Raw genomic sequence first — 57,671 nt, 5'->3', positions numbered from 1 at the left:
TTGGCCATTTCGGTTTTCTTGTTTTTGCACTCTATCTGTTAGTGCTTTTTCCTTTGACCTTTCTTGTCCCATCAAGAAGTCTGTTTCGTTTTTTAGCGGTCTGCTTTTCAACTCTCGGTCTCACTGTTTTACTGATAGATACTCAAGCCTATCAAATCATCAACCTACACCTTAATCCTGTCGTGTGGGAGCTTCTTTTTAACGATGAGACGAGCAGCGTGAGCGCTGATCTACAACATCTGTTTGTTGTCCTACCGCTGATTTTTCTGCTTGAACTCGGATTATCAGAATGGGTATGGCGCAAACAGCGCAAGCTATCCCATAAGCGTATTGGTCGCCCTATTGCAGCCGTATTTTTTATCAGCTTCATCACCAGTCATCTCATTTACGTTTGGTCGGATGCCTATCTCTACTCATCGGTAACCAATCAGCGGGCAAACTTCCCTCTGTCCTATCCAATGACAGCGAAATCCTTTATGGAAAAGCACGGTTTATTTGATAGAGAGGAGTACACCAAGCGTCTTGCCGAACAAAATAGCGGGACTGATGGCCTCATCTACCCTCTTGAGCCACTAGAGTTTAATCGACGTACCAATAACCTAAACGTCTTGGTGGTGAGCATTAATAATTTGCGCGCCGATGCACTAACACCCGAACTAATGCCAAACGCATATCAGTTTGCTAACGAGAACCTCAACTTCACGAACCATTACAGTTCAAGCAACGATATGTTTGGCCTGTTTGGTCTGTTTTATGGTTTACCGAGCACTTATGCGAGTAGCGTTCGGATTCAAGGTAATCCGCCTGCATTTATTGATGTCATGAAAAAGAATGGCTATCAGTTTGGATTATTCAGTGGCAGCAACTTCTCTGATCCGCTTTATCATGAAACATTATTCCGATCTTTAGATCTTGCTGACATTACTTTCGTCAAAGCCAACAGTGCTGATGATCAGGCGGTAAATGCGTGGTCTGAGTGGCTCGTCACAACACAGGGGAAACCGTGGTTTAGCTATTTAGAACTCACAACCGTTGAAGAGTTTTCAGCGCTAAAATCTAATACGACCAAATCATCGACAACCGATCGTTTACGTGATGCTTATAACCTTTCTGCGACCCAAGCTGACAACGTAATCAAAAACTTACTTGACCAATTAGAATCCATGGCACTGCTAGACAACACTGTGGTTGTCATCACCTCAAATCATGGGACTGAGTTTAACGAGACTAAAACGAATACTTGGGGAGCAAACAGCAACTATAGTCGCTATCAGTTACAAGTTCCCATGATTATTCATTGGCCAGGTAAAGTAGCTGGCACTTATGCTCATCGCTCTAGCCATCTCGACTTCTCTGTGACTCTAATGCAAGATTTGCTAGGGGTTTCATCAAATCCAATTGACTACAGCAGCGGCAAAAACCTGTTTAACGAAAGTAAACGGAAATGGATTTTAGCCGGAGATTCACGTGAGTTAGCCTTAATTACAGATTCGCAAACCACCGTGATCGATAAATTAGGTAACTTTAAAGTTTATGATGAGAATTACCAACGTCTTAAAGAGGTTACTCCAACATTACCCGTGTTAATGCAAGGTTTGACCGAATTGCAGCGTTTTTACGCAAAAGACAATTAAATTCATTATTTTAAGGCACCCCAGGGTTGACGCCATAGATAAAAGTTATTAGATTACGCGCATCGGACTGTAGCGCAGCTTGGTAGCGCACCGTCATGGGGTGTCGGGGGTCGGAGGTTCAAATCCTCTCAGTCCGACCATACACCTAAAGGGGAGTTTCTGAGAAACTCCCCTTTTCCGTTTTTGAAATCTGTAAAAATAGCGCTTAGCAATAAAAACAACGACCAAGTGTACATAATTAAATCAAACAGTGTTTTAGGGGCTTTACAAGCAAGCGTTAGGTAGATATTATGCGCGCACAAACGGAGAGATGGCTGAGTGGTTGAAAGCACCGGTCTTGAAAACCGGCGATGGTTAATAGCTATCCTAGGGTTCAAATCCCTATCTCTCCGCCACATTAGAAAAGCCGCTGATTATTTAGCGGCTTTTTGCTTTTACGTATCTCCACAATTTCACTTCAATATCCTGCGCTTAACGCCGCTTTCAGTAACTCAAGATGCAATGGCACGAGTGCCGCATGGTCTTTGCGATACCCACCACCTATGACACAAGCGATTGGGATGCTCTCCTGCTTTGCCAAACCCAACATAAAACGATCGCGTTGCGCGATAGCTGCCTGTGAAATGGATAAATAGCCTAGCTCATCATCGTTATGAATATCCACACCGGCGTCATAGAGGATCAGATCAGGTCGATGGAGATTGACCGCCATTTCCACCACCTGGATGAAGGTGGATAAAAACTCTTCATCGCCCGTCTGGTTAGCAAATCCGACATCCATACTAGAAGCAGGCTTACGCGCCGGGAAATTCTTATCACAGTGAAAAGAGACCGTAATGATATCGTTACGTTCCGCACACAAGGTTGCCGTTCCATCGCCATGATGCACATCACTATCAATGATCAGCACTTTATCAACACTAGACAAAGAGAGTGCGAAGTGCGCTGCTATTACCAAATCATTAAACAAACAGAAACCGCTACCAAAATCCACATGAGCATGGTGATAACCACCACTGAGGTGGATTGCGATGCCTGACAGCAAAGCTCGCTCGACCGTTAAGCTGGTTCCTCCCACAGAAAGCAACGTACGCTCAATCAGTTTTTCACTCCAAGGAAAACCAATTCGGCGCATCTTGGCGGCTGGTAATGTTCCATCTAGCAATGCCCGCACATAGTCCGAATCATGCACTGACCTCACCAAAGAGAGCGCGGCCATTTGTGGAGCAATAAAGTTAAATGCGGTTCGCCACTCTTCACTTTGCTCTTGCTGGCGCACAATCTCTTCATACAGTAAGCGGTACTTGTTGATGGGATATCGATGACCGACTGGTAAATCAAGTTGCGAATAAATGGGATGATAAATCAGCGGGATCATGCGGCACTCAACTCTGGTTCATTTAGGCTTTATACGTTTTAGCTTTATTGTTTGGAGCACGACGTGTGCGCTTAAAGGCCGTTTTCTTCACCGCGGGTAAGGATTGCAATGAAGTCGGCACTGGGGCAATTTTGACTTGCGCGATGAGCTGCTCTAAACGTATCTGTAAAGTTTGCATAAATGGCTGATAAGCTTGGCCTTTTTCAGCAATCGCTTGTAGTTGATGTTCCCAATGTGCTGTCATATCTGGATAAGTCGCTTCAGCCGGAAGGGCGTGAATTAAGCCTCGTCCCGCTGGAGTGCTTTTAATCAGCTTATTATCGCGCAGCAAAAGTCCGCGTTTAAACAGGGTATCAAGGATCCCCGCTCGGGTTGCTTCTGTACCCAAACCATCCGTATCACGCAGAATTTTCTTCAGCTCTTTATCGGCCACAAAGCGGGCTATTCCTGTCATCGCCTGTAAAAGAGTGGCTTCAGTAAAATGGCGAGGAGGTTCGGTTTGTCTTTGCTTGATCTCCCCTTCTCGGCACTGAAATACAGTGCCAACAGGTAGAGGAGGGACTTTATCCATGCCCTCTTCTTGCTCATCTTGATGACCTGTCAGCGCTTTCCACCCAGCACTAAGCAATTGACGACCTTTCGCAATAAAAACGCCGCCAGCGATATTGAAGACCAATTTAGCCTCTGCATACACTGCCGCAGGATAGTACTGAATTAAGTATTGGCGAGCAATGAGTTGGTACACCTTCATCTCATAGCCAGACAACACATTCACGCTAGCCTTTTTGGGCGTGGGGATAATGGCGTGGTGAGCATCCACTTTACTGTCGTTCCAGGCTTTAGAACGCAGTGACAAATCGGCATTATTAACGGCAGTGACCATTTCTTGTGCGTTGTTGGCAATCGCTGCCACAACATCAGCAGCCTGAGCTAAATGCTCTTTCGGGAGATATCGGCAATCTGAACGCGGATAGGTGATCAGTTTGTGCTTCTCATACAGCGACTGGCAGAGATCCAACACTTGCTGCGCACTAAAGTTATAACGCTTAGCAGCATCGATTTGCAGCGCAGACAGCGAATAAGGCAAAGGTGCTGCTTGCTTGGTTTGAGCTTGCTCTGATTCAGTCACAGTCGCGGGCTGATTAGCAATGCGGCTAGCAACATTTTCCACTAGTTTTCGGTTAGTCACCCGCCCGTCTTCATCTTGCCAAGGTAAACAGGCCTCGCTCGGTTTCCAACGGGCACGTATGTCGAATTGATCGGCTCCATTTTGGTATGGAATTAGAGCATCAAGAGTAAAATAATCATGTGGGACAAAATTCACGATCTCTTCATCTCGTCGCACCACTAAGCCAAGCACAGGTGTTTGCACTCGCCCCACAGAGAGCACGCCTTGATAACCGGCTTTTTTCCCGAGCAAAGTGTAAGCGCGCGACATATTCATGCCGTACAGCCAATCGGCACGTGAACGTGCCAACGCAGAGACTGAGAGTGGAATAAATTCACGGTTACTGCGCAAACCTTGCAAGGCGCGTTTTACCGCAGAAAGGTTCAAATCACTGATCAGCAGCCGCTGCACCACTTCCTTTTTATGATTCGGGACTTTGCAATAATCCAGCACTTCATCCACCAACAGCTGCCCTTCACGATCGGGATCTCCAGCATGGATAATTTGATTGGCGTCTTTAAGCAGCTTACGTACAACGGTTAACTGTTGAGAGGAGGATTTTCTCGGGCGCAATTGCCACTGCTGCGGAATAATCGGCAGATCCGCCATATTCCATTTTTTGTAGCGCTCGTCATAAGCATCTGGCTCAACTTGCTCAAGAAGATGCCCAATACACCAAGTCACAACATCGCCATTAGCACACCGAATACAACCTTGCTCTTTCTTATGGGGTTTTGGCAAGGCATCGGCAATTGCGCGAGCAAGGCTTGGTTTTTCAGCAATAATGAGTCGGCTCATAGCATACATTGGCGGATAAAATTAAGGCCACAATACTCAATGTGGCCTTATAAAATCAAGGAAAACTGTAGTTTTATACAGTGTTATTCTTCACTCGCGGTACGAGATGCCGCTTCTTTAACCAGTGTTTGCAGTTCACCTTTCTGGAACATCTCTAGCATGATGTCGCAACCACCAATTAACTCACCTTCAATCCACAGTTGTGGGAAAGTTGGCCACTGAGCATAAACCGGTAGTTCTGCACGGATGTCTGGGTTTTGTAGAATGTCTACATAAGCAAACTTCTCACCACACGCCATCAGAGCTTGTGCAGCTTGCGAAGAAAAACCACAGCTTGGCAGTTTTGGTGAGCCTTTCATATAAAGCAGAATCGGGTTTTCGGCGATTTGCTGTTTGATTTTGTCAATAGTTTCCATCGCTTCCTCATTAATGGATGTCATCAAATATGGGCACATTCTAAAGCAATAACTGAGAATAAAAAGCATATTCTCTATGTGGATAAAGAGTAGACTTATCTTGTTTGTCTAGTTAGCGCTTTCGTGAACACTCTAGACGGATCTTTTTCTGTCTTCGGGGTTTTAATAAAGTAAAAAGTTGCTAAAATACTTATCAAGTCAGTCGTAACGACGAAGAAAACAATACACTGGAAGCAATGACATAAAGAGAACCCTCTCTTTACACTCAACGGAGAATCGAGCAATGGCATTTGAACTACCCGCTCTTCCTTACGCGAAAGACGCGCTGGAACCACACATCTCAGCAGAAACTCTGGATTTCCACCACGGTAAACACCACAACACATACGTGGTAAAACTGAATGGTCTGATCCCAGGCACTGAGTTTGAAAACAAATCACTAGAAGAGATCATCAAGACCTCAACTGGCGGTGTTTTCAACAACGCAGCGCAAATCTGGAACCACACGTTCTACTGGCACTGCCTGTCACCAAACGGTGGCGGTGAGCCGACGGGTGCGGTTGCTGAAGCAATCAATGCAGCATTCGGTTCTTTCGCTGACTTCAAAGCTAAATTCACAGATTCTGCAATCAACAACTTCGGTTCATCTTGGACTTGGTTGGTGAAAAAAGCGGACGGTTCTCTTGCCATCACGAACACTTCAAATGCAGCAACTCCGCTGACAGAAGCAGGCGTGATACCACTGCTGACCGTTGACCTGTGGGAACACGCATACTACATTGACTACCGTAATGTGCGTCCAGACTACATGAATGGTTTCTGGGCACTGGTTAACTGGGACTTTGTTGCTCAGAACCTAGCTAAATAAGCTCCCATTGCTTATTTAATCGTCATAAGCCTGCAATTTTGCAGGCTTTTTTCATTTCATCTCCTCAAGTTTTCTGCCCTGAAGCCGTTAAATGAATATCAAGGGGAGAGAGTCATGCAAGTCCACACGTTAGACAAAGCGGGAATCATTAGCGAGCTGCATTTTGGCCAAGGTATAAGCCAAGCGGTTACGCAAGGACGTCGTGCTGACTTTGCCCTGTTATTGGCACTTTTTTCTAACGATGTGCGCGACAACACTCCTATAGACAAAATCCATGAATCGCCTACGACTGAACAAGTTCTGCGCCAGCGTTTTGAACTTGCAGAGCCTCAACCACTGGAAAATGATGAAAGCTCATATCAGATTTCAGCCAAACAGGCAGCGCTGTTTCATGAAGGTGGCATGGCAAGTGCCAAACTCAGCCATTACCTGACTCCAGAAGCTCTGACTTATCGTCCACAAGATACTCAAGGCTTCCCTGAAGAAGTCTATCTAAATCTTTCAGGTCATGAGCGGCGTCATTTAGCAGAAAAAACACCGACAGCTCTATTGGCCAAAGATTTTTACCACCGCCTTGCGACCGCTTATCGTCAAGATCAATTCCGTCTGTCCGTTTGATCATTCGACCGGCCTAATACATAGGCCATACTGCAAACAAAATTCCGATCTAATAATTTTTGTGAATGGATGCAAACTATTGGCTTTCTGTTTGCCAAATCCAAAGTTATTTGAACTTATTCACACTGTATACACATCTAATCAACCATGCTGTCCAAACCCCCTGCGTAACCTGACGGTTAAAAGTGCAGCTAAGAACAAGATGAGGTAGCACTCATGGATATAAAAAGTGCAGTAATATTAATAACTTCGGCAAGCTCAGCTCTCGGAAGTACACTCGCCACTCACTTTGTCAAACTTGGAGCCAAAGTGATCCTTTGTGATCGTGACCAGCAAGGACTAGTGGACACATATTGGCGCTGTCATGCCATCTCAAATCAAGTCGCGTATTTTCATCTCAATGATTTTTCGCCCGACAGCATTGAACACCTTCTGGATATGGTTGAACAAAAATTTCAGCGAGCGCCCGATGTGTTGATTAACAACTTACCTTCCGCCCCCTTACCGTCACTGGTTGACGAAAAACCCAGTGAACAATTTATTCAGCAATTAGGCGCAATTGCCTCTTCGTTGTTTAATTTCAGTCACGCTTGCTCGGTCAGAATGCGTCAACGCCAGACTAAAGGAGTGATCGTCAATGTGGTGTGCTATAACGCACCACAAGATAGATCAGGCATAGAAAGTGCGAACTCCATGGTCTCAGGATTTACTCAAAGTTGGGCCAAAGAGCTAACCCCGTTTAACATTCGGGTCGGAGGCGTGGTACCTCAAGTCGAGAGTGCAAATGATGAGGCAGTGCACTGGTCTGAAATCCGTGAAGAACTGATTCGCAACACTGAATATATCGTGGCTAATGAATACTTTAGTGGCAGGGTAATGTCGGCTTAGCCTCCGCTAAGCCGCGGTGTCTCATAATCCTTCGTTTAGATATTCATCAAGATAGTTTTCTTCTTCGGCATTGTAATCATCCACTCGAATTTCCGCTTCGAAATTTCTTCGTTGGATGAATGCATCACGAGTCAAGCTATACGGATCTGGAGAGTTGTGCAGTAAAGCTTCTTGCGAAACTAGGGCAGCGCGTGTTTCCATGCCTTCTAGAGCCCATTTGCCTAATCCAGCCCAAATATTGAGATAAGCGAGAGGGAAATACATACCGTCGACCACATCCGCCACTTGGCGCACGGTATAAGGCCCGTATCCTGGAATCATTAGGTAAGGTCCATTACCTACACCATAGTGTCCGACTGCATCACTAAACTCTTTTTCATCGTACTTTTTAATGCCAGCTTCAGAAGCAATATCGATTAAGCCAAGTAAACCAAAGCTGGTGTTAATCCAAAAACGGTTGAAATGGACTACGGCCTTCGAACCATTACCCATCAATAAGTTATTCACCATACTGGCTGGTTCATCTAAGTTAGAAAGAAAGTTCGCTACCCCACTGCGCACAGGTTTAGGTACATAACCGACATAAAACAAGGAGACAGGACGAACCACGTAAGGATCTAAGTAGTCGTAGTTAATCGTCCACATTTGTCGGTTAAAACTTTCAAGCGGATCATTAACCTGAGAGTGAGAGGATGCGTCATCGGGGGTGCTACTGCATCCGAGCAAAAACGCGGTGAATAAAACAATCCAAGATAAGCGACCAACCATACGTTATTCCATGTGCAAAGGCCGATTTACATCGGCCTTATATTTTCTTCCCACTCAAAGTCGTACCAGCCACGACTTTGGACTATTTGGGCATCGTTTATTATTTTTCTGCTTGTGATTTTATTCGTACTGCTTATCAAGTACAACGGCAACGGCATCACCCGCTTTCATTATTTGGCTTTCACCATGCCAATCACCGGTTTTTGTCGCCACATTACCGTCTGTATCAATACGTGCTCGCACAATAAAAGACTCAAGACTAGAGAGTTTTGCCCCTTGCATCATGCTGTTACTGTCATCCAATACCACAGTTCTTGGGAATTCACCAAGTGGGTAACGTGCGGCTGCCGTAGGCATAGGAGAACCAGGCGCATGAACCGACACAATTAATACTGCATTAGGATCGACGTTCACCTGATCACCGAGACTGATTGTTACCTTAACCGACTTTCCATCACTTGTGGCGCTGGTCTGTGAGCCCATTTTTTGTCGCGCACTTTCAATACTGCGACTAAGCATCTCATAGCGAGCATCCTGAGGGCCGATCGCTTGTTGCATCAAGCTCCAATATTTAATGGCGGCAGAAAAATCGCCACTCTCAAATGCATCAAATGCCAGTAAAGAGTAAACACGCAGATCGGCATAACCACGCTGGGCCAATTTCAACAGAATTGATTTAGCGTCTTGTTGGTCAATCGGATCGTTGGACAGCATTAATGCTTGAGCGTAGCCAAATTTCACATCAGGATCTTCACTATCTAATGCGTAGGCTTTTTTCATCGCTCCAATGGCGGTTTCAAGGTCACGGTTGGCTAAACCAATTCGCCCTAACAACAACCACCCTGTCACATCATCAGCTTGATAATGTAATCGTGTACGTAGAGCAAGCGTCAAGTCATTCATCTCTTCATCGCTAAGCTCTACTTGAGGTGCCATCAGTTTTTTCGACAGTTCAGGGAGTTGTGCCGTCACTTCTTGCCACGCTTGCACATGTTGATAACTACCGAACTTAGCGTATAAACCATAGCTCAAAGCGACCACCAGTAACACAGATGGAACCACGATCTTCCACAATGAAACGTTATTCTCTTGCTCATGCTTTTGCTGAATTGGGATGTCGTCTAACAGAGTTTGCTTGAGATCGGCGATCAAATCTTGTTGATCAACCACGATCCCCTCTTCTGCTTCCACTTCCAACTCTTTCAGGCGATCTTTATAAAAGGCTTTATTCAATTCATCACGTAGTGCTTGATCGTTATTTGCACGTTTTTTAACGAAAGGAATAATGATGAATGCTACCGCAATCAATGCTAACAACAAGGTTGAGATCCAAAACATCCCCATAATTACTTCTCTCCCTCTTGCTCTTCTTTCAATAACACCGCTAGACGTGCTTCTTGTTCGTCATTCCACTGTATTGAATGAGTGGCGTTGCGCGATTTACGTCGACTGCGTAGCACAATTATCGTAAAACCAATCACGAGCACCGAAATAGGACCAAACCAAAGAATCGCAGTACCTAGTGTAAATGGTGGATTATAGGTTACAAAATTACCGTAGCGAGCGATCATGTAATCGACGATTTCCGACTTGGACTTTCCTTCTTTCGTCATCTCATACACTTTTTGACGCAAATCTTGCGCTAATTCTGCATTTGAATCCGCGATTGTATTGTTTTGACATTTCGGGCAGCGCAAGGTCGCGCCTAATTCCTGAAACTGCTGTTCTTGCTCCAATGTTTCAAAATCATACACTTCAATCGTAGCGAATGCCGAAAGTGATACCATCATGGCAGCGAACACTGCAAACCACCACTTTTTCATTGTTTCGCCTCCGCTTGCAGCTGCGCATAGAGTGGCGCAAGTGTTTCTTGCCAGTTGCGCGAATTCACATCCCCCACATGGCGATAACGGATCACGCCATTCGCATCAATTAAGAATGTCTCTGGAGCGCCATATACTCCCAAATCCAGCCCCAACATACCGTTTCCATCGAATAGGCTGATTAGGTACGGGTTACCGAGCTCATTGAGCCACTGGGTTGCTTTATCGCGTTGATCTTTGTAATTCAGACCAATAATTTTCACACCTTGCCCAGCCAGTTTGTTCAGGTACTGGTGTTCGGCGTAACAGGTTGGACACCAAGTCGCCCAAACGTTGAGCAATAAAGGTTCACCTTTGAAAATGGACTGATCGTATAACTTACCCGGTTCCGCCAAATCTTCTAAACGAAACTCAGGTACCGACTTGCCGACCAATACAGATTCGAGCTTGGTTGGATCATCTCCCGATGAGTTTCTTACCAACTGAGTAGCAAACACGCCTGCCAATAGCAAAAACGCAACCAGTGGGATAAATAAAATCTTCTTATTCACTTAAGCCTCCTGATGTGCATTTTTTCTGAAGCGGTAACGCTTGTCACTGATCGCTAATACGCCACCCAATGCCATTAACAAACCACCAGCCCAAATCCAACGCACATAAGGTTTGTAATAAATGCGAACTGCCCACGAACGGTTATCTTCCAAACGTTCTCCCATCGCAATATACAAATCACGCGTAATGCCACGATCAATCGCGGCTTCAGTCATCATCGATTTGGCTGTGCGGTAGAAACGTTTTTCTGCATGCAACGTATTGACATATTGACCTTGGCTGGTGATTTCAAAATCAGCAATGTATCCATCGTAGTTCGGGCCATCTTTGTCGCGCACATTTTGGAAGTAGAAGTTGTACTCATTCAGCTGGAAATTATCACCAGGAGCAAGGCGTACATCGCGCTCAATACTGTAATTCTGCACCATCGCAATACCGATAATACTCACCGCTAAGCCTAAGTGACCAAGCATCATCGCCCAATGGCTGCGTGGTAGCTTTTTCACACCCACCATAAACGGATGACGATGAGTCGCACGCGTATGCAGCTCATAACCATGCAGTAGCACAATCCACCATGCCATTACCCAACCGAGATAGGCCATCGGGCTGAAAGTAGGGGCATTGAGCCACATCATTAGCGCGGCAAGCACCAATGAAGCCACTGCGGTAGCTAACATAGGTTTAAATAAGGTTGAAATTTGGTCACGCTTCCAACGAATTAATGGACCAATGCCCAACAAAAACGCGAATGGAATCATTAGCCATGCGAAGAGCATGTTAAAGAACGGCGCACCAATAGAGACAGAACCAAGACCGATCTGTTTATGCACCAAAGGTAACAAAGTACCAATCAGCACTACCGCTAGCGCGGTCATCAGCAATACGTTATTAGCCAGTAAGCTATTTTCACGTGAGACCAATTCAAAGTTACCACGCACTCGTACCGAGGCACCTTTGATTGCAAACAGCAGCAATGAACCACCGATCACCGCGATCAAGAAACCGAGAATGAACATGCCGCGGGCAGGATCAGATGCGAATGCATGCACGGAAACCAGAATACCTGAGCGCACTAAGAATGTGCCTAGCAAACTCAGAGAAAAAGCTGAAATGGCCAGCAGAACCGTCCATGCCTTAAAAGTGCCACGCTTTTCCGTAACCGCTAATGAGTGCATTAAAGCCGTGCCAGCGAGCCAAGGCATGAATGAGGCGTTTTCTACTGGGTCCCAGAACCACCAGCCACCCCAACCAAGCTCGTAGTATGCCCACCAAGAACCTAAAACGATCCCCATAGTGAGAAACAGCCAAGCACCAATCGTCCAAGGACGTGACCAACGAGCCCATGCCGTATCCAATCGACCAGTCATCAAAGAAGCAATCGCGAACGAGAAAGCCACTGAGAAGCCTACATACCCCATGTACAACATCGGTGGGTGGATAATTAAACCGGGGTCTTGTAAGAGTGGGTTTAAATCACGCCCATCGATTGGGAAGTAAGGCAGAGTACGCAAAAATGGGTTAGAGGTAACGATAATGAACAGTAGAAAACCGACGCTGATCATGCCCATCACCGCTAATACTCTAGCCACAGACTCTTGCGGCATTCCACGGCTAAACGTGGCGACAGCGACAGTCCAAGCAGACTGAATCAATACCCAAAGTAATAACGAACCTTCGTGAGCTCCCCAAACCGCCGTCAACCGATAGTACCAAGGCAGCTCACTGTTTGAGTTACTTGCCACATACTGCACGGTAAAATCGTTGCTATAAAATGCCCACAATAAAATCACAAAAGAGGTCAACAGCATCAAGAACATGCCCCATGACAAGGGGCGAGCGGTATTCATTAATAGCGTGTTGTTGCGTGATGCGCCAAGCAGAGGGAGTGCACTCAATAAAATCGCCAAACCTAACGAAACAATCAGTGCAAAATGGCCAATTTCAGCAATCATTGTGCACTTCCTTGTTGTTCTTCGGTGTACTGGAGTGGTGCATGTGTTTTTTGCATAGCTTCAGCAATTTCTGGTGGCATGTAGTTCTCATCATGTTTTGCCAATACTTCAAATGCTTCGATATTCGTTGCATCAACGAGAACACCTTGAGCGACAATACCCTGACCTTCTCGGAATAGATCCGGCAAAATACCGTCATAGGTGATCGTGACGCTAGGGCCTACATCATGTAAATCAAAACTGACTTTCAGAGAATTAGGATCACGCTTTACAGAACCGACGACCACCATTCCACCAATGCGAAGACGTTGCCCCACTTCAGGTTTATTTCCTTCTTTTCCATACACCAACTCACTTGGGGTATAAAACAAATCCATATTTTGATTTAAGGCGTAGATGATCAGTCCAACCGTGGCACTCAGTCCAAGTAAGATCGCTAAAACAACACCGAGCCGCTTTTTACGTCTTGGGTTCATAGTGTGTTCTCCATATGTTTTGCGGCATCAATCCGAGCCTGACGCTCCAATTTATTGCGCACTTGATTGAGTAACGTGTTTTTACGTCGAACGCTGACGATCCACAACACCGCCATCGACAGATAAGTTAAGCCAAAGGCTCCCCAGACATAGCTGGCATAACCACCCATTGCTAGAAAATCACTAAAGGATTCAAAATGCATCACTGCTTTCCTCGCAAAGATTGGTTTGCTAATTCGCAGACCCAAGGACGATGACTTTCTCGACTTAGAATCTCATTACGCAGACGGATCATAGTCAGTGCTGCAAAAAAGAATGCAAAACCGAAAATACATGCCAAAAGCGGCCATAGCATTTCAGGCGCAATCGATGGTTTCGCAAATTTTGTGATAGTGGCACCTTGGTGCAAAGTGTTCCACCACTCAACCGAGAAGTGGATGATAGGTAGATTAATCACGCCGACAATCGCTAGAATACCCGCAGCTTTCGCAGCCGTTTTTTGATCATCAAAGGCATGATAAAGCGCAATCACACCTAAATAGAGAAACAGGAGTACAAGCTCAGAAGTTAGGCGTGCATCCCATACCCACCAAGCCCCCCACATTGGCTTGCCCCAAATCGCACCAGTGATCAGCGCAATAAACGTGTACACGGCACCAATGGGAGCCATCGCTAAAGCTGCCATATCTGAAATACGGATCTGCCAAACAATGCCAATAAATGCAGCGATAGCCATCGACATGTAAATACCCATTGACCATATCGCCGCAGGGACATGGATATAGATAATTCGAAAACTATCGCCTTGCTGGTAATCTGCCGGTGCATAAGCTAATCCAAGCACCGTCCCTACCACGAGAAACAGGAATCCTAAGCTGGCAAACCAAGGCAACAACTTACCGCACAATTGGTAAGCTGCATCGGGTTTGGCATAGGGGTGAAGCCATTTCCACATGTTGATCTCACTTTGCTTTCAATTTATTGAGTTTTAACTAACTTATTATAATTTATCTAACGCAGCATTTTCGTGCTTGATCGAAGACAATCAATGAACACTTACTCGTAACGCCGCACTGATCGCGAAAGGGGTTAACGTCATCGACCCCATTAGCATCGCCGCTAAAATAGCCAGTTGTCCGTTATACGGCATACCAAGTGCCGCTGCATCAATTGCCGAGGTAGCAAATATCAAAACTGGGATAAACAGCGGTAAAACCAATAAACTCAGTAACACCCCACCTTTTTGTAACCCCACGGTCAATGCAACGCCGATTGCGCCAATAAAACTTAAGGTTGGCGTTCCCAGTAAAAGTGTCAACACAACCGCTAGCCAGGTTGAACTATCAAACGAGAGTAAAACCGCCAGCAGCGGACTGATTAAAATCAGCGGTAACCCCGTCAGAATCCAATGGGCAGTGACTTTTGCCAATACAACAACCGATAAAGGCAGCGGAGTAAGCATTGCCTGTTCAAGCGCCCCATCTTGGAAATCATCCCGAAATAAACGCTCTAAGGAAAGCAACGCCGCTAACAAAGCCGCTACCCAAACAATACCCGGAGCAATTCGCGCTAATAAGGCGGGTTCAGGTCCCACACTCAAAGGGAACAGGGTAATAACAATAATAAAGAACCACAAAGGGTTGAATACATCGGCTTGGCGACGAAAAGCAATTAAGAGTTCTCGGCGGATAAACTGAGTAAAAGCAGTAATCATGAAATGTCACCACCGAGTCGAATCTTGCGGAGTTTAGGATTGTCAGCAAACATATCTTGATGCGTAGTCAAAATCACAATCCCCCTTGTTCTGCATGGTTTAAAAACAGTGCTTCAAGAACTTTCACGCCTTGCTTATCAATAGCGGTTAGAGGTTCGTCTAAAATCCATAGTTTCTTTTGGCTCAGCCATAATCTTGCCAACGCTACCCTACGCTGCTGCCCTGCGGAAAGTTGCCCAACAGGCACATCCTCCCTCCCAGCTAATCCCACTTTCGCCAGTGCTTGGAAAATGTCCGCTTCACTCACCGCTTGTTGATGCACAGCTTGATAAAACCGTAAATTTTCAGCGGCCGTCAGTTCGCGCTTAATCCCTGTCTGGTGGCCTAAAAACAGTAAATCTTGGTGATAGTTTTCACGATCACTTTGAATTTTATTGCTATCCCAGAGGATTTCACCTGAGTCACTCTCACCAAGGCCAGCAATGATACGTAGTAAGGTGGTTTTACCCGTTCCATTACGACCTTCAATCTGGACTAATTCGCCGGTATGGATTTCGAATGAGAGGGATTCAAATAAAATCCGCTCATCACGAATGGCGGTGAGATTTTTGACTTCTAACATGCTGATCTACTGAGAACGTTGGGAGGGCTATATTACCACAGCAACGAGGAGACTAAAGCCGCTAACTCTATTACGAATCACGAAACTAAGTAAGAAACTATTAAAAATTCACCCATTTCGTTCGCAACTACCTCTTTATAGTTACAACAATAATCCAATCTGCACACCCGCGTTAAACCATATCAATGCCAGCACACGATCAATGAGGGAGAAATCAGCACAACTTAAATAAGCAAAGATTTGCATCATTATGAATGGGGGCACTATCGCGAATAACTTAACCATCAATCAAACAATCACAACGACTCAAACAAAGATTTATAGATGATAATAAAAAAGGAAGCCTGAGCTTCCTTTAAAATAATAAGTGATGTTAGATCAGGACTTTACCTTACCAGTTTTCCCATCTGGATGACTGGCGAGAGGAGGAATCGCTTCTTTGCCGGCTAGCTTATTTTGCAAAGACATCATCAACTCAGCTTCAGCTTTCGGCAGCTCACATTCTTGGATAAGTTCATTGAGATCAGCCCCGAGTTGGACCATTTTACTGGCGCGGGTATACAGACGCGCATCGGCATCCGTATTTTCTAACTCAAGTACGCGTTCGTTCAAATGGCGGATAACATCTTGTTGCTCACTGACTTTCTGCCCGAGCCCCACCATAACTGAACGTACTTCCAACAGTTGTTTGTTTGATTTTTGTAGCTCACGGTCGAGATTACGTACTTGTTGGCGTAAGGTTTCACTTTGGCGTAGTTGACCACGCTTAAGACGCCACAGCGCCAATACTATGCACAAAACAACAAAAACCAACCCTCCTGCCATTACAGGAGGGGTTAACCAAGTCAAATCAACCATTACAGATGAGCCATATCGTCCCATTCTTCATCGGTTAGGAACTTGTTCAAATCAACCAGAATCAACAATTTACCATCGCGATTGCTCACCCCTTGGATAAACTTCGAGCTTTCATCCGTACCCACACTTGGTGTTGAGTCGATTTCTGACGAACGCAAGTAAACAACTTCCGCAACGCTATCTACCAGAATACCGATCACTTGTCGCTCTGACTCGATCACAATGATGCGGGTATTATCCGTGATTTCACCTTGCATTAGCCCAAAACGTGAACGAGTGTCGATAACCGTCACCACGTTGCCACGCAGGTTAATAATACCCAACACATAATCAGGCGCTCCAGGAACTGGAGCAATTTCGGTATAACGCAGTACTTCACGTACCTGCATTACGTTAATGCCGTACGTTTCTTCTTCCAATTGGAACGTCACCCATTGAAGTACTTCATCGTTCGACTTTTCTTTTCTGACTTTCACTTCATTCGCCTGAGACATAACTTTCCCTCTCTGAGTCGTTTCCGACACCCAATGTTTTAATTTTCCAGTGCTTTTACATCAAGCCCTGCATTAAGCATAGCTATCAATGCTTGAACATGGATCAAAGCGCACATTTTTTCTTTCACCATGCCAGCGAGCCAAGGACGTTTACCGACCTGTTCACGCCACCGCACTTTATCTGTACTGAGTAATTCTGTGCCCATAAGTTGAGTGCTGGCGAGCCCCCAAGCACTCTCACCCAACATGACAATATATTGATAAGCTTGCTTATAACTCTCATCATGTAGCTTCTCAGCCATTACCCATTTCGCCGTATCCACCACATCAAGTTGCGAATCCCGGTTAGTTTGTAAACCTAAATACCACGCAGGGCGCCCAATTAAATGGTTGAGCGCCGTCATCCGATGGATACCACCCAGTTCATCCAAAGGCACAGCAAAAGTGACACCATTGACATCAAAATAGAGCACTTGGAAGTCTTTTTCACGAATGGTATTCGTCCACGAGCCCAGTTTGTTACCGCCAGTTTGCGTTTCTAGAGTCGGTGCGGTATCAACCACTACCTCAGGCTCCACCTCTGCAACGAAAACCTCGATCTCTGGCTCAACGTTGAAGTAAGCAGGCTCAAGTTCTTCTTCAGTAAGGAGCTCAGCTTCGAGATAGTCCGAGTCAGTTTCAATATCCCACTCTTGGATCTCGTCAACGACGGTAACTGGTGGAACAATAGGTTCCGTTCGAGCAATCTTGGCCGTATTTTCTTCCAAGATTTGTTCAAGATCCAAATCCGCCACCGGATTACTCGATTCGAGTTGGCTCAGTAAGCGCTGAACATCCTCTAAATTAGGCAGATCAAACTCTTCAACTTCCGCCTCAAAATAGCTTTTGTTAGGTACAGACTGCACCACAGGAGCCAGTTCTAACACTGACTCCTCTTTGATTTGAGTTAACTCAAAATCAGCCGTTTCTTCATCCAACAACGCGGTGAAGTAATCGTTAAGCGCTTGTTCGCTGGAAATCAACGCACTACTCATCGATGGCTAGCCTCTCTAAAAACAGCAGCAGCTGTTTGTAGGCAAAAACGCCTCGACTTCCCTCTGCAAAATGTGAGGCAGGTAGACGCTGTAAGCTAGCATCGCGGAATTTAGTATCGATAGGCACCGCTGAGGTCCAAACTTTATCCGGATAGTCTTTTTTCAACTGATTCAACGTCTGCAGAGAAGCTCTCGTGCGCTTATCATACATGGTCGGGACAATCGTTACTTTAAACTCACGACTGCGCGATTTCTGCATAATAGCCAACGTACGCACCATCCGCTCCAAGCCTTTCATCGCCAGAAATTCTGTTTGAACCGGGATAAGGATACGATCACTCGCGGCAAGGGCGTTGACCATCATCACCCCCAGAATCGGTGGACAATCGATCAGGACATAATCATAAGCGTGCCGCAGGGCTAACAAAGCTCGTTTTAAAATCAACCCCATACCACTGCGATTCCCCATGACACGATCTAGAGTCGCAAGTGACATATGAGCAGGAATAAGGTCGATGCCTTGAATATCAGTATTTAAAATCAGAGGTCTAACTGATGCCTCATTGTATTCACGCAATTGAAAAAGGTCGAATAAGCTAGCTGGAACACCATCGGAATCATAGCCCAAATAGGTGGTCAGCGAAGCATGTGGATCCGTATCAACCAGCAGGACACGTTTACCCTGCTGACTTAACAAGCCAGCCAATGTAATCGTTGTGGTGGTTTTTCCTACTCCACCTTTTTGGTTTGCAACACTCCAAACGATCATTGAGGTTCCTTATGCGAGCCCTACTTCTACCAGCATTCGCTCTGCGATTCTGTCGAGCGGCAAATCTTCTGTAGAGATTCCCGCTTTGGCTACCGCCTGTGGCATTCCATACACAACACAACTCTCTTCATCTTGTGCCCAGATGGTGGCACCAGCTTCTTTAAGCATTCGAGCGCCTTCACGTCCATCAGCTCCCATGCCAGTTAGAATCATAGACAATACTTTATCGCCATAGATTTTTGCAGCAGAGCCAAAAGTCACATCCACACACGGCTTGTAGTTCATGCGATCACCACCATCGATGATGCGCAGTCTTGCGGCACCTGGACGACCATCAAGCATCATTTGTTTACCACCTGGCGCCAAGTAAGCGACACCTGGTCGTAAGGTATCGCCATCTTCCGCTTCTTTTACCTCAATTTTGCACAGTGAGTTTAAGCGACTTGCAAAAGCAGCCGTGAACGTCGCTGGCATATGTTGAATCAAAACAATCGGATGTGGGTAATTAGTGGGCAGCTTGGTTAAAATTTTCTGTAATGCAACAGGTCCTCCAGTGGAGGTACCTATTGCCGTGAGCTGATATTTCTTTCCCGTCGCTTTAAATCGAGCCGCCGTAGCAACAGCCGCAGCGGGACGATTTCCAGTTAATGATACCGATGGAGCTGCACGTTCTTGGGTCATCGGCGTACTGGTTGATGACGTAGACAACGTAGAAGTTGCACGACTCATCGTTGGACGACGTAAAAAAATCTTTTTAGAGGCGATCGACAAGACTCTCTGTTGGAGCAGAGTGACCGCTTCATCGCGATTACGGGCGATATCTTCAAACTTCTTAGGTAAAAAGTCTAACGCACCAGCATCTAAAGCATCTAATGTGGCTTTCGCACCATCGTGCGTCAGCGAAGAGAACATGAGAATCGGCACTGGATTATTTGCCATAATTTCACGCACAGCTGAAATGCCATCCATAACCGGCATTTCAATATCCATGGTAATCACATCTGGCTTTAATCGAGCAGCCTTTTCTACCGCCTCTTTACCATTTACAGCAACATCAATGACTTCTAAGCGCGATTCGGAGTTGATGATTTCACTCACGCGACGACGGAAAAAGCTTGAATCATCAACAACTAATACTTTAATCGCCATGTTTATCCTTATCGTTGTGCAACTAATCAGATTCGTGATGCAGCTGCGTACTGCTTAAGCAGATCTGGTACATCCAAAATCAGCGCGATATGACCATCACTCGTAATCGTTGCTCCAGACATACCAGGTGTACCCTGTAGCAATTTATCAAGTGGTTTAATCACGACTTCTTCTTGGCCAATTAAGGTATCAACCACAAGACCAACGCGCTGGCTACCAATTTGTACAATCACCACATGACCATGACCTTGGCGCAGTTGTACTTTGCCTTTTTTCGGTGCTAACCAGTTTTGTAAGTAGAACAGCGGAATAGATTTTTCGCGCACAATAATGGTTAGCTGACCATCAACCACGTTGGTACGGCGTAGATCAAGATGGAAAATCTCATTCACGCTCGCTAAAGGCAGGGCAAATGGATGACCCGCAACTCCGACCATTAGCGTTGGTAAAATCGCCAGTGTCAAAGGCACTTTGATGGTGATCTTTGTCCCTTTACCCATGGTAGAGTCAATATCGATCGAGCCGTTCAGTGTATTGATAGCGGTTTTTACTACGTCCATCCCCACACCACGCCCTGAAATATCGGTGATCTTCTCTTTACTAGAAAAACCAGGCATAAAAATGAGGTTAAAGCATTCTTTATTGGTAAGTCGGTTCGCGGCATCTTCATCCATTATTCCCCGTTTAACGGCGATACCACGCAGCTTGTCGGGATCCATACCTGCACCGTCATCTACGATAGCTAACTGTATGTGATCTCCCTCTTGTGAAGCAGACAAAATCACTTTACCTGTACGAGACTTGCCATTTTTAGCACGCTCATCAGGCATCTCAATACCGTGGTCAACCGAGTTTCGCACCAAGTGGATCAATGGGTCTGCCAGAGCTTCAACGAGGTTCTTATCTAAATCCGTTTCCTCACCACGCAACTCAAGATCGATCTCTTTATTCAAGCTACGCGCCAAGTCACGAACCACACGTGGGAAACGACCGAAGACTTTCTTAATCGGTTGCATGCGCGTTTTCATGACCGCGCCTTGCAAATCTGCCGTAACGACATCTAAGTTGGCGACCGCTTTAGACATCTCTTCATCGTCACTATTCAAGCCTAGGCTTAATAGTCGGTTACGAACCAGTACCAACTCGCCAACCATGTTCATAATGATGTCGAGTGTTGAAGTATCAACCCGTACGGTAGATTCGGCTTGTGCTTTCTTGGCACCACTGGCAACCGCGACTTCACGAGAATCGTCAGCCTCTTTCGCGACAGGTGCAGGCACTTTCGTTGGTGCTTCTTTGGCAACGGCGGGTTTTGCCGCCGCAGGTTTAGCAACGGGTTTTGCTGGAGCTGCGGCCTTCGCGGCGGGTTTTACCGTTGGCGCAGCGTTATCTGTCGCAGCTTTCGCTTCGTTCGCTGGAGAAGTTGCTACTGGACGAGTTGCGATTTCTAGCTCTTCCACAGATGGACCCTTGCCCGATCCGTGAAGTTCATCTAACAGCTTTTCAAACTCTTCATCCGTCATTAAATCGTCACCACCTGGCGCTGATTTCGCAGCAGCAGGTTTCGCGACATCCGCCGCTTTGGGTGCGGTTGGTGTCACTGGCGCAGCAGGTGTTGCATTTTCAACCGATGGCCCTTTACCGACACCATGTAGTTGATCAAGCAGCTTTTCAAACTCATCGTCGGTGATGTCACCACTCATCTGAGAGCTAGCAACAGGAGCCGCTTTTACAGGGGCTGGTGTTGCTGAAGCTTGTTGTTCTGCATGCGTGCCAGGCGCTTTGCCTTTGCCATGCAATTCATCCAACAGTTTTTCAAATTCATCGTCGGTGATATCGTCAATGGAGCCTTTATCAATCACTGTGGTGTTGACTGGTGCAGGAGCTTCAACCAATTCTTCTATTTCTGGTTCCACTTCTTCGATGATTTCTTCAACCACATCTTCAATGATTTCTTCTGCTTCATCTACGTGCTCTTGTTCATCCTCATCATCAGAAGCGGGTTTGCTCAAGCGGTGTAGTTCATCAAGTAGCTCTTGATCTGCAGGTTGAAGTGGCTCGCGATCTTGTACTGCACGGAACTGTTCGTTAACGGTATCCAATGCTTTAAGCATGGTGTCCATCAGGCTAGGGGAAACGTGTCGCTGACCATTTCGTAAAATGTCGAATACGTTTTCCGCACCGTGACAAGTTTCCACTAGCTCAGATAATGCCAAGAAACCCGCCCCGCCTTTTACAGTATGAAAACCACGGAATATGGCGTTCAGCAGATCTCGGTCTTCGGGGTTATTTTCCAGTTCAACGAGCTGCTCAGAAAGCAACTCTAAAATTTCGCCGGCTTCTACCAGAAAGTCCTGCAGGATGTCTTCGTCTAATTCGTAGCTCATAGGTTACCCCTAAAATCCAAGACTCGATAACAAATCGTCAACTTCGTCTTGAGATGAGACAGCATCAATTCTCTCATGAGGGTTAATAATTGGCCCCTCAGGCTCAGTCAATGCCACGGTCGTCTTATCTGCTTTTTGTTCTTTTTGCGTTGCGCCGAATACCATCAGTATTTCTACTAATCGTTTTTCGACTTCATTCACCAGATTAATCACGCGTTTGATGATTTGCCCGGTTAAATCTTGAAAGTCTTGTGCCATCAAAATTTCCGTCAGCTCTCCGCGTAATTCACTACTGTCACCTTCCACTTGAGAAAGTAAGTCATCGACCCGGTGACAAAGCGACTTAAAGTGCATCAGCTCAATTCGGCCATTCATCAAACTGTTCCATTCAGGGCGAATCAGCAGTAGGCTTTCATGTAATTTGTCGGCAATCGGCATGCACCGGTCAACTGCATCCATTGTTTTGTTTGCTGCAACTTCCGTTTTCTGTATAACGTAATGCAGTCTTTCCCGTGCGTCTGGAATCTCATCGGTCGCAATTTCACTGAAGCGCTCATCAATGTGAAAGTTTTTCAGCGATTCGTGTAAATCCCGCGTCAACATCCCTATCTCTTTGAGCATAGGATTGCTCGCAGACTCATAAACATAGGTAAGAAGACGATTAGCTTCGTCCTTTTGACCTTGTTCCAAAAGTTGCACGAGTTCTTTAGCCTGTTCTAATGAAATCATCCTGCATCAGCCTTTTGCGCGTGTGAATAGAACACCTTTTGCCGCAGCAAAAGCCTTATAAACGCTCAAATATTTTCTCTAGTTTTTCTTTAAGCGTAGCTGCGGTGAATGGTTTTACGATGTAACCGTTAACACCCGCTTGAGCGGCTTCAATAATTTGCTCACGTTTAGCTTCTGCAGTAATCATAAGCACAGGTAGGTGTTTCAACTCTTCGTCAGCACGGATGTTTTTGAGCAGGTCAATGCCTTGCATACCAGGCATGTTCCAGTCTGTGACAACAAAGTCAAACTCACCTTTTTTGAGCATAGGCAATGCCGTTAGGCCATCGTCCGCTTCCTGCGTATTATTGAACCCCAGATCTCGAAGTAGGTTTTTAACGATTCGGCGCATTGTTGAAAAATCATCAACAATAAGGATCTTCATGTTTTTATTCAAAATTGCCTCCACTGAGTTTGAGATCAGTGATATTTAGTCATTCCGAGTCCAAGAACTTAACTTTGTTCTTAGTCGCTGCATAGATTGGCTGAGTATTTGGCTGACGCGAGATTCACTAACTCCAAGTACCTCACCAATTTCTTTTAAGTTTAGCTCTTCATCATAATAGAGCGAAAGTACCAAAGCTTCACGCTCCGGAAGTGATTTTATTGATTCAACGAGTGCTTTACGGAAAGATTCTTCAGCGACGCCGTGAAAAGGAGAGTTATCTTCCCCCTCTTCAAACGGTGAAATTGCATCATCAGAAACGCCGAGATCTTCTATCCCAACGATACGTGAACAGTTAATGTCCATCAGTACGCTGTGATACTGTTCTAGCGACATGTCTAAAAACTTAGCCACTTCAGCATCCGTTGGATCACGGTTCAGCTCTCCTTCAAGAACCGCTATCGCTTGACTGATTTCCCGATTATGTTTGTGCACAGATCGCGGAACCCAGTCACCACGTCGGATATCGTCGAGCATTGCTCCACGGATCCGAATTCCGGCATAGGTTTCAAAGCTTGCGCCTTTACTTCCATCATAATTTTTTTGTGCCTCAAGTAAGCCAACCATACCTGCTTGAATGAGGTCTTCGATCAGCACGCTTGGGGGCAAACGGCCAATTAAATGATGAGCGATACGCTTAACCAATACAGAGTACTTCTCAAGAAATAGCTGCTGGCTATTAAGATTTCCGTATTGATCGTATGTAAGCGCTTTATTCACCGAAAGGTTCCCCTACTGTTTCTGACCGATTAAGTAAGCGTTCAACGAAAAACTCTAAATGTCCACTTGGTGTTTTTGGTATCGGCCAAGTCAACGCTTTATTTGCCAGTGAGCTGATCGCCAGTGCCGCCGGCGAGCGTGGATACGCATCCACTACGATTTTTTGTCGTTTCACCGCTTGACGCACATTGTCGTCGAGAGGGATACAAGCGACAAGTTCTAAGCTCACATTTAAAAACCGTTCTGTCACTAATGTTAATTTAGCAAATAATTCGCGACCTTCACGATAACTTCTCACCATATTAGCAACAATTTTAAATCGTTGAACTTGATGCTCTTTGCTTAATAGCTTAATCAGTGCATAAGCATCGGTGATAGAGGTCGGTTCATCACACACAACAACCACTACATCTTGTGCGGCACGTGAGAAGCTGACCACCATATCGGAGATCCCAGCCGCCGTGTCGATGAGTAGAATATCCATTTCATCTTCTAGTGTGCCAAACGCACGGATCAGCCCCACGTGCTGTGCATGTGATAGCTCGGTCATCGACTGAGTACCCGAGGTTGCGGGGATGATGCGAATACCATGCGGACCTTCAACAATGGCATCTTTAAGTTCACACTCTCCGGCTAAAACATGGCCTAGGTTGCGTTTAGGGCGTATGCCGAGCATCACATCCACATTGGCAAGGCCCAAGTCGGCATCAAGCACCATGACTTTTTTACCCAGTTTTGCCATGCAAATAGCCATGCCTAGGGTGACATTCGATTTCCCTACACCACCTTTGCCCCGGTAACCGAAATCACTTTGGTCACTGAGGGTTGGGTTAAGCGACGTAGGCCGCTTGCTTGGTCATATATCATTTTATTTGTCATACCTGTCCGCCGCCTAGAATCTCTCTGAATCACTGGTCCAGTAATGAGGTTCATCTTCAGTCGACTTCTCTAGCAATTCGTTTGCCTTTGCGACCATGTATTTGGGTTGCGCGATTACGATATCTTCCGGTACTCGTTGTCCATTGGCGATGTACGCTACAGGCAACGCGTTTTGTACCACCACGCTCACGAATTCACCTAAGCTTAGGCACTCATCGAGCTTGGTCATAATGCATCCAGAAAGTGGAATTCTTCTGAAATGCTCAATCGTTTCTTGTAATACTTTGCGTTGCGCTGTAGCAGGCAACACGAGATAGCTATGGATGGTCTCTCCGCTCTCTTGCATCAAGGTATCCAGTTGTTCAGACAGCCGGACATCACGCTGTCCCATCCCTGCGGTATCGACCAAAATCAGGCGGCGATTACGTAGCTGATAGATTACATCGGCTAACTCGTTGGAATCTTTAGCAACTCTTACAGGACACCCCATAATTCGGCCATAAATGGATAATTGTTCATGAGCACCGATGCGGTAGGTATCTGTCGTCACTAAGGCAACGTTATCTGATCCGTACTCCATCGCCGCACGAGCGGCGAGTTTAGCTACCGTCGTGGTTTTACCTACGCCTGTTGGCCCAAGTAGTGCCACGACTCCACCACGCTTAAGAATATCGTGTTTGATAACGGGGATTTGGTCTGAAACCAGACCGAGCAGTGCTTTCCATGCTTTAGGCGGTGGCGTTTCTTCTGGAATGTAACAAGCCAATTGGTCTGCCATTTCCAATGAAACCCCCATACGTTCTAAACGTTTGATTAACATAGCTCGCAGAGGCTCACGGCGCTCGACTTCTTGCCACATTAATCCAGAGACTTGGTGTTCGAGCAAACGTCGGATCGAGGTCATTTCTTCGCGCATCGACTCTAATTCGCTCACCGCCACCGTGGGTTCGTCTGGAGTATTGCGGTCATAGCGTGTCGGGTCTAACCTAGGTTTGCGTCGTGAGTTGGTATCGTCTTGCAACAACTTACTCAGCGCAGAGTCAGGACGTTGACGTTCCGCGTTATTTCTTTGCGGTGCTCGATTCTCTGATTGTCGCTTGAGTAAGGCTGAAAGCGAATCTTCATTTTCTGCTCGATGATCTTGTTCATCCGCTGTGCCATTACTGTATTGCTTTAGCATGTTGGCAAAACGTTGAGTCATCGACCGACCATTGTCTGCACTTGATTGCAGGCTCACTCGGTCATCAATCAACTCTCGACTTTTTGTCGGTGCAACTGAAGGCGACACTTGGCTATAAGCATGTCTCGGCTGCGAGTTGTACCGTTTTGCAGGTGCAGGCGCGGTATCTCCGTCGACTGCAGCCACAATTTCGACCCCACCCGCGACTTTTTTATTCGACATGATCACCGCGTCTACGCCCAGTTCTTCTTTGACCTGAAGCAGCGCGGTTTTCATATCTTTGGCAAAAAATCGTTTTATTTTCAAAGCAGATTTCCGTCTTTAAAAAACGTGCGGACGATTAATTACCCACGGCCTGCACAATTCGAATTTGTTTCTCATCGGGGATCTCCTGATAGGAGAGCACGCGAAGGTTGGGAATGGTATTTTTCACAAACTTCGCCAGTGTCGAACGCAGTACACCAGATGTCAGTAATACTGCTGGTTCCCCTTTCAATTCCTGCTCTTGTGTGGCGTGGCTCAATGCCATTTGCAGTCTTTCAGCCAATCCTGGCTCAATTCCTGCTGATTCACCACCGGAAGCCTGCATGGTTTGATGCAAGATTTGTTCCAGCTCAGGAATGAGTGTAATCACGGGCAATTCTGGCTCTACCCCATTGATTTCTTGGACAATCAATCGTTTTAGCGAGATACGTACCGCCGCGGTAAGAATGTCAGGTTCTTGACTCTTGCTCGCGTATTCCGAAAGGGTTTGCACTATGGTGCGAATGTCACGAATCGGGATCGCTTCATGCAGCAAGTTTTGCAGCACTTTGACGACCACACCCAATGAGAGCTGATCCGGTACGAAATTTTCTACCAATTTGGGCGCTGACCGCGAAAGCATTTCCAACAAATTTTGCACTTCTTCATGGCCGATGAGTTGCGCCGCATTATTGGTGAGCAGTTGGCTAAGATGGGTGGCCAATACCGTTGATGAGTCAACAACGGTGTAACCCAAAGCTTGTGCGTGTTCACGCTGTTCTTCACGGATCCACACCGCATCCAAACCAAAGGCTGGGTCACGGGTGCGCTCACCATCAATCATTCCGTATACTTGTCCTGGGTTAATCGCCAACTCTTGGTCAGGGCGGATCTCCGCCTCGCCCACTGCGACCCCCATCAAGGTGATGCGGTAACTGTTTGGCGTGAGCTCTAAGTTGTCACGAATATGTACCGGTGGGATTAGAAAGCCAAAATCTTGCGAAAGTTTTTTACGCACACCTTTGACTCGTTCAAGGAGTTCACCACCTTGATCTTTGTCCACCAACGGAATCAAGCGATAACCCACTTCTAACCCAATCACATCAACAGGTTGTACATCATCCCATGACAGTTCTCGTTGGGTTGGCGCTTCTACATCACTCTTAGCAGGCAGATTTTTATTCTGTGCTTTGGTCTTTTGCTTACGATGCATCCAATAAGCAGCCCCACCCGCCAACAGCGCCAAAAATAGGAATGAAAAGTGCGGCATTCCCGGTACGATACCCATCACACCAAGAATACCCGCAGTAATGGTTAAGGCTTTCGGGTTATCAAACAGCTGGAAGATAACCTGCTGCCCCATATCCTCATCAGTATTTTGACGCGTAACCATGATGGCCGCGCCAATCGACAACAGCAGTGACGGAATCTGAGCTACTAAGCCATCACCGATGGTCAATAAGGTATAGATTTCAATCGCTTCTTTGAAACCCAAACCGTATTGGATCATCCCAATCGTCAGGCCACCAATGATGTTGATAAAGAGAATTAGAATACCGGCAATCGCATCGCCTTTAACAAATTTTGACGCACCATCCATCGAACCATAGAAGTCCGCTTCTTTGGTCACTTCAAAACGGCGCACACGGGCTTGTTCTTGATCAATCAGGCCAGCATTTAAGTCTGCGTCAATTGCCATTTGCTTACCTGGCAAGGCATCCAAGGTAAAGCGAGCACTTACTTCTGAAATACGTCCTGCACCTTTGGTAACAACCATAAAGTTGATGATCATCAGAATGAGGAACACCACTAAACCAACGGCATAGTTTCCACCGATCACTACATTACCAAAGGCTTCAATCACATGGCCCGCAGCGCCAGGACCTTCATGACCATACAACAAAACCACTCGCGTTGACGCAACGTTCAGTGCCAAACGCAGCAATGTCGCGATCAACAGTACCGTTGGAAATGCCGCAAAATCTAATGGTCGACGGGTATACACAGTAACCAATAACACCACGAGCGATAACGCAATGTTAAAGGTGAAGAATAAGTCGAGCAGAAATGCCGGCATTGGGAGGACAACCATCGCCAATGCCGCCAGCACCATAACCGGAGCCCCAATGGCTGGCATGCTACGCTGTGGAATAGAAGGCAATTTGTCTGCAAATGGAAGAGTAAACTTCATAGATTTCTGGTTATCACTTAATGGTTAATCGGAACATCCGTCGAGCGCAGCAAAACGCATTGCCATTCAATGCAATTTTCAGTCCAGTACAGACGTCAATTTTATGGCAATACGAATTATCCAATGAGAATTGTAAAAACAAAGAGTTAAAATCAATGAGAGCCAATTAAGGCTCTCATCTCATCGTGAAACTCGGACTATTCAATCAAGGATGAACATTCCACAAAGGTTGCCCCATTTGGGTTGCGGGATCGTACTCAATGCAGATAACCCCTGACGTAGGGAACATCGGTGGGATCATGCCATCAACAAATTCCGAGACTAAATATCCCACGAGCGGTAAGTGGGAAACGAGCAACAGGGATTCAAGCTGTTCAACCTCGATCAAAGCAGAGAGATAATCAAACACCCGATCTGACTGCCCATAAGGCGTGATACCATCACAACTTTCTACATTTCGGGCAGAAAAATGTTCCGCCAGCAACTCCCATGTTTGTTGCGCCCGCAAATAAGGGCTAACCAGTACAAGGTCAAAGTCGCTAACACCTCGTTGGTCCGCACATGCCCGAGCCACCGCTTCTGATTCATGGCGACCTCGATCGGTTAATGCTCTCTCCGCATCACTGGAAGCAAACTGCTCAGCTTCTCCATGACGCATAATATAAATCTTCATGTACACTACCTACGCTATGCAGTCTCTGGCTGCTTGGTTTTTGTGATTATAACAGCAGTCTGAGCAAAGACTTCGACTTCGTTAACAGTCTATTAAAAAGCCAAACGACAGACTAAACTGACAGGAATAATAATAGTACGATGTGTCAACTTGGTGTTCTGTGACTCGTCTTTGACCTTATTAATCCGGAGAAATGCTGTGCATATCAGCCCCAATGATACCAATCAGTACCGCTATCTCACGCTGAACAATGGCTTACGGACTCTCTTGATCCAAAGTCCTGAAGCCCCCAAATGCGCCGCGGCTTTAGCAGTCAACGTGGGACACTTTGACGATCCGAATGAACGCCAAGGCTTAGCTCATTACCTTGAGCACATGCTTTTTTTGGGTACAGAAAAATACCCGAAAGTCGGCGAATTTCAAACTTTTATCAGTCAGCATGGGGGCTCAAATAATGCTTGGACTGGTACCGAGCACACCTGTTTTTTCTTCGATGTTGTTCCCAATGCCTTTGCTAAAGCCCTCGACCGATTCAGCCAATTTTTCATTGCGCCGCTTTTTAATGCTGAAGCTCTAGATAAAGAACGCCAAGCTGTCGACTCCGAATACAAACTCAAAATTAAAGATGAGTCACGCCGCCTCTATCAGGTACAGAAAGAAACGATTAACCCCCAACATCCTTTCAGCAAATTCTCGGTAGGCAATCAGCAAACGCTAAGTGATCGCGAAAACAGCTCCATTCGTGATGAAATTATTGAGTTCTACCAATCTCACTACTCTGCAGAGTTAATGACATTGACGCTCATTGGTCCGCAGAGTTTTGAAGAACTGGAACAGTGGGCACACACTTACTTCGCAGCCATTCCTAGCCCGACACGAGACATCTCACCTTTGCCACCTTTTGTTTGCGATGAGCACACCGGAATTCTGATCCGAGTTGAGCCACTCAAAGAAATTCGCAAACTGATCATGGCCTTTCCGATGCCAAGTACCGAAAGCTACTATCAGAAAAAGCCGCTTTCCTACTTTGCGCATTTAATTGGTTATGAAGGTGAAGGCAGCTTGCTGCAAGCACTGAAAGATAAAGGCTGGATCACTACTCTCTCTGCCGGTGGTGGGGTCAGTGGCAGTAACTACCGCGAGTTTGCGGTCAGCTGCGTGCTCACGCCTGAAGGGCTAGAGCATGTCGATGACATCATTCAAAGCCTTTTTCAAACCTTGAATTTAATTGCAACTCAAGGATTGCAGGAATGGCGTTATCAAGAAAAACGCGCCGTACTGGAATCCGCTTTCCGTTTTCAAGAAACTCAGCGCCCACTGGATATGGTCAGCCACTTAGTGGTCAATATGCAGCATTACGCCCCCGAAGATACGGCGTATGGGGACTACATGATGATGGGGTATGACGAACCACTCCTGCGGCATATTCTCAGCTATCTTACCCCAGAAAATCTGCGTGCAACCTTGATTGCCAAAGGTGATGGTTTTGATAGAACAGCACAATGGTACTTTACCCCTTACTCAGTGCAACCCTTCAGTACGAAGCAGCTGAACCAGTTCCGCCAATCGGTAGATTTACCACTGGCACTACCGGAACCAAACCCATTTATCTGTTATGAACTTGACCCTTCCGATATCAAAGACGCGAGCAATTTACCGCAAGTGTTGCAGGATTTGCCTGGATTTACGCTATGGCATCAACAAGATACTGAGTTTCGAGTTCCCAAAGGCGTCATTTATGTCGCCATCGATAGCCCACACGCTGTAGCCAACTGCCGTAATATCGTCATGACTCGCTTATGCGTTGAAATGTTTTTGGATGCCCTTGCCAAAGAGACTTACCAAGCGGAAATCGCAGGAATGGGTTATAACCTCTATGCTCATCAAGGTGGTGTTACCCTCACGCTCTCTGGTTTTAGCCAAAAACTCCCACAGCTGATGGAAGTCATTTTGCGCAAATTTGCTCAACGTGATTTTCAACCTAAACGGTTTGACACCATTAAACAGCAGATGATCCGTAACTGGCGCAATGCAGCCCATGATAAACCCATTTCTCAACTGTTTAATGCGATGACTGGGTTACTGCAACCCAATAACCCGCCGTATGCCGATTTGCTGGCCGAAATTGATGATGTACACGTAGAAGAGCTCGCAGCTTTTGTCGAGGCCATTTTGTCGCAATTGCATGTTGAAATGTTTGTATACGGCGACTGGTCAGCCCATGCGGCTCAACAAATGGCAGAGGTACTCAAGGATGCACTGCGTGTACAAGGGCAAACTTACGAAGAGTCACTTCGCCCTCTCATCATGCTCGGCAAAAATGGGACATTTCAACGCGAAGTTGATTGCCAACAAGATGATTCTGCGATTGTCGTTTACTACCAGTGTGAAGAAGTCAGTCCGCGGAGTATTGCATTGTATTCCCTAGCCAACCATTTGATGTCAGCCACATTTTTCCACGAAATTCGTACCAAACAGCAACTCGGTTATATGGTTGGAACGGGTAATATGCCGTTAAATCGCCATCCTGGGTTGATTCTTTACGTACAATCCCCCTCAGCGCCGCCTAGCGAGTTAATCCGTTCAATCGATGAGTTTTTGAATGCGCTATACATGGTGCTGTTAGAGTTAAACGAATATGAATGGCATAGCAGTAAGCGCGGATTATGGAATCAAATATCCGCTCCCGATCCAACACTGAGAATTCGTGCTCAGCGCTTATGGGTCGCGATTGGTAACAAGGATCTCACGTTCGACCAACGAGAAAAGGTATTGGAGGAGCTAAAAAACCTCAGCCGTGCCGATATGATTCGTTTTGTGGTTAATGAGCTAAAACCACGGACTGCGCATCGTTTGATCATGCACACGCAAGGCAAGGCGCATCAAGATGCGCTCGCCCTACAACTTGGTCAAGAAATCGGCTCAGTGCAAGAATTCCAGTTGCGTGCTAAAGCTTATGATGTTGGTTAACGCACCATTTCAGCTTCTGACTCAACAATCTTTTGCAGCGGGTGGGGGTGCAGTTTGATACACACCCCCTGCCATTGAAACGCCACCGTTGGGTTCGCTAAACGCTCCCCCTCTCCTTGCGGGCTCGACAACTTAACCTTGATTCCCTCATCAGCAAACCCATCCCATTTTTCCGCTAGTGAGGGATAATTCGTTTTCAACTCCTCACAAAATGCTTGGGCACTCTGTGCTTGTGAAGGAACGACAAACTCTACATGCTCCCAACTCTGCTCAGGGTAAGTTTTGCCGAGAGCAGGATAAGGCAGTTCTAAGCATTCAATCCGCCAATGGCTTGATTGCAGTGGCTCGTTAAAAAGAATCACGATGATCGGGCGACCATTAATCTGCGCACAAGAGATCTCCTGGCCATAAGCCAACCATGCCTGATGGGCTGTTTGTGCCAGTTCCTGATCATTAATTCGCAATGCAATATGATCTAGCTGATGAGAACGTAAATCTAAGCCCAAAAGAGCAAGTAACTGCTCTATTTTCGAGATAAAACGATCGAGTTTTCCAAGCAGTTGTTGTGGGGTAAGCCCTGTCTCACAAAGTTGTTGATGCATCTCATGGCCTTAAAATCGCTATTTGAACGCGATACTATCAAGATTGGCGGGAAAAGGTGAAAATTTCCTGCGTTTCTCCCTAGGTGGTTAAGCTGAAAATTGTTATTATGGCCGCCATCTAACCAATGTTATTGTGATATGCCTCACTCCAAAAATGATGGCATTCCTCACCTATTTCCTTGAATTGAAGGGCAAACGTGTGAATATCCAAGCACTAATCAATGATCGAGTTTCTCAGGCTATCGAAGCCGCAGGCGCACCCGCTGGCACCCCAGCACTGGTTCGTCAATCAGCAAAAGCACAATTTGGTGATTACCAAGCGAATGGCATTATGGGTGCAGCCAAGCAGTTGGGTACCAATCCTCGAGAATTTGCACAGAAAGTCTTGGATGTTCTAAACCTTGAAGGCATTGCAAGCAAAACTGAAATTGCTGGCCCTGGCTTTATCAATATCTTCTTGAGCGAAGAGTTTCTCGCCGCTCAAGCTGAAGCGGCTCTTGCCGATGAGCGTCTAGGCGTTGCGCAAGAAACCCCAAAAACCATCGTGGCTGACTACTCTGCACCTAACGTTGCCAAAGAGATGCACGTAGGCCATCTGCGCTCAACCATCATTGGGGATGCGGTAGTTCGTACCTTGGAATTCTTGGGTCATAACGTGATCCGCGCGAACCACATTGGTGATTGGGGTACCCAGTTCGGCATGCTGATCGCCAACCTTGAGCGCGTGCAGAAAGCATCGGGTGAAATTTCGATGGAGCTTTCTGATCTCGAGGCTTTCTATCGTGAATCGAAAAAGCTGTATGACGAAGATGAACAGTTTGCAGAAACTGCGCGTAACTACGTAGTGAAATTGCAAGGTGGCGACCCATTCTGCCTAGAGATGTGGAAGAAGTTGGTTGATGTCACCATGATTCAAAACCAGCGTAACTACGACCGCTTGAACGTGTCCCTCACTCGTGAAAATGTCATGGGCGAAAGCATGTACAACGACATGCTACCGTTAATTGTTAGCGATCTGAAAGCCAAAGGCTTGGCAGTCGAAGACGATGGTGCGCAAGTGGTTTTCTTGGACGAATTCAAGAATAAAGACGGCGAACCTATGGGCGTTATCGTGCAAAAACGTGATGGTGGTTTCCTGTACACAACCACTGACATTGCGTGTGCTAAATACCGTTATGAAACGTTGGGGGCCGATCGTGTACTGTACTTCATCGATTCACGTCAACATCAACACTTGATGCAAGCGTGGACTATCGTACGCAAAGCGGGCTATATCCCAGAAGAGGTCAGCTTAGAGCACCATGCGTTTGGTATGATGCTAGGCAAAGATGGCCGACCTTTCAAAACTCGTGCAGGCGGCACCGTCCGCTTAGCCGATTTACTGGATGAAGCAGAAGATCGCGCCAAAGCCCTGATTGAATCCAAAAACCCAGAACTGTCAGCAGAAGAGAAAGCCAACATCGCCAACACAGTGGCAATGGCGGCGGTGAAATACGCTGACCTTTCAAAACACCGCACCACCGATTATGTGTTCGATTGGGACAACATGCTGGCGTTTGAAGGCAACACGGCACCTTACATGCAGTACGCTTACACTCGTGTTGCTTCTGTGTTTGCAAAAGCAGGCGTGGATATGAATGAACTAGCTGGCCATATCCAAATCACAGAAGAGAAAGAAAAAGCGCTGATCGCTAAACTGCTGCAGTTTGAAGAAGCAGTTCAATCGGTGGCTCGTGAAGGTCAACCGCACATCATGTGTAGCTACCTGTTTGAACTCGCGGGTATTTTCTCTAGCTTCTACGAAGCTTGCCCAATTTTAGTCGCAGAGCAAGAAAGCGTTAAGCAGAGTCGTTTGAAACTCGCGGCCCTGACTGCTAAAACCATCAAGCAAGGCTTAGCACTTTTGGGCATTGACACTCTAGAAAGAATGTAATTGAAGCAGGGAAAAGGTTGGCCAATCGCCAACCTTTTCTTTATCTCCCCCATCTCGTTTAGACAAAGCGAGAAAACAGATTCTGACTCGGAGGCGCAACCTCATGGCACATTTTGAACTGCACCCTCAACTGCAAAAAGATACAAATGTCATCGGACATTTTCCACTTTGTGTTGCTCTGTTACATAAAGACTCTACCGTTCCTTGGATCATCTTAGTTCCACAAAGAGTAGGATTACGCGAGCTGCACCACTTGCCTATGAATGAGCAACAACAATTTCTAGTGGAATCGCAAATCATTTGCCAAACCTTAGAAACCCTGTTCACTCCAGACAAACTCAACTTAGGCGCACTGGGTAATATGGTGCCTCAACTGCACATTCACCACATTGCTCGCTTTACTGATGATATGGCTTGGCCGGGACCCGTTTGGGGGCGAACTCAAGGAGTATTCCGCTCAGAGCTAGAGCAACAAACACTGATCACGGCTATCCAACAATATCTTGCACAAAGTCCACACTTTTCGCCTCAGCTTACTTAAACATTTCGGTGTGCTAGAAAAATCATTACCGTGATAAGCCAATTTTTAGAAGTGACAATAAAAAAGCCGCATTACGCGGCTTTTTTATTCATATCAGGACTCAACTACATGGTAACACTCACCGACAAGTCGCCGACACGATTGAGGACATAACGAACCCGAACGATGGCATCTTCTGCATTTGTGTATTGCTGACGAGATATTACCCCTTTCTTAATCCAGACCGAAAGCATGGCATCTACACCATCTTCGCTCAAAGAAAAGCGCCGAGCTAACTCTTGGCGGGTGATGCTACCTTTCGCTTCAATCGCGGCTTTGAGATCCGTTAATATCACGCGACAGGAACCTCGATCATTCGCTGCTTACGCCCTGTTTTCTTCAACATCCAATAGGTGGCAAAAGCAATCAGAGTGATGGTCGTAACCCAAGCCAAACTTGACACCGGATGTTCAGAAACATGCGTTAGTTGGTAGTACATTACGGCTGAACCGTAAGCAAGCCCCATCGTCCACATCGCAATAAAGCGAGCATAAGCCACCCCAAATTCACGCACATAAGCCCCCATAGCTGCAACACAAGGGGTATAAAGCAGAATAAAAATCAGGTAAGCAAACGCGACATGCCCATTCACAAAATAAGTGTGCAAGTTGCCAAAGATCGACGCATCAACTTCTTGCTCTTGCGCGACCGCATTCGTATCGGTCAGATCACCAACTTCAATCCCCAGTGGGTCACTAAAACTGAGTCCGGCTAAGTTTTCCGGTATAGTCATTACGGCTTCTTGAAGGCTCGCAAGTAAATCATATTCAGGAGCCTCTTCAGCATCAGCTGACGTGGAATAAAGACTATTCAAGGTTCCCACTACCGCTTCTTTAGCAAAAATACCCGTAATAATACCTACGGTCGCAGGCCAGTTTTGTTGAGAAATTCCCATTGGCGCAAAAACCGGAGTTACAAACTGTGCAGCCTTAGAAAGCACTGACTTGTCGCTATTTTCATTACCAAATGAACCATCAGTACCCACTGAGTTCAAAAAGCTCAAGATCGTAACCACAATCACAATTGTTTTTCCTGCCCCCATCACAAAGCGCTTTAGCTTCTGCCACGTTTTGAGTACCACGTTTTGCAAAGTCGGAATTTCATAATCTGGCATTTCCATGATTAAGCTTTCACTTACACCAGGGTACAAGGTTTTTTTCAGAATCAAGCCTGTAAATACGGCTGCCACAATGCCTAATAAATAGAGTGCGAACACAACGTTCTGACCACTTTGCGGAAAGAATGCGGCGGCAAACAAGGCATAAACGGGTAAGCGAGCACCGCATGACATAAAGGGAGCCATTGATGCTGCAAGCTTACGCTCACGCTCTTGATCTAATGTTCGGGTTGCCATAATAGAAGGGACGTTACAACCAAAACCAAGCACAAGTGGTACAAACGCTTTGCCCGGCAAACCGATTCTCTGCATCACTTTATCTAGTACAAACGCTGCGCGCGACATGTAACCAGAACTCTCTAACACCGCTAAAAAAAGGTATAGACAAGCAATCACAGGAATAAAGGTGGCAACAGTTTGGATACCTCCACCGACCCCATTAGCAATCAAAGTCACTAACCAAACTGGCAAATGGTCATCAAGCAAATAATGGCCGCCATCCACCAGAAGCGCACCAACGCTTATGTCGAAGAAATCAATGAAGGCACTGCCGATATTGATCGAGAACATAAACATCACATACATCACCGCAAAGAAGAAAGGAATTCCTACCCATTTATTGAGAATGATGCGATCCGCTTTCTGCGTGAATTTATGGCTCAACTTGCCTTCTGAACGTCGCACATGAGTGCACAAATCATGCAAATAGGTGTAACGCACATTCGCAACCAGCAAATCGATGTCCATCGCGGCCGAGTTCTGAACCTCACGAACTTTCTGGCGATCACTTTCTTCTAGGCTGTTGATCACTAACAAATCATTTTCGAGAGCTCGGATTGATAGCGCTCGTGATGTCACCGTTTGATCAACAAAAATGGATTCCAGTTGGGTAATGAGTTGCTCAAAGTCATCGCCATAATTCAAATCAAATTGTTTCAGCGCGATACCTTGTACCACAATCTTATGTAGCTTTTCCTGAAAACGGCGTACTTGCTCTTTGTTGTTAGCGGAAAGCGCAATAACAGGGCAGCCGAGAAACTGTTCCAATTGCTTAAGATCAAGATGAACACGCTCTCGTTTCAGCGCATCCATTTTATTGAGCACGACGATCATAGGACGACGTAATTCGCGCAGTTGAAGCGTCATATAGAGACTGCGCTCAAGACAAGTAGCGTCAACCACATTAATGATGACATCGGCAGGATGTGTAAGCACCGCACGTGAAGCGATCGATTCATCAATACTGTTGTCATCATTACCGCTGTCTAAAGCATAAATACCGGGTAAATCGGTTAGCAAGAACTCATCACCCGCATGAGTAAAACGTCCCGTCTTTTTCTCAACGGTCACCCCAGCCCAGTTACCTACTTGCTGTTTCGCTCCAGTCAGGCCGTTAAAAAGCGTTGTTTTACCGCTGTTAGGGTTACCAACAGTAAGCACTTGATATTTCATGACGCTTTCTCCACCTCAATACTGGCCGCGATATTTTCACGCAAAGCAATCGACACGCCTCGAACCTCAATTTGAAGAGGATCGCCCATAGGCGCTCGTCGGATTAACACCACCTCCGTGTTGGGTAGGACTCCCATGACCATGAGTTTCTTTCTAATGGTTTCAGAAAGACCTTCTAATGCGAGAACAACACCACGCTCGCCCGCTTTCAGCTGTGACAATTTCATGTTCGTTACTTTTTAATAAAAGAAAGTGTTAATAAGAAATATTACCATTAATGATAAGCCACATTATCATAAAGGACATAACGTTTTTTTGCGTGAAAACAAAGTTTGCTAAGTCATTCCTAACGTCACTTTCGTCAAAAGAATTCCCGTTAAAAACGTCAAAGGAGATGTAAGAAAAATCTTTACATGCAGCCAAAGTACATAAGAAATCCGACAAAATAAAAATAAACCATAAAAATCAAAAAGATAACAAGCGACAATAAACATTGTCGTTTTTCTATGTAACGTTGTCGTTAATTTTATAAGTAAAATAAGTCGGTGGGATTATAGTGAAAGCGTTGAAAGGACATCCCTCCTAGAGACAAGAATTCCAGAGGTGATATGACTATGTTGTATCACTCCGGCAGCAAGCGAAGGTGTCGTTGACACCCGTGGTATAGTCCCCCCGGCTATACCACGATATTTTTTTCTAGGCTCTATCTCTTCAAAACCGCACTGGTTCCTACTTCACGACAATAAAACAACGCCTTGAATGAATACTCACTAAGATTCTTGATCTTCAATAAATTGACTCGGAGATAAACCAAAGTGATGTTTAAAACGTTGGCTAAAGTAGGAAGGGTCATTAAATCCACAGTCAAAGGCCACCTGAGCAATTTTTGCCCCACTCAATAAACTCTGGCAGGCTTTCTCCAAACGTACCTCATTCAGTGATTCTTTAAATGTTTTTCCTGTTGCAGCTTTGAAGCGACGCTGCAAACTACGCTCGGAAACATAGAGGGATTGTGCTGCCGTTGATGTCGTAAAGTTAGGATCACTGTAATTTTGCTCAATAAGCTTTTCTAGCTTACTTAACCACTCTTTTTCCACATCATCAATTGCTGACTTCTGTTCGATTTCAGCCCCTTCTTGCTTGAACGATTCGATCTCTGGAATCGAGGCGAGTGGCCACTCGAGCTCAATCACATTGCGCTCTTTCAGAACGAATACTCGCAGTTCCCCCCCACTTCGGCTAATGAGCTCCTGTAATGGATAGGTTCCAAAACCTGTTAATGTCACCAACATTGATCCAAGGTTTTGAATCGGTGAACCGAAATCAGAAAAAACGAGAACGGCTTGTTCATCTCTCGCTTCTAGTTGGATCTGTAATTCTTGATATTTATAAAGTCGTTTAATCGCATCCGTCAAAATCGCGTTAAACAGTACATCAAGATTAAATTGGCGGACTTCGATAAAGCGTGTTTCACCTTGGTAAATAAGCTTGATCGCCGCTTTACTGTACTCTTCCTGCCAACTTTTTAAGGCTGACTCTATCAATAAGTGTAAGTCATGAAACTTACTCTCTTCAGCATCACCGCGATGCATAAAGTGTAATTGTGCTAATTCTTGCTTTACTTTGTTCAGAGGCGCATCAAACTCATTCCAGCCTCGTACTTTGGCATACGAAGAGAGATGCCGCAGCGATGGATCTACGCTTTCTAAAACCTTTCCTAGTAAATTGTGGTGAAGTTGCAGTTGTTTTCGTAATTGATGGTTATTACTCAATACTATTTTACTCTGATGGCGCAATTGACTCGTTTTCAAATCAACTTGTGCCTTTAACTTTCGGTTAGCGCCAACAATCATGCGAGTTCGCCACCAAAACGCTACGGCAAGTAGCACAAATAAAGCCACAACATAACCAACAATGGCCACAGAAGTCATGTACCAAGGTTCCATAACTTCAAAATCAAACAAGGCTTCCGTTCGATAGCGCTGAGTAGGGTTTGCACTACGTACTTTTAGGCGATATTTACCGGGTAATAACTTATCAAAACTCAATAGTGTCCAATCAAATCGTTGCCACTGTTGATCGTCGTTCAATTTATATTCTAACGATTGGCTACGAGCAGAAGGTAGAGCACCAAACTGGAAACTAATCGCATCGCCATAGTTAATCTTCAGTGGATGAGGTGTACGATACCCCAGTAGCTTAGGCCTATGGTTGACACTCACTTGGCTAAACATCACCTGAATATTAGGTAAATTCGATACTGCTAGCTCTTCCGTGTTTACTTTCACTATTCCCAATTGCGATCCAATAACCAAAGATGAACTTTCTTTTTCTTCGCCTACTGCGCAAGAGGCGGGAAGAAATTCATGGCTGATTAAGCCATAAGGGGCACTATAATTTTTATTCAATTGACCTTGGTCGCTATAGTGACTTATTCCCTGTGACGAAATAAACCACATACCTTGCTTGGATTCAGCAATACACAGTGGTTGGATATTCTCTTCAATTAATTCTACTGGCACTGCTTCAGGTTTATCTTTATGCCACAAAAAAACGCCATAAGCGCCAATAATCCAAACATCACCCAAAGCATTTTGCGCTACTTGCACTATTTCACCATAGCGATGACTAGAAAAATCGAAACGAATCTGTTTTCCAAATAAAGAGTAAGCACCATGCTCAGTACCAATAACAATGCCTTGCTCTACAGCAGCAAGAAGGGTGATTCGAGAAGGTGAAAATTGTTTAACAATCCATTCCGAACCATAATCCACAAAGCTTTGTTGAATGATTGAATATGACCAAATCTGATGATTACTTGAACCCCATAAGTTACCGCTGCCGTCAATAGTGAGGTGTTCAACGGATGTTTGTAGCAATGCTAGCGGTAGATGAGGAGTATCGATACTACGACGAGAAAGATTATAACGAGCCAACCCTTTGTCTGTTGCAATCCATATATTCTCACCGTTGATAGCAAAGTCGTTGATCTTACCGGGATAGATGAGGTGTTTACGTAAATCATCAGCGACATTGAAATTATACAACCCTTGTTGTGTGATGGCCAAATAATCACCATCAGAGTTTAATGCCTTGATTTTACTGATCTGTGCTTTACTACCATCGTTCGATAATGCTTGAGTAGGGTAACGCGTAAACTGCTGCCCAAATAAAGAATAGTAAAACACACCTTTATCAGTTGCGATCCACATTCCCCCTTGAAAATCATTCACCATTGCATAGATTTTCTTACCCAGTAAAGCGTACTCATTATTACTATTATTTTCTAATTGAACTACTTTTCCCGTGATAAAGGAGTAAACATAAAGCCCCTCTTCAGTGCCAACCCAGTACTCCTTTTCTGTCTCCGCAATGGATAGAACATGCGATGAGCCAATTCGATCGGGTAGTGAGCGCTTGTTCTCAATATCAATAATTAATGCACCGCGCTTAGAGCCAACTAATAACTCTCGGCGTTTATGAGAAAAATAAAGCTTCTGAACAAAATGTTTTCCGGATTTTTTCACATGAGAAAAGCCTTGCTCATCAGACAAATAAACACCAACATTCGTCGCTAGCGCCCACTTTGAAACCAAGAACTGCGCATCGTTTATGACAACCGTACTAGCACTATTCAACTGATATAACTCGTGCAGTGAAAGCGTCGATACTCGCCCACTTCGAATTTCATAGCTGTAGAAATTGTCATTATCCGTCATCCAAATCATGCCGTTCGATGAACCAATCTGATTGATTTGGGTTCCAGGTGTGAGGCTTAACATCAACTCTTTGTGCCCCGCAGGATAGGTTCGAAACAATTCATGTTGTTCAAATGTCCAGAAAGCACTATTTGCGTAAACAATGTGACTCGACGTTTGCGGAAGTACAGAACCTCGACGTGGCAGGATATTTTGCCCATCAAAATACATGACTTTTCCATGCACATCATGCATCCAGATACCGCCGTCCGTTCCAAGATAGAGGTTTTGAGCAACAATGACTTTCCCCTGCTCTTGGATCGGCAAAGGATAAAAAACCGACATTGACTTATCTAAGGCCAACACCAATGAAGGAAAAATAAGATTCAGCAAGAAGCTGTATAACAATGTGCGAAACACGAGTTCCCCTGTCAGCGACAATTTAGAATTCATGCTTAATAAATCGAAGAGTGAATAGCAGCACAAACTCTCATGCATTCTAACGAATCACTGAACTCTATGCAGTTTGAAAGGCTTAGAAAGCGCGACTTTTTTAAAGTGCGATCAAAAAAAATGCGGCTAAAGCCGCATTTAAATCTTAGCGTTGTTCATAGTTTACTCAAGACTGAGACAGACAACGGTAGTAGCTTTCAGCAAGTTGATTGAGAAAAACAAAATAGCTGCCTGCATTCAACTCTATTGAGCTTCCCAATGGGTCCAGTACACCAATCTTCGCCGGTGTGCCTCTTACCACGGTATCGATAATTGCTGGCTCAAATTGTGGCTCGGCAAAAACACACTTCGCTAACTGTGAATTAAGCGTTTGCTTGATGGCGATTAGTGTTTTGGCACCTGGTTTGCGTTCAGGGCTAACTGTGAAATGCCCAAGATTATTGAGTGCGAAATGCTGCTCGAAATAACCATAAGCATCATGGAATACATAATAAGGAACGGTGGTGACGGGTTTTAGTTTTTCACCAATAGCATTATCGTACTCCGCTAAGCTTGTTAAGAAGCGAACCAAATTTGCTTGATACTGTTGTTGGTTAACCTCATCAAGTGCAATTAACCGCGCAGTGATAGAACGGGCGACTTGCCCGGCTTGCTCAATTCCCAACCAAAAATGAGGATCGTGGTTTCCATGATGGTGTCCATCATGGTCATGCCCCCCTTCTTCATTGTATTCGCGGAGGACTAAATTCGGGATTTGGCTTAATGTTAACGCAGATTCACGATCAACTAATAACTTACTCATAAAGGGTTCAAGATCTTGACCAAACCAAATAACCAAATCCGCTTGTTGAATCCGCTTTACATCTGAAGGACGGAGCGCATAATCGTGCGGCGAAGCCCCCGAGGGTAACAGTACATCGGGCGTACCAGTGCCTAGCATTAATTCATAAGTGATCATTTGTATCGGCTTGATGCTCGTCAGCACCTCAATGGCACTGGCCATTTGAGCAAACAGTGAAAGAGCACTCAGTAAAACAAATCTCGGTAACATGATCGCCGCTCTCCAGTTAGTGGCTTTTATTTTGCCAAGATGTTACTTTATAACATAACCATTTTGCAAATGAGTTCTATTCATGGCTACTCTGATTGAATTGCAGGATATCTGCGTCGATTTTGAACAACGACGCGTGCTTGACAATATCCGTTTAAATCTGACTAAAGGCAATATTACAACGCTTATTGGCCCTAACGGTGCAGGTAAATCAACGTTGGTAAAAGTCATCTTAGGATTACAAACCATCAGTTCAGGTAAAATCGTCCGCCAAGCGGGTGTACGCATCGGTTATGTTCCACAAAAACTCAAACTTAACGATACTTTGCCGCTGACTGTGAATCGATTTTTAAAACTCGCAGGGCGCTTTAGTCCTCAAGAGTTGTCTGAAGCACTACGCCTTGTCGGGGGGAGCACCTACAAACCAACGACATGCATAAGTTATCTGGCGGCGAAACTCAGCGAGTTCTGTTAGCGAGAGCATTATTACAAAGACCCGACTTACTTGTATTAGATGAGCCCGCGCAAGGAGTGGACGTCCAAGGACAAATCGACTTGTATGATCTCATCCATACTCTACGCAACCGATTTGGCTGCGCCGTGTTGATGGTATCTCACGATTTACATTTGGTGATGGCGAAAACGGATGAAGTCATCTGTTTGCAGCACCATGTATGCTGCTCTGGCTCCCCCGAGAACATCGCCAAACACCCGAGCTATTTAGCGATGTTTGGCCACCGTAGCCGAGACACCCTCGCTTTTTATCAACACCACCACGAGCATCACCACCACGATTTATCAGGCTTACCGGTTAAAGGCAAAGCAAGTGCTTGCTCGCACCACTCACATGGTCACCACAAACATGATTGAATTTCTTTTGCCTTCTCTATTGGCAGGTCTTGGTATTGCCATTATCGCCGGACCTTTAGGTTCTTTTGTGGTATGGCGCAAAATGGCCTATTTCGGAGATACCCTTGCGCACGCATCCTTACTTGGCCTAGCCTTGGGTTTTTTACTCGACATCAATTTGTATCTCGCCTTGTTAGTTTGCTGTTTAGGTATGGCGGCCATTTTAGTGGCGATGCAAAAGCAAAAACTCATCGCGACCGATACCCTACTTGGTATCATGGCGCACAGTGCGCTATCGCTCGGTATGATTGCGGTGAGCTTTCTCGATAATGTTCGCATCGATTTGATGAGCTATCTGTTTGGTGACTTACTTGCGATTAGCACCTCCGATCTTACCTTTATCTGGTTAGGTGTCTTCACCGTCAGTGTGATTGTATATCTCCTCTGGCAACCTCTTCTCTCGACTAGCGTGAATGAAGAGTTAGCCTTTGTTGAAGGAACCAACACTGACTTGATGCGTTTAATCTTGATGCTACTTATCGGTTTAGTGATTGCCGTCGGGATGAAATTTGTCGGGGCTTTGATTATGGGCTCGCTGTTAATCATCCCCGCGGCTACTGCTCGCCGTCTTTCACGCACCCCAGAAGCCATGGCGTTTTGGGCAATTGGACTGGGTGTATTAAGTGTGATCGGTGGGTTGGCGCTATCTTGGCACTTTGACACACCTGCAGGTCCGTCAGTGGTGGTTTCTGCTGCGGTATTGTTTGTACTCACCCAGTTTAAACGGATCGCTTAACGCTGTATCACATTAGCCTTTAGTAAAAAGAATTGGCTTTTAGTAAAAAGAAACCCCGAAGCTGTGTTCGGGGTTTTTTATTATCTGAGTAAGTAATCGCGGTAGATTACCAGCCAGTCACTTCACGCAGCGCTTTGCCAATATCGGCAAGACTTTTTACTGTCTTCACGCCCGCAGACTCAAGTGCTGCAAATTTCTCTTCAGCGGTACCTTTACCACCAGAGATGATCGCACCAGCATGACCCATGCGTTTGCCCGGAGGAGCCGTTACACCTGCGATATAAGAAACGACAGGTTTTGTGACGTTGGCTTTGATGAAAGCAGCTGCTTCTTCTTCCGCGGTACCACCAATTTCACCGATCATCACAATCGCTTCAGTCGCTGGATCTTCTTGGAACATCTTCAGGATGTCGATGAAGTTTGACCCCGGAATTGGGTCGCCACCGATGCCCACACAGGTTGACTGGCCGAAACCTTCGTCTGTGGTTTGTTTAACCGCTTCATAAGTCAAAGTACCAGAGCGAGAAACGATACCCACTTTACCTTTCTTATGAATGTGTCCTGGCATGATGCCAATCTTACACTCATCCGGCGTGATCACACCTGGACAGTTCGGGCCAATCATACGAACACCAGTCTGTTCCAGTTTCACTTTGACATCAATCATGTCAGTGGTAGGAATGCCTTCAGTGATCGTCACGATAAGCTTGATGCCCGCATCGATCGCTTCCAGAATCGCATCTTTACAGAATGGTGCTGGTACATAGATAACTGTGGCAGTTGCGCCAGTCACTTCAACGGCTTCACGAACCGTATTAAATACAGGCAAACCTAGATGAGTTGTACCGCCTTTACCTGGTGATACACCACCAACCATTTGTGTGCCATAAGCAATCGCCTGTTCAGAGTGGAAAGTACCCTGACCACCGGTGAAACCCTGACAAATGACTTTAGTGTCTTTATTGATAAGAATCGACATTATTTGCCCTCCGCCGCGGCAACTACTTTTTGCGCTGCGTCTGTCAAAGATACAGCTGCAATAATATCTAGACCAGATTCTGCCAGCACTTTGCGTCCAAGTTCTGCGTTTGTACCTTCAAGGCGCACAACCACAGGAACGCTTACGCCAACTTCTTTAACCGCACCAATAATGCCTTCTGCAATCATGTCGCAGCGCACAATGCCACCAAAGATGTTCACCAGTACGGCTTTTACATTGGTATCAGACAAAATGATCTTGAATGCTTCTGCAACGCGCTCTTTGGTCGCGCCACCGCCCACATCGAGGAAGTTTGCTGGTTTTCCGCCGTGCAAGTTAACAATGTCCATGGTACCCATTGCTAGGCCAGCACCGTTAACCATACAACCGACGTTACCATCTAGCGCAACGTAGTTAAGTTCCCATTTAGCCGCATGCGCTTCGCGAGCATCTTCTTGAGAAGCATCGTGCATTTCACGCAGTTTAGGTTGACGGTACATGGCATTGGAGTCGATGTTGATCTTACCGTCTAGACACAGCAGATTGCCTTCAGCCGTAATCACCAGCGGGTTGATTTCCAGCAGCGCGAGGTCGTATTGAGCAAACATTTCACCCAAGCCCATGAAAATTTTCACGAACTGTTTGATTTGGTCACCTTGCAGGCCCAGCTTAAACGCCAACTCACGGCCTTGGTAGGCTTGAGGGCCAACCAGTGGATCGATCGCTGCTTTGTGGATCAGTTCTGGAGTTTCTTCTGCGACTTTCTCAATTTCCACACCACCTTCAGTCGATGCCATGAAAACGATACGGCGAGTAGAACGGTCAACCACCGCACCAAGATAGAGTTCATTCGCGATGTTAGATGCTTCTTCAACCAGGATTTTTGAAACAGGTTGGCCATTCGCATCTGTTTGATAAGTTACTAGGTTTTTACCTAGCCACTTTTGTGCAAAGGCTTTTACACCATCTTTAGTATCGTGCAGTTCGACGCCACCTGCTTTACCACGTCCACCTGCGTGAACTTGGCATTTTACGACTTTCTTGGCTGTGCTGATGCGTCCTGCAGCTTCAAACGCTTCTTGTGGCGTATCACAAGCATAACCTTCCGGTACAGGCAAACCGAATTCTGCAAACAGCTGTTTAGCTTGATATTCATGCAAATTCATTGTGTTGTTCCATTTGTTTATTGTTCTTCCATAGAGTCCATTGAGCTGAACTTTACGTTTGTAGGGTCACTCTTGAGCGAGTAGCCAATCTTTGGCCAAAGCCAGGTCGGACGTTGAGCGTGTCCGACCCTTTTCTCCATTACTCAGAAATTTGAGCAATAGACAGTTTAAACATCGAGCAGCAGACGTGCTGGATCTTCTAGTAACTCTTTAACTGTCACCAAGAAACCAACCGACTCACGACCATCAATTGAACGGTGGTCATAAGACAGCGCCAGATACATCATTGGCAGGATTTCAATCTTGCCATCCACCACCATCGCACGGTCTTGGATTTTATGCATACCCAGAATCGCCGCTTGTGGTGGGTTGATGATAGGCGTTGACATCAGAGAACCAAACACACCACCATTGGTGATAGTGAAGTTACCGCCAGTCAGTTCGTCCACAGTCAATTTACCGTCACGACCTTTTTCTGCCAGCTCTTTAATGCCTTTTTCAATTTGCGCCAAGCTCAAGGTATCGCAGTTTTTTAGTACAGGCGTTACCAGACCACGAGGCGTTGACACCGCAATGCTTACATCAAAGTAGTTGTGATAAACCAGATCATCGCCATCGATAGACGCATTCACTTCTGGGTAACGTTTCAGTGCTTCAGTCACCGCTTTCACGTAGAACGACATAAAACCTAGACGGATACCATGACGTTTTTCAAACACATCTTGGTACTGCTTACGCATATCCATAATCGGTTTCATGTTCACTTCGTTAAACGTCGTGAGCATTGCTGTACTGTTTTTCGCTTCCAACAGACGCTCAGCAATACGCTTACGTAGACGAGTCATCGGTACGCGTTTTTCTGTACGACCAACCACTGGAGCGATAGCTGCAACAGGTGCTTCTGCTTTCGCGGCAGGCTTGGCTTTGTTCGCCGCCAAATGAGCTTCGATGTCTTCACGAGTGATACGACCACCCACGCCAGAACCTTTGACTTGGCTTGCTTCCAAGTTGTGTTCTGCAAGCAGGCGACGAACCGCAGGGCTCAGGGCATCATTGCTTTCTTCAGTTAGTGATGCTTTATGGCGTTTATCTGGTGATGGCTCAGTAGCATCCGGAGTATCTTGTGTTGGTTCACCCGCCACAGCACCTGGCTTCAAACGCGCCAGAAGTTGTTTAGAAAGTACGGTCGCACCTTCTTGTTCCAGAATCGTTTCTAGTACGCCCGCTTCTGGCGCTGGAACTTCCAGCACCACTTTGTCGGTTTCGATTTCAACAATCACTTCATCACGAGCAATCACATCGCCCGGTTTTTTGTGCCACGTGGCAACAGTGGCATCCGCAACTGATTCAGGCAAATCTGGAACCAGAATTTCAATGGTCATAATGGTATCTTCCTTATACTTCTAGTTCTTAGCTAGGGTCAGAGCGTCTTCAATCAACGCTTTTTGTTGTTTCATGTGCACCGACATATAGCCAACTGCAGGTGATGCAGAAGCTGGTCGACCTGCATATTTCAAATCAGCACCCGCTGGAATTGCAGCACGGAAATTATGCTGGCTGCTATACCAAGCACCTTGGTTCTGTGGTTCTTCCTGACACCAAACGTAATCCACCACATTGGTGTAATTCGCAATGGCCGCTTGTACCTCTTCTTGAGGGAACGGGTACAACTGTTCAATACGAACAATCGCGACATCTTTCTGCTCATTGGCTCGGCGCTGTTCCAGTAGATCGTAATAAACCTTACCGGAACAGAACACGACACGCTTCACTTGTGTCGCTTCCAATGCATCGATTTCCGCAATCGCTGCTTGGAAAGTACCATGGGCAAGATCTTCCATACTCGATACACACAGTGGATGACGCAGTAGAGACTTAGGCGACATCACCACCAATGGACGACGCATTGGACGAACCACTTGACGACGAATCATGTGGTAAACCTGAGCGGGAGTTGAAGGAACCACAACTTGCATGTTTTGCTCAGCGCATAGTTGCAAATAGCGTTCTAAACGTGCAGAAGAGTGTTCAGGGCCTTGGCCTTCATAGCCATGCGGCAACAACATAGTTAGGCCACACAGGCGACCCCATTTCTGCTCACCAGAGGAAATAAACTGGTCAATTACAACCTGTGCTCCGTTAGCAAAATCACCAAACTGCGCTTCCCACAAGGTTAAGCCGCTTGGTTCTGCTGTTGCGTAACCGTATTCAAATGCCAACACTGCTTCTTCGGACAATACCGAATCAAACACTTCAAACGGGCCTTGCCCTGCATGAATTTGCGCGAGCGGAATATAAGTGCTGGCATCATTTTGGTTATGTAGAACCGCATGACGGTGGAAGAATGTTCCACGGCCTGAATCCTGGCCTGAGATACGAATACGTTTACCATCATCAACTAGAGTGGCGTAAGCCAGCGTTTCCGCCATCCCCCAGTCCAGCATCTTCTCACCTGAAATCATTGATAGGCGATCTTGATAGATTTTTTCTACACGGCTATGCAGAACATGGCTTTCTGGATATTGGCAAATTCGACGACCGAGATCTTGCAAACGCTCCATAACATATTCGTTATTCCATGGAATATTCCAATCGTGGCCAAGGTATGGAGACCAGTCAACCGAGTGCATCGCCATTGGGCGCCACTCTTTAACTACCACTTCACCGTGATCTAGGGCATCGCGATATTCGTTTACGAGCTGAGTCGCGGTTTCTAAATCGCACTCGCCACGCTCAGTCAACACATCGGCATACAGTTTACGTGGAGTTGGGTGTTTCTTAATTTTTTGGTACATCAGCGGTTGAGTTGCATTTGGCTCATCCGCTTCGTTGTGACCATGACGGCGATAACACACCAGATCAATGACCACGTCACGTTTGAATTCATTACGGTAATCCAGCGCTAAACGTGTAACAAATGCCACCGCTTCTGGATCGTCTGAGTTAACGTGGAAAATCGGAGCCTGCACCATCTTGGCGATGTCAGTACAGTACATGGTTGAACGAGTATCGCGTGGGTTTGAAGTGGTGAAACCCACTTGGTTATTCACCACGATACGTACTGTTCCACCAACGCAGAAGCCACGAGCTTGAGACATGTTGAAGGTTTCAGCAACCACACCTTGCCCCGCAATCGCTGAGTCGCCGTGCACTGTGATAGGCAGAACTTTACTGCCATCTTCATCGCCGAGACGATCTTGACGCGCACGCACCGAACCCATCACTACTGGGTTAACAATCTCAAGATGCGATGGGTTAAAAGCCAACGCTAAATGTACGTCACCACCTGGTGTCGCAAAGTCAGCCGAGAAACCTTGGTGATATTTAACGTCACCTGTGCCCCAACCTTCACCGTGCTTACCCGCAAACTCGTCAAACAGATCTTGAGGCTTTTTGCCCAGAACGTTAACCAGCATATTTAAGCGACCGCGGTGAGCCATACCAATCACGACTTCACGCATACCACTAGCACCAGCGTGGCGGATCAGTTCTTTGGTCATGGGAACTAAGGCATCACCACCTTCGAGAGAGAAACGCTTCGCGCCTGGGAATTTAGCACCAAGGTAACGCTCAAGGCCTTCTGCTGCGGTTAACTCTTCAAGGAAAGTGCGCTTTTCATCTTTTGTGAAAAGCGGATTGCCAATGACTGGCTCAAGGCGCTGCTGAATCCAGCGTTTTTGTTCAGTGTCAGTGATGTGCATATATTCAGCACCGACAGAACCGCAGTAGATTTTTTGCAGGGATTGGTAGATGTCTTTCAACTTCATCGTGTCTTTGCCGATCGCAAAAGAGCCCACGTTGAAGGTTTCTTCCATATCTTCTGGGGTCAAGTTATGGAAAGCAGGATTCAGTTCCACCACTTCAGGGCGGTTCCATAAACCAAGAGGATCAAGCTTGGCAGCCTCATGACCGCGGAAACGGTATGCGTTAATTAGCTGCAGTACTTTAACTTGTTTTGCATCGACTTCAGGATCACTAACTTGGACATTGTAATGCTTTGTCTCTTGGGCGAGTCGTCGGAAGTAGTCACGGACGCGTGAGTGTGGTTGTTCAACCACATTCGTTGGGTGCGTAGGCAGCCCATCAAAAACACGTTTCCACTCCTCACTTACCAGATCGGGATCACTTAGATACAGTTCGTAGAGGTCTTCTACGTAAGTTGCATTGGCGCCAGCCAAGTGTGAAGACTCGAGCCATGCCTTCATCACGCCGTTGTGCATTTTTTTCCCTTAACCAGTAGTTTTCACGTTTGCTGCGGTCTTATCGCCGAGCTATAAAAGGCAGGCCCGAAGGCCTGCAATTTTCAATTTAAACTGAACGATTGATCAACATGGACTTAATATGCCCAATCGCTTTCGTCGGGTTCAATCCTTTCGGACAAACACTGACACAGTTCATAATACCGTGGCAACGAAAAACGCTAAATGCATCATCAAGATTCGATAGGCGTTCATCTGTTGCTGTATCACGGCTGTCAATCAACCAACGATAAGCAGCCAACAAGCCTGCAGGTCCGATAAATTTATCCGGATTCCACCAGAATGAAGGACAAGAGGTCGTACAGCAAGCGCACATAATACACTCGTACAGACCATCTAAATGTGCCCGTTCTTCTGGGGATTGCAAGTTCTCTCTTGATGGAGGAAGTGCATCATCAGCAATCAAGAAAGGCTTAACTTTCGCGTAGTTATCGTAAAACTGAGTCATGTCGACAATCAAGTCACGAATAACTGGCAATCCAGGTAGAGGGCGTATCACAATTTTGTCGCCTTTGAGTGCAGACAATGGCGTGATACAAGCCAGACCATTTTTACCATTCATATTCAGACCGTCTGAACCACAAACCCCTTCACGGCATGAGCGACGGAAAGCAATGCTTGGATCTTGTTCTTTGAGTAGAATCAGCGCATCCAACAACATCATGTCAGACCCTTCTTCTACCTCAAGAATGTAGTCTTTCATGTATGGCTTTGCATCCACATCCGGATTGTAACGATATAAAGAGAAGTTGAGTTTCATTTTGAGTACCTCCCTTAATATGAACGCACTTTAGGCGGGAATGGATCACGGTGAACTGGTGTCATGTTCACATCACGTTTACTCATCTGTTCCGTTTCCGGATTGTAGATTGAGTGACACAACCACTTTTCATCATCACGATCTGGATAGTCGAAGCGAGCATGAGCACCACGGCTTTCAGTACGATAGTTTGCTGCTACAGCCGTAGAAAATGCGGTTTCCATCAGGTTATCCAGCTCTAAGCACTCGATGCGCTGAGTGTTGAATTCTGATGATTTATCAGCCAGATGAGCATCTTTTAGGCGTTCACGAATCACTTTCAACTCTTCAAGACCTTCGGCCATCGCTTTACCTTCACGGAATACCGAGAAGTTATTTTGCATGCAGCGTTGCAGATCTTTACGGATAACCACTGGGTCTTCACCACCTTTGCTGTTTTCCCAGCGCATGGTACGAGCCAGAGAAGCTTCGATATCCGATGCGGTTGCTGGGCGAGCTTCTGCTTGAGCACGCAGAGTTTCACCAAGATGCAGACCTGTCGCACGACCAAATACTACGAGGTCAAGTAGTGAGTTACCGCCTAAACGGTTCGCACCATGTACCGATACAGAAGCGATCTCGCCGCAAGCGAACAGACCTTGTACTTCCACATCTTTACCACTACGGTCTTGCTTAATCGCTTGACCCGAAACTTGTGTCGGCACACCACCCATCATGTAATGACAGGTTGGGATAACGGGGATTGGCTCTTTCACTGGATCAACGTGAGCAAAGGTACGTGATAGTTCACAGATACCCGGTAGGCGTGATTCCAAAACATCACGGCCTAAGTGATCCAGTTTCAGTTTAATGTGTGGACCCCAAGGGCCGTCACAACCACGACCTTCACGGATTTCGATCATCATTGAACGAGCAACTACGTCACGACCGGCCAAGTCTTTGGCATTCGGCGCGTAGCGTTCCATGAAACGTTCGCCGTCTTTATTCAGTAGATAGCCACCTTCACCACGGCAACCTTCAGTAACCAGTACACCCGCGCCAGCGATACCCGTTGGGTGGAATTGCCACATTTCCATATCTTGCATTGGTACGCCAGCACGCAATGCCATACCAACACCATCACCAGTATTGATGTGTGCGTTAGTCGTTGAAGCGTAAATACGGCCTGCGCCGCCCGTAGCAAGTACAGTCGCTTTGGCTTTGAAATAGCAAATTTCGCCAGTTTCCATACAGATAGCGGTACAACCGAGCACCGCACCGTCTTGGTTTTTCACCAAATCCAGCGCATACCATTCCGAGAAAATGGTGGTTTTATGTTTAACGTTTTGTTGGTAAAGCGTGTGTAATAAAGCATGGCCAGTGCGGTCTGCCGCTGCTGCCGTACGTGCAGCCTGCTCACCACCAAACTCTTTTGACTGACCACCAAAAGGACGCTGATAAATAGTGCCGTTCTCGAAACGAGAAAATGGCAAACCCATTTTCTCAAGTTCAATCACAGATTCTGGGCCATTTTTACACATGTATTCGATAGCGTTTTGGTCACCGATATAGTCGGAGCCTTTTACCGTATCGTACATGTGCCACTGCCAATCATCTTTATGTGAGTTACCCAACGCCACAGTAATACCACCTTGAGCTGATACGGTGTGTGAACGAGTTGGGAACACTTTTGAAAGCAGAGCACAAGTTAAGCCTTGCTCAGAAATTTGTAATGCAGCACGCATGCCTGCACCACCCGCGCCGATTACTACGGCATCAAAGGAACGAACTGGAATAGTCACTTAGGCACCCCACAATACAAATAGGCCAGAGAAGAAGTATCCAAGTAATACCGCGATGACAACTAACTGTAGTCCCGCACGCAATTTGGAACACTTAATGTAATCCGTCAGTACTTGCCATAAGCCAATCCAACCATGGATTAATACTGAAACTAATGCCAACATTGTGAAGACTTTGGTGAACGTGCTACCAAAGAACTGAGTCCACGCAACATACGAGATGTCCGTGAACGCGCAAAAACTTACGATATAAATGGTGTATAACACCATGATGATCGCCGAAGCACGAATCAATAGAAAATCGTGCACACCGTTACGACCAAATGAAGAAACATGTTTTACCATACCAGAACCCCCGCCAGCAGAGACAATACAGCGGTAGCAGCAAAAGCTACCTTGGCGCTTGTCGCACCGGATTCCAGCTCTTCAAAATGGCCAAGGTCCATCAACAAATGACGAATGCCACCAGCAATGTGGTAGGCCAGAGCAGTTAGGATTCCCCACAGCACGAATTTCACGAGAAAGCTATCAACAATGTTGCTCGCTTCCATGAATCCTACGGGTGAGGAGAGAGAGAGGGATAGCAACCAAAGCAAAATCCCAACCGCAACAAACGTAATCACCCCCGACACGCGGTGGAGGATGGATGCGATTGCTGAGATCGGAAAGTGGATGGTCTGCAAATCTAAATTAACAGGTCTTGACTTTCTTTCTTTCACGGGCTTGCTCACTCAGCTCCATTGAGCATTTATAGTTATGGATGAATTCTGGTCGATAACGCGCATAAATTAACATTTATTCAACATTTCAGCCACCAAATTGGCGAGTTAATTGTAGTTTAAATGTTAAGCTCAAGTCTAAAATCTCTGAGTTAAATTTCTTTCTAGCCTTGAATTTATAAGGTCTCTCACAGAATTTTCTGTGTCACTATACGGACTGCAACATTCTAATACAATTGCTGTAACAATTTTTGCTACACAGAACAGATTTTTAACTTTGTATGTATAAAAAATCAAAGTGAGTGCACACATCAGAGGAGAATCATTGACTTTAATTAAGATCGGACGTACAAGAATCACACACAAAACATCCTGGACGGATTAAATAATAAACAAAGGAGATGGTTATGGCGGATAAGAAAGCGACCCTTCACATTGAAGGTAAAGCGCCGATCGAATTGCCAATTATGGACGGATCCCTAGGTCCACAAGTAATTGACGTTCGTACTTTAGGCTCAAACGGTTACTTTACTTTTGACCCGGGTTTTCTTGCCACTGCATCCTGTGAATCTCAAATTACTTATATCGATGGCGCTAAGGGCATTTTGTTGCACCGCGGCTACCCTATCGATCAGTTAGCCAATAACGCTGATTACTTGGAAGTTTGTTACATCCTTCTTTACGGTGAAGCCCCTAATCGTAAGCAATATGAAGAATTCAAGAAAATCGTTACTCGTCACACCATGGTACACGAACAGATAGCGAGCTTTTTCCACGGTTTCCGCCGTGATGCTCATCCGATGGCTGTTATGTGTGGTGTGGTTGGTGCGTTAGCCGCTTTCTATCACGATTCACTCGATATCAATAATGACACACACCGAGAGATTGCGGCTTATCGTCTGCTTTCAAAAATGCCAACTCTGGCGGCGATGTGTTACAAATACTCGGTTGGTCAACCATTTATCTACCCACGTAACGATTTAAGCTATGCGGAAAACTTCCTGCACATGATGTTTGCAACACCTTGTGAAGAGTATGAAGTTAATCCAATCGTGGCACGTGCAATGGATAAAATTTTCACACTGCATGCGGACCATGAACAAAATGCTTCAACGTCTACTGTACGTCTGGCTGGTTCATCCGGTGCCAACCCATTTGCTTGTATTGCTGCGGGTATCGCTTCTCTTTGGGGTCCTGCGCATGGTGGAGCAAATGAGGCTTGTTTACGTATGCTGGAAGAGATCGGCTCTGTTGATAAGATTCCTGAATACGTAAGACGTGCGAAAGACAAAGATGACCCATTCCGTCTAATGGGCTTTGGTCACCGCGTTTACAAAAACTACGACCCACGTGCAACGGTAATGCGTGAAGCCTGTCATGAAGTTCTTAAAGAATTGAGCATTCAAGATCCGCTGCTCGATGTCGCGATGGAGCTTGAGCGCATTGCTCTGTCTGATGAGTACTTCATCGAGAAGAAACTCTATCCAAACGTCGATTTCTACTCTGGCATTATTCTGAAAGCGATTGGTATTCCAATCTCAATGTTTACCGTGATCTTTGCGATGTCTCGTACCATCGGTTGGATTGCGCACTGGAATGAAATGCACAGCGATCCAGACAACCGTATCGGCCGTCCTCGTCAGTTGTACACAGGTCAAAAACTGCGTGATTTCACTCCACTGCATGAACGCAGCTAGTGCATGATTTAGAAAGAACAAAAGAGCGAGATTATCTCGCTCTTTTTTATTGCTCTAAACTGGATTATCAATATCAATAAAGGTCACATCAAAACCGTGATGTTCCGCAAGCCATTCCCCTAGCGCTTTAATCCCATAACGCTCGGTAGCATGATGTCCTGCCGAAAAATAATGGATTGACTGTTCTCGTGCTGAATACGTCGTGCGCTCCGAGATTTCCCCAGAAATAAACGCATCCAAACCACGACTCGCAGCCAACTCAATGTAGTCTTGTCCACCACCGGTACACCAGCCTACGGTTTCGATCAGTTTGTCTGCTTGCTCAGGGGCAATATGTAGCGGATTACGATTCAGCGCTTGTCCAATCCGATTCGCCAATTCTTGCCACGTTAATGGTTGAGAAAAACGTCCAAACATAGCCACCGATTGTGAATGCCCTTCCAAACCACCTTCAACACTGATTCCAAGCCGCAGCGCGAGCTGCGCATTGTTGCCCAATTGTGGATGGATATCTAAAGGCAGATGGTACGCATACAGATTAATATCATTTTGGATCAGGGCTCGAATGCGGCGACCTTTCATGCCGCGAATCGCCTCCGGCTCACTTTTCCAAAAATAGCCGTGGTGAACCAGAAGAGCATCAGCTTTCAACTCAATCGCAGCTTTAATTAAAGCCATGCTAGCGGTCACACCGGTGACAATTCGTTTTACTTTCGTTTTACCTTCGACTTGTAAACCGTTGGGACAATAATCTTTAATTAACTGTGGGGACAATGTCTCATTTAGCAAAGCTTCTAGCTGTAAATTGTTCATCTTGTAATCCATTGAGCAACAGAGGTGGCGTGGTTATAACAATTTCAGGCTAGAATGTCGAAATATGTGAAAAGAGTGGTGAAGATAGAATGGAGTTAAAACACTTAATGGATTGGGTGACCCATACCCCTACCCTGTTTCAAGCCAAAGCACCTTTAGTTGGTAGAACCCCGTTTAGCAAAACGGTACGAGAACATTGGTCTGATTATCAAGGAAATCCGCGTTTAGGCTTTCTTTATCAGCATCTCTGTGGTCAATTATTCACCGCCACTCCATTTTATACTGCCGTTTCGGAAGAAATTCAGTTAGTTAATGAGGGAAAAACCTTAGGTTCGATAGATTTTTTAGCCAAAAACCGTAAAACAGAACACTACGAGCATTGGGAAGTGGCCATCAAATTCTATCTGCTTCATCAAGGGCTATGGTACGGACCTAATCCTGAAGATCGTTTGGATATCAAGCTCGATCATATGCTTAACCAACAGCTTCCTCTGTCTCAAAACCCTCTATTTCTAGAAAAACATCCAT

The 57,671-nt window shown here is 45.9% G+C and carries 49 protein-coding genes, 2 tRNA genes and 3 pseudogenes (2 of these 54 running past the window's edge); 13 read left to right on the top strand and 41 right to left on the bottom strand.

The genetic code is table 11. The annotated features are described in order from the left end of the window. From EPB59_RS03300 to EPB59_RS03290, 3 genes are all read left to right on the top strand, one after another. On the top strand, positions 1-1,634 hold the 3' portion of the coding sequence (locus tag EPB59_RS03300) for a DUF3413 domain-containing protein (RefSeq protein ID WP_154171545.1). The gene continues 172 nt to the left of window position 1, outside the view; only the last 1,634 of its 1,806 coding nucleotides appear in the window; its start codon lies off the left edge, out of view; its stop codon occupies positions 1,632-1,634. A 63-nt stretch (positions 1,635-1,697) separates the two neighbouring features. Continuing rightward, positions 1,698-1,774, top strand: a tRNA-Pro gene (locus EPB59_RS03295). A 164-nt stretch (positions 1,775-1,938) separates the two neighbouring features. Beyond that, positions 1,939-2,029: transfer RNA gene (locus EPB59_RS03290), tRNA-Ser, on the top strand. A gap of 62 nt (positions 2,030-2,091) precedes the next feature. Here EPB59_RS03290 and EPB59_RS03285 read toward each other — a convergent pair. The 3 genes from EPB59_RS03285 to EPB59_RS03275 all read right to left on the bottom strand — a co-directional run bounded on the left by EPB59_RS03285 (position 2,092) and on the right by EPB59_RS03275 (position 5,394). Continuing rightward, positions 2,092-3,012 (bottom strand): histone deacetylase family protein, encoded by a 921-nt coding sequence (locus EPB59_RS03285; protein WP_154171544.1) that lies wholly within the window; start codon positions 3,010-3,012, stop codon positions 2,092-2,094. A 22-nt stretch (positions 3,013-3,034) separates the two neighbouring features. Beyond that, a complete protein-coding gene (locus EPB59_RS03280; protein WP_154171543.1) occupies positions 3,035-4,978 on the bottom strand; it encodes a DNA topoisomerase III in 1,944 nt (647 codons plus the stop codon). An 83-nt stretch (positions 4,979-5,061) separates the two neighbouring features. After that, positions 5,062-5,394 (bottom strand): Grx4 family monothiol glutaredoxin, encoded by a 333-nt coding sequence (locus EPB59_RS03275; protein ID WP_055050967.1) that lies wholly within the window; start codon positions 5,392-5,394, stop codon positions 5,062-5,064. Positions 5,395-5,677: 283 nt separating this feature from the next. Here EPB59_RS03275 and sodB point away from each other — a divergent pair, with 283 nt between their 5' ends. The 3 genes from sodB (at position 5,678) to EPB59_RS03260 (ending at position 7,768) form a co-directional block, all read left to right on the top strand. After that, positions 5,678-6,262 carry a superoxide dismutase [Fe] gene (gene sodB / locus EPB59_RS03270; RefSeq protein WP_154171542.1) on the top strand — a complete coding sequence of 195 codons (585 nt, stop codon included), beginning with the start codon at positions 5,678-5,680 and terminating at the stop codon, positions 6,260-6,262. A 114-nt stretch (positions 6,263-6,376) separates the two neighbouring features. Further along, positions 6,377-6,880, top strand: a complete 504-nt coding sequence (locus EPB59_RS03265; RefSeq protein WP_055028317.1) for a VC2046/SO_2500 family protein — start codon at positions 6,377-6,379, stop codon at positions 6,878-6,880. Positions 6,881-7,123: 243 nt separating this feature from the next. After that, on the top strand, positions 7,124-7,768 hold the full coding sequence (locus tag EPB59_RS03260; RefSeq protein ID WP_233419675.1) for an SDR family oxidoreductase: 645 nt from the start codon (positions 7,124-7,126) through the stop codon (positions 7,766-7,768). Between the two features lie 21 nt (positions 7,769-7,789). On the opposite strand, the gene EPB59_RS03255 is transcribed toward EPB59_RS03260, so the two are convergent. The 23 genes and pseudogenes from EPB59_RS03255 to sixA all read right to left on the bottom strand — a co-directional run bounded on the left by EPB59_RS03255 (position 7,790) and on the right by sixA (position 29,468). Continuing rightward, positions 7,790-8,536, bottom strand: coding sequence for an MlaA family lipoprotein (locus tag EPB59_RS03255; RefSeq protein ID WP_055029975.1), 747 nt, complete (start codon positions 8,534-8,536; stop codon positions 7,790-7,792). A gap of 120 nt (positions 8,537-8,656) precedes the next feature. Continuing rightward, positions 8,657-9,880, bottom strand: coding sequence for a c-type cytochrome biogenesis protein CcmI (gene ccmI, locus EPB59_RS03250; protein ID WP_154171541.1), 1,224 nt, complete (start codon positions 9,878-9,880; stop codon positions 8,657-8,659). 2 nt (positions 9,881-9,882) lie between these two features. Continuing rightward, complete coding sequence (locus EPB59_RS03245; protein WP_195707089.1) at positions 9,883-10,326, bottom strand: cytochrome c-type biogenesis protein; 444 nt, start codon at positions 10,324-10,326, stop codon at positions 9,883-9,885. A gap of 29 nt (positions 10,327-10,355) precedes the next feature. Further along, positions 10,356-10,910 (bottom strand): DsbE family thiol:disulfide interchange protein, encoded by a 555-nt coding sequence (locus tag EPB59_RS03240; RefSeq protein ID WP_001035066.1) that lies wholly within the window; start codon positions 10,908-10,910, stop codon positions 10,356-10,358. Next, entirely contained in the window at positions 10,911-12,866 is a 1,956-nt protein-coding gene (locus EPB59_RS03235) for a heme lyase CcmF/NrfE family subunit (protein ID WP_055029972.1), read from the bottom strand. Continuing rightward, the gene (gene ccmE / locus EPB59_RS03230; protein WP_154171539.1) at positions 12,863-13,342 is read right to left on the bottom strand and encodes a cytochrome c maturation protein CcmE; all 480 of its coding nucleotides are present in this window, start codon (positions 13,340-13,342) and stop codon (positions 12,863-12,865) included. Before ccmE ends, EPB59_RS03235 begins: the two co-directional genes overlap by 4 nt. Then, the gene (gene ccmD, locus EPB59_RS03225) at positions 13,339-13,545 is read right to left on the bottom strand and encodes a heme exporter protein CcmD (protein ID WP_000545363.1); all 207 of its coding nucleotides are present in this window, start codon (positions 13,543-13,545) and stop codon (positions 13,339-13,341) included. The genes ccmE and ccmD overlap by 4 nt, the downstream gene beginning before the upstream one ends. Continuing rightward, positions 13,545-14,297, bottom strand: a complete 753-nt coding sequence (locus EPB59_RS03220) for a heme ABC transporter permease (protein ID WP_154171538.1) — start codon at positions 14,295-14,297, stop codon at positions 13,545-13,547. The genes ccmD and EPB59_RS03220 overlap by 1 nt, the downstream gene beginning before the upstream one ends. Positions 14,298-14,387: 90 nt before the next feature. After that, a complete protein-coding gene (gene ccmB, locus EPB59_RS03215; RefSeq protein ID WP_055050963.1) occupies positions 14,388-15,056 on the bottom strand; it encodes a heme exporter protein CcmB in 669 nt (222 codons plus the stop codon). Then, a pseudogene (gene ccmA, locus EPB59_RS03210) lies at positions 15,053-15,678 on the bottom strand (cytochrome c biogenesis heme-transporting ATPase CcmA). The gene ccmB and the pseudogene ccmA overlap by 4 nt, the downstream one beginning before the upstream one ends. Positions 15,679-16,056: 378 nt before the next feature. Beyond that, entirely contained in the window at positions 16,057-16,560 is a 504-nt protein-coding gene (locus EPB59_RS03205; protein WP_154171537.1) for a DUF2802 domain-containing protein, read from the bottom strand. Then, positions 16,536-17,030, bottom strand: a complete 495-nt coding sequence (locus EPB59_RS03200; RefSeq protein WP_000075894.1) for a chemotaxis protein CheW — start codon at positions 17,028-17,030, stop codon at positions 16,536-16,538. The genes EPB59_RS03205 and EPB59_RS03200 overlap by 25 nt, the downstream gene beginning before the upstream one ends. A 38-nt stretch (positions 17,031-17,068) precedes the next feature. Then, positions 17,069-18,064 (bottom strand): chemotaxis protein CheW, encoded by a 996-nt coding sequence (locus EPB59_RS03195; RefSeq protein ID WP_055050960.1) that lies wholly within the window; start codon positions 18,062-18,064, stop codon positions 17,069-17,071. Beyond that, complete coding sequence (locus tag EPB59_RS03190; RefSeq protein ID WP_000637672.1) at positions 18,057-18,833, bottom strand: ParA family protein; 777 nt, start codon at positions 18,831-18,833, stop codon at positions 18,057-18,059. The genes EPB59_RS03195 and EPB59_RS03190 overlap by 8 nt, the downstream gene beginning before the upstream one ends. A 9-nt stretch (positions 18,834-18,842) precedes the next feature. After that, positions 18,843-19,982 (bottom strand): protein-glutamate methylesterase/protein-glutamine glutaminase, encoded by a 1,140-nt coding sequence (locus EPB59_RS03185; RefSeq protein ID WP_154171536.1) that lies wholly within the window; start codon positions 19,980-19,982, stop codon positions 18,843-18,845. A gap of 26 nt (positions 19,983-20,008) precedes the next feature. Beyond that, entirely contained in the window at positions 20,009-22,369 is a 2,361-nt protein-coding gene (locus EPB59_RS03180; protein WP_055050958.1) for a chemotaxis protein CheA, read from the bottom strand. A gap of 9 nt (positions 22,370-22,378) precedes the next feature. After that, complete coding sequence (locus EPB59_RS03175) at positions 22,379-23,098, bottom strand: protein phosphatase CheZ (RefSeq protein ID WP_055030727.1); 720 nt, start codon at positions 23,096-23,098, stop codon at positions 22,379-22,381. Between the two features lie 55 nt (positions 23,099-23,153). Then, the gene (gene cheY, locus EPB59_RS03170; RefSeq protein WP_055028320.1) at positions 23,154-23,522 is read right to left on the bottom strand and encodes a chemotaxis response regulator CheY; all 369 of its coding nucleotides are present in this window, start codon (positions 23,520-23,522) and stop codon (positions 23,154-23,156) included. Positions 23,523-23,567: 45 nt separating this feature from the next. Then, a complete protein-coding gene (locus EPB59_RS03165) occupies positions 23,568-24,302 on the bottom strand; it encodes an RNA polymerase sigma factor FliA (RefSeq protein ID WP_055050957.1) in 735 nt (244 codons plus the stop codon). Next, a pseudogene (locus tag EPB59_RS03160) lies at positions 24,295-25,181 on the bottom strand (MinD/ParA family protein). Before EPB59_RS03160 ends, EPB59_RS03165 begins: the two are co-directional and overlap by 8 nt. Positions 25,182-25,194: 13 nt before the next feature. Continuing rightward, a complete protein-coding gene (gene flhF, locus EPB59_RS03155; RefSeq protein WP_055050955.1) occupies positions 25,195-26,667 on the bottom strand; it encodes a flagellar biosynthesis protein FlhF in 1,473 nt (490 codons plus the stop codon). A 34-nt stretch (positions 26,668-26,701) separates the two neighbouring features. Next, a complete protein-coding gene (gene flhA, locus EPB59_RS03150; RefSeq protein WP_055050954.1) occupies positions 26,702-28,795 on the bottom strand; it encodes a flagellar biosynthesis protein FlhA in 2,094 nt (697 codons plus the stop codon). A gap of 205 nt (positions 28,796-29,000) precedes the next feature. Beyond that, positions 29,001-29,468 carry a phosphohistidine phosphatase SixA gene (gene sixA, locus EPB59_RS03145; RefSeq protein WP_195707040.1) on the bottom strand — a complete coding sequence of 156 codons (468 nt, stop codon included), beginning with the start codon at positions 29,466-29,468 and terminating at the stop codon, positions 29,001-29,003. A gap of 198 nt (positions 29,469-29,666) precedes the next feature. Here sixA and EPB59_RS03140 point away from each other — a divergent pair, with 198 nt between their 5' ends. Further along, a complete protein-coding gene (locus EPB59_RS03140; protein WP_195707039.1) occupies positions 29,667-32,438 on the top strand; it encodes an insulinase family protein in 2,772 nt (923 codons plus the stop codon). Here the strand turns inward: EPB59_RS03140 and EPB59_RS03135 are convergent. Continuing rightward, entirely contained in the window at positions 32,435-33,040 is a 606-nt protein-coding gene (locus tag EPB59_RS03135; RefSeq protein ID WP_154171533.1) for a VOC family protein, read from the bottom strand. The two genes, EPB59_RS03140 and EPB59_RS03135, sit on opposite strands and share 4 nt — an antisense overlap. Positions 33,041-33,239: 199 nt before the next feature. On the opposite strand from EPB59_RS03135, the gene argS reads away from it, so the two are divergent. Together argS and EPB59_RS03125 are read left to right on the top strand one after the other, a co-directional pair. Continuing rightward, a complete protein-coding gene (gene argS / locus EPB59_RS03130) occupies positions 33,240-34,973 on the top strand; it encodes an arginine--tRNA ligase (protein WP_154171532.1) in 1,734 nt (577 codons plus the stop codon). Between the two features lie 103 nt (positions 34,974-35,076). Continuing rightward, entirely contained in the window at positions 35,077-35,514 is a 438-nt protein-coding gene (locus tag EPB59_RS03125) for an HIT family protein (RefSeq protein ID WP_154171531.1), read from the top strand. Between the two features lie 104 nt (positions 35,515-35,618). Here EPB59_RS03125 and EPB59_RS03120 read toward each other — a convergent pair whose 3' ends face one another. The 5 genes from EPB59_RS03120 to znuA form a co-directional block, all read right to left on the bottom strand. Beyond that, positions 35,619-35,849 (bottom strand): FeoC-like transcriptional regulator, encoded by a 231-nt coding sequence (locus EPB59_RS03120; RefSeq protein ID WP_055050949.1) that lies wholly within the window; start codon positions 35,847-35,849, stop codon positions 35,619-35,621. Further along, the gene (feoB, locus tag EPB59_RS03115; RefSeq protein ID WP_154171530.1) at positions 35,846-38,122 is read right to left on the bottom strand and encodes a Fe(2+) transporter permease subunit FeoB; all 2,277 of its coding nucleotides are present in this window, start codon (positions 38,120-38,122) and stop codon (positions 35,846-35,848) included. The genes EPB59_RS03120 and feoB overlap by 4 nt, the downstream gene beginning before the upstream one ends. Next, positions 38,119-38,349: a FeoA family protein gene (locus EPB59_RS03110; RefSeq protein WP_055050947.1), complete on the bottom strand. Its 231-nt coding sequence runs from the start codon at positions 38,347-38,349 to the stop codon at positions 38,119-38,121. The genes feoB and EPB59_RS03110 overlap by 4 nt, the downstream gene beginning before the upstream one ends. Positions 38,350-38,892: 543 nt before the next feature. Beyond that, positions 38,893-42,240 carry an AraC family transcriptional regulator gene (locus EPB59_RS03105; RefSeq protein ID WP_195707088.1) on the bottom strand — a complete coding sequence of 1,116 codons (3,348 nt, stop codon included), beginning with the start codon at positions 42,238-42,240 and terminating at the stop codon, positions 38,893-38,895. Between the two features lie 199 nt (positions 42,241-42,439). After that, positions 42,440-43,324, bottom strand: a complete 885-nt coding sequence (znuA, locus tag EPB59_RS03100) for a zinc ABC transporter substrate-binding protein ZnuA (protein WP_154171529.1) — start codon at positions 43,322-43,324, stop codon at positions 42,440-42,442. A 148-nt stretch (positions 43,325-43,472) separates the two neighbouring features. Here znuA and znuC point away from each other — a divergent pair. Then, positions 43,473-44,194: pseudogene (gene znuC, locus EPB59_RS03095) on the top strand (zinc ABC transporter ATP-binding protein ZnuC). Further along, entirely contained in the window at positions 44,187-44,969 is a 783-nt protein-coding gene (gene znuB / locus EPB59_RS03090; RefSeq protein ID WP_154171528.1) for a zinc ABC transporter permease subunit ZnuB, read from the top strand. Before znuC ends, znuB begins: the two are co-directional and overlap by 8 nt. A gap of 106 nt (positions 44,970-45,075) precedes the next feature. Here the strand turns inward: znuB and sucD are convergent, their stop codons facing one another. The 8 genes from sucD to sdhC all read right to left on the bottom strand — a co-directional run bounded on the left by sucD (position 45,076) and on the right by sdhC (position 54,645). Further along, positions 45,076-45,948 carry a succinate--CoA ligase subunit alpha gene (gene sucD / locus EPB59_RS03085; protein WP_000025475.1) on the bottom strand — a complete coding sequence of 291 codons (873 nt, stop codon included), beginning with the start codon at positions 45,946-45,948 and terminating at the stop codon, positions 45,076-45,078. Beyond that, positions 45,948-47,114: an ADP-forming succinate--CoA ligase subunit beta gene (gene sucC / locus EPB59_RS03080; RefSeq protein ID WP_001048577.1), complete on the bottom strand. Its 1,167-nt coding sequence runs from the start codon at positions 47,112-47,114 to the stop codon at positions 45,948-45,950. Before sucC ends, sucD begins: the two co-directional genes overlap by 1 nt. A 167-nt stretch (positions 47,115-47,281) precedes the next feature. Then, positions 47,282-48,496 (bottom strand): 2-oxoglutarate dehydrogenase complex dihydrolipoyllysine-residue succinyltransferase, encoded by a 1,215-nt coding sequence (odhB, locus tag EPB59_RS03075; protein ID WP_055044349.1) that lies wholly within the window; start codon positions 48,494-48,496, stop codon positions 47,282-47,284. Positions 48,497-48,517: 21 nt separating this feature from the next. Then, positions 48,518-51,334 (bottom strand): 2-oxoglutarate dehydrogenase E1 component, encoded by a 2,817-nt coding sequence (gene sucA / locus EPB59_RS03070; protein ID WP_154171527.1) that lies wholly within the window; start codon positions 51,332-51,334, stop codon positions 48,518-48,520. Between the two features lie 88 nt (positions 51,335-51,422). Next, positions 51,423-52,133, bottom strand: coding sequence for a succinate dehydrogenase iron-sulfur subunit (locus EPB59_RS03065; protein ID WP_055035433.1), 711 nt, complete (start codon positions 52,131-52,133; stop codon positions 51,423-51,425). Between the two features lie 14 nt (positions 52,134-52,147). After that, a complete protein-coding gene (gene sdhA, locus EPB59_RS03060) occupies positions 52,148-53,914 on the bottom strand; it encodes a succinate dehydrogenase flavoprotein subunit (RefSeq protein WP_055050942.1) in 1,767 nt (588 codons plus the stop codon). Beyond that, positions 53,915-54,259, bottom strand: a complete 345-nt coding sequence (gene sdhD / locus EPB59_RS03055; protein WP_000238619.1) for a succinate dehydrogenase, hydrophobic membrane anchor protein — start codon at positions 54,257-54,259, stop codon at positions 53,915-53,917. It abuts the gene before it with no gap. Further along, entirely contained in the window at positions 54,253-54,645 is a 393-nt protein-coding gene (gene sdhC / locus EPB59_RS03050; protein WP_005510227.1) for a succinate dehydrogenase cytochrome b556 subunit, read from the bottom strand. The genes sdhD and sdhC overlap by 7 nt, the downstream gene beginning before the upstream one ends. A 395-nt stretch (positions 54,646-55,040) precedes the next feature. Here sdhC and EPB59_RS03045 point away from each other — a divergent pair, with 395 nt between their 5' ends. After that, complete coding sequence (locus EPB59_RS03045) at positions 55,041-56,330, top strand: citrate synthase (RefSeq protein WP_000763929.1); 1,290 nt, start codon at positions 55,041-55,043, stop codon at positions 56,328-56,330. 54 nt (positions 56,331-56,384) lie between these two features. Here EPB59_RS03045 and EPB59_RS03040 read toward each other — a convergent pair whose 3' ends face one another. After that, complete coding sequence (locus EPB59_RS03040) at positions 56,385-57,143, bottom strand: Nif3-like dinuclear metal center hexameric protein (RefSeq protein ID WP_195707038.1); 759 nt, start codon at positions 57,141-57,143, stop codon at positions 56,385-56,387. Positions 57,144-57,232: 89 nt separating this feature from the next. Between EPB59_RS03040 and EPB59_RS03035 the strand changes: the two genes are divergently transcribed. Further along, a protein-coding gene (locus EPB59_RS03035) for a DUF1853 family protein (protein WP_154171525.1) crosses the window boundary here: on the top strand, positions 57,233-57,671 show its 5' portion. 311 nt of this gene lie beyond the right edge of the window; the window shows 439 of its 750 coding nt (coding positions 1-439); the start codon lies at positions 57,233-57,235; its stop codon lies off the right edge, out of view.

Source organism: Vibrio metoecus (assembly GCF_009665255.1).
Taxonomy (GTDB): domain Bacteria; phylum Pseudomonadota; class Gammaproteobacteria; order Enterobacterales; family Vibrionaceae; genus Vibrio; species Vibrio metoecus_B.
The sequence above is the reverse complement of the archived record's forward strand: the minus strand, read 5'-3'. Positions and strand labels throughout refer to the sequence as shown.

Coding starts and splice junctions, on each gene's coding strand:
- EPB59_RS03220 (WP_154171538.1), bottom strand. CDS start 14,297: ATGTGGAAATGGCTTCACCCCTATGCCAAACCCGATGCAGCTTACCAA.
- sixA (WP_195707040.1), bottom strand. CDS start 29,468: ATGAAGATTTATATTATGCGTCATGGAGAAGCTGAGCAGTTTGCTTCC.
- EPB59_RS03195 (WP_055050960.1), bottom strand. CDS start 18,064: ATGAGTAGTGCGTTGATTTCCAGCGAACAAGCGCTTAACGATTACTTC.
- EPB59_RS03235 (WP_055029972.1), bottom strand. CDS start 12,866: ATGATTGCTGAAATTGGCCATTTTGCACTGATTGTTTCGTTAGGTTTG.
- EPB59_RS03280 (WP_154171543.1), bottom strand. CDS start 4,978: ATGAGCCGACTCATTATTGCTGAAAAACCAAGCCTTGCTCGCGCAATT.
- EPB59_RS03285 (WP_154171544.1), bottom strand. CDS start 3,012: ATGATCCCGCTGATTTATCATCCCATTTATTCGCAACTTGATTTACCA.
- EPB59_RS03180 (WP_055050958.1), bottom strand. CDS start 22,369: ATGAGCTACGAATTAGACGAAGACATCCTGCAGGACTTTCTGGTAGAA.
- EPB59_RS03175 (WP_055030727.1), bottom strand. CDS start 23,098: ATGATTTCATTAGAACAGGCTAAAGAACTCGTGCAACTTTTGGAACAA.
- ccmB (WP_055050963.1), bottom strand. CDS start 15,056: ATGATTACTGCTTTTACTCAGTTTATCCGCCGAGAACTCTTAATTGCT.
- EPB59_RS03190 (WP_000637672.1), bottom strand. CDS start 18,833: ATGATCGTTTGGAGTGTTGCAAACCAAAAAGGTGGAGTAGGAAAAACC.
- EPB59_RS03185 (WP_154171536.1), bottom strand. CDS start 19,982: ATGGCGATTAAAGTATTAGTTGTTGATGATTCAAGCTTTTTCCGTCGT.
- cheY (WP_055028320.1), bottom strand. CDS start 23,522: ATGAAGATCCTTATTGTTGATGATTTTTCAACAATGCGCCGAATCGTT.
- sucD (WP_000025475.1), bottom strand. CDS start 45,948: ATGTCGATTCTTATCAATAAAGACACTAAAGTCATTTGTCAGGGTTTC.
- EPB59_RS03135 (WP_154171533.1), bottom strand. CDS start 33,040: ATGCATCAACAACTTTGTGAGACAGGGCTTACCCCACAACAACTGCTT.
- znuB (WP_154171528.1), top strand. CDS start 44,187: ATGATTGAATTTCTTTTGCCTTCTCTATTGGCAGGTCTTGGTATTGCC.
- EPB59_RS03245 (WP_195707089.1), bottom strand. CDS start 10,326: ATGATGGTATCACTTTCGGCATTCGCTACGATTGAAGTGTATGATTTT.
- sucC (WP_001048577.1), bottom strand. CDS start 47,114: ATGAATTTGCATGAATATCAAGCTAAACAGCTGTTTGCAGAATTCGGT.
- ccmE (WP_154171539.1), bottom strand. CDS start 13,342: ATGAACCCAAGACGTAAAAAGCGGCTCGGTGTTGTTTTAGCGATCTTA.
- odhB (WP_055044349.1), bottom strand. CDS start 48,496: ATGACCATTGAAATTCTGGTTCCAGATTTGCCTGAATCAGTTGCGGAT.
- EPB59_RS03255 (WP_055029975.1), bottom strand. CDS start 8,536: ATGGTTGGTCGCTTATCTTGGATTGTTTTATTCACCGCGTTTTTGCTC.
- flhA (WP_055050954.1), bottom strand. CDS start 28,795: ATGAAGTTTACTCTTCCATTTGCAGACAAATTGCCTTCTATTCCACAG.
- ccmD (WP_000545363.1), bottom strand. CDS start 13,545: ATGCATTTTGAATCCTTTAGTGATTTTCTAGCAATGGGTGGTTATGCC.
- EPB59_RS03045 (WP_000763929.1), top strand. CDS start 55,041: ATGGCGGATAAGAAAGCGACCCTTCACATTGAAGGTAAAGCGCCGATC.
- EPB59_RS03065 (WP_055035433.1), bottom strand. CDS start 52,133: ATGAAACTCAACTTCTCTTTATATCGTTACAATCCGGATGTGGATGCA.
- EPB59_RS03200 (WP_000075894.1), bottom strand. CDS start 17,030: ATGTCTCAGGCGAATGAAGTGAAAGTCAGAAAAGAAAAGTCGAACGAT.
- EPB59_RS03125 (WP_154171531.1), top strand. CDS start 35,077: ATGGCACATTTTGAACTGCACCCTCAACTGCAAAAAGATACAAATGTC.
- ccmI (WP_154171541.1), bottom strand. CDS start 9,880: ATGGGGATGTTTTGGATCTCAACCTTGTTGTTAGCATTGATTGCGGTA.
- EPB59_RS03265 (WP_055028317.1), top strand. CDS start 6,377: ATGCAAGTCCACACGTTAGACAAAGCGGGAATCATTAGCGAGCTGCAT.
- EPB59_RS03040 (WP_195707038.1), bottom strand. CDS start 57,143: ATGAACAATTTACAGCTAGAAGCTTTGCTAAATGAGACATTGTCCCCA.
- sodB (WP_154171542.1), top strand. CDS start 5,678: ATGGCATTTGAACTACCCGCTCTTCCTTACGCGAAAGACGCGCTGGAA.
- znuA (WP_154171529.1), bottom strand. CDS start 43,324: ATGTTACCGAGATTTGTTTTACTGAGTGCTCTTTCACTGTTTGCTCAA.
- sucA (WP_154171527.1), bottom strand. CDS start 51,334: ATGCACAACGGCGTGATGAAGGCATGGCTCGAGTCTTCACACTTGGCT.
- EPB59_RS03275 (WP_055050967.1), bottom strand. CDS start 5,394: ATGGAAACTATTGACAAAATCAAACAGCAAATCGCCGAAAACCCGATT.
- sdhD (WP_000238619.1), bottom strand. CDS start 54,259: ATGGTAAAACATGTTTCTTCATTTGGTCGTAACGGTGTGCACGATTTT.
- feoB (WP_154171530.1), bottom strand. CDS start 38,122: ATGAAATATCAAGTGCTTACTGTTGGTAACCCTAACAGCGGTAAAACA.
- EPB59_RS03110 (WP_055050947.1), bottom strand. CDS start 38,349: ATGAAATTGTCACAGCTGAAAGCGGGCGAGCGTGGTGTTGTTCTCGCA.
- EPB59_RS03205 (WP_154171537.1), bottom strand. CDS start 16,560: ATGGGACGATATGGCTCATCTGTAATGGTTGATTTGACTTGGTTAACC.